Origin of the sequence: Dysgonomonas massiliensis (assembly GCF_900240225.1) — a bacterium.
Taxonomy (GTDB): domain Bacteria; phylum Bacteroidota; class Bacteroidia; order Bacteroidales; family Dysgonomonadaceae; genus Dysgonomonas; species Dysgonomonas massiliensis.
In genome coordinates, this window is sequence record NZ_OEPV01000016.1 from 1 (window position 1) to 57,671 (window position 57,671).

Below are 57,671 nucleotides of genomic sequence, written 5' to 3' on the forward strand. Positions count from 1 at the left end.
CCAATCTGATTGCCGGATTATTAGCATATAGTTTCTTACCGAAAAAGCCTTCGATTAGGGTAGATATAATAGAAGATAGCCAATTGACTATCTTCTAAAATCATTTTCTTATATCGAACTCACGTTAAATAAGAATAACCAACTTATGACATTACTAAAACAACTCATCTAGATTTAAAATTGATTATCAATGGTTCTTTACTCACTTTTAGAAAAATCGAATGAATCAATATCAACATAGCCTCCAGCTGATTTGGTTGCAAAATTATAGATAGCAAAACGATTTCCCATAAAATGTTTCAGATTATATATCATATGAAACTCTGTTCCAAATTCGGTCCAATTGCTTTTATCTAGGCTATAGTAAAAATTTGCATTATCCGTATAAAAGTTACAATCCATTCGTAGATATACAATATTCTCATGGAGTTCTATTCTTGCTTTTTCTATGTCTCTATCAGTCATCACGAGATACTTCTTATCTCCTTCCATTACTACCGAAATAAGCCCAGGCTCAGCACAAAAGGCTCCAAAGCCAGCAACGTCACCATCTTTCATCTTCGAGATATCCATGCTTACAATACCGCTACACAAAGGACCTTCAGTTCGCTGAGATAAAGTATTTCGTGCTTCAAAGATCGTTTTAACCACTTTACCTGTTTTCAATCTCATATACCCCGGACGCTCTGTCAGAGACCACAAATTATTATCCGGATTATGATTCCATTGCCAATTAAAAGCCAGTTTATCAGAATCAAAATCATCACTGATAACCAATGGTATAGCACTATGTCCTTTTATCGGTTTTTCCATTTCTTTAGCAACTCTACCCGACTCATCACCCAATATAGGCCATCCATCTTCCCAGCGACACGGCATCAAGACTGGAACTCGCCCCACAGCTCCCCTATCCTGAAATAAGTATCCATACCAATTTCCATCCTCAGTATCAACAATACATCCCTGAGCAACTCCTGCACCTGGTTTATCCATGAAGTCAGAAAGAATAACCTTCGATTCGTATGGTCCATCAATTTTATCAGACCGGAAGCAAAGTTCGGTACGAATACCTTTCGCAGGCCACCAGATCAGAAACATATAGTACTTGTCATCATATTTACAAAGATGAGTTCCTTCGAGCAAACCTGGATAGCCATCTTTGTCTCCTTTAATTACTACCGCGTCAACACCTCCTTCTTTTATATCAGACAAGTCTTCATTCAACTCTGTTATTCGGATTTCTCCACTTCCAGAGGCTAAGTATACTTTACCATCATCATCAAAAAGTAGTGATGCATCATGATATGTACGATCAAATTCACTTATTTTTTCCCATTTACCAGCTGGATTATCAGTCGAATAGATATACGATTTTTGAGGTGTATTAGTAGCAAAGAAAACATAATATTTCCCTTTATGGTAACGTAAGGATGATGCCCACTGTCCCTGACCATAAACATCTCCTCCTTCTAGATCATATAATGGGCTATCTTTTATTTCATCAAAAAGATAGCTGATAATTTCCCAATTTACAAGATCTTTAGATCGCATAATTGGAGCTCCTGGCATTAGATGCATCGTCGTACTGACCATATAATAATCAGTCCCGACCCTTATTACATCAACATCAGGAACATCGGCATAGATAACTGGATTAAGAAAAGTTTCTTTTACAACAGGAGATTTATTACTACATCCTATCATTGTTAATAGTCCCAAAGAAAATAATAAGAATTTTGTTGTCATGGTTTATTTTTTATTAAGATTAATTCATTTTTACTCTTGTTTAGACGATATACTTCGCGCGCTCTTCTTCGTCATAATAAAGATAGAGCATCGGAATATAGAACCAGACTTTCCATTGAGCGTCAAAACTGCATTGTAATGAATTAGAACTTTATATTTTTAAATTTGTAAGTCTTGCCTACTTCTGTATTAATATCATATTCGAAGATTTCATTCAAAACATTGCCTTTCAGAGAGGCTTCTTTTGAAATCAACGGCTTTGCAACATTTGCATCTTCAAGCAAAACGTTTAAATTCTTGCCACTAGCTACTCGAAGCCCTTTTCCTACAAGTTGTACGTAAGAACGGATGCGTAAATTACCTCCATTTTTGGACAATACTGTAACTTCCGCTACTTCACCATTTTTCCATTTCATAGAAAGTTCGAAACCTCCACGAGCAACAATACCATATACTTCACCATCTTTCCACACATCGGGTAAAGCCGGGAGTAAATGTACAGCTCCGTCATGACTTTGCAACAGCATTTCTGCAATACCCGCTGTCAGACCAAAGTTACCATCAATTTGAAATGGAGGGTGTGCAGTAAACATATTCGGATAAGTTCTGCCATCTCCATTTTCGCGATTAGCAATCGTCAGCATATTGTTTACTATCTTATAAGCATGATTTCCATCCATCAATCTTGCCCATAAATTAATTTTCCAACCTATAGACCATCCTGTGGCCATATCACCTCTGTATAGTAACGAATTGCGAGCCGCTTCGAATAACTCAGGTGTCCGATAGGGAGAAATTTGACTTCCTGGATATAAACCATATAAATGAGACACATGTCTGTGTTCATTTTTAGGATCGTCAAGATCTTCTAGCCATTCTTGAAGTTGATTATATTTTCCTATCTGCATAGGAGGCAATCTGTCGGCCATATTATAAAGACGATCTCGATATGATAAATCTTCATTCAATATTTCATTTGCCTTAGCTGTTCTTGTAAGAATATCGAACACCAACTGATTATCCATGGTACATCCAGCCGACAGCGGACCATGTTCAGGCGAAACTGAAGGCGAGACAACCATCCATCCATATTTAGGATGTTCGACCAATGTGCTTAAATAAAAATCGGCTGAGCCTTTCATTATTGGATATACTTCTTTCAAAAACTCTTTATCTCCGGTATATAAATAGTGCTCCCAAAGATGCTGAGACAACCAAGCTCCGCCTGTAGACCACATTCCAGCAGCGGCGAAATCAATCGGACTAGTAACTCTCCAAAGGTCAGTATTGTGATGAGCAACCCATCCATCGGCTCCATACATCACTTTAGCTGTTTGACTGCCACTTTCACTTAGTTCTTTGAGCATTTTAAATAGCGGTTCATGACATTCTGACAAATTGGTTACTTCGGCCGGCCAATAATTCATTTCAGTGTTAATATTGATCGTGTATTTGCTATCCCAAGCCGGATACATACTATTACACCATATACCTTGCAAATTGGCTGGTTGCCCACCCGGTTGCGAAGAACAAATCAGTAGATAACGTCCGAATTGAGCTAAAAGTGTCACAAGAGAAGGGTCTTGATCAATATGAAAATCAGCAATTCGCCGATCTGTTGTCTTATGTAACGCATCACCTTTTTCACCCAAATACAATCTGAATCTATTAAACTGTTTATTGTACTTATCAGTATGGTTCTTTATTGCATTATTATACTCCTTGGTGGAGGCAGTATCAAGCTTTCTTGAAGCTTCTTCACCCTGTTTTTCAACCAATGTTTTATAGTCGACAAAATTAGTTCCAATTGAAATATAAAGCGTAGCTACTGTTGCTCCCGTTACTTTTATTTTATCATCCAAAATTTGAACTTGACCATCTTCATTTATAATCTTCGTATGTATCTGATAACGTATTTTACCTGAAATACCTTCGTGATCAGCACCTTTACCGTCTAGGACCAAGACATCATCTATTTTGTAAATTTTATGATCCGAACTATTAGCATATCCGACATCAAAGTTTAAAGCTTCTTGCTTATCCGCAGTAATTTGCATTATAATTACATCATCGTCAAATGATGAGAAAATTTCGCGTTTATAATTTACACCATTTACCGCATATCGTGTAGTCGCTACAGCTCGGTTGAGATCCAATTCTCGATAATAATCCTGATAATTTGTATGCTCATCGAAATTTAAGATAAGACTACCTGCTGTCTGATAAGGCATTCCATGTGTTTTAGTAAAAAATGTTTCGTTGATCAGCTGATCAGCTTCTTGAGCCTTGCCTTCGAATATTAATTTCTGAGCCTTGGGTAAAGCAGCTAAAGCCTTCGTATTGTCGTTCCGATATGGAGCCCCTCCCCAAATAGTTTCTTCATTGAGCTGTAATTCTTCGCGCTGAGGAATTCCATAAACCATAACACCTAAACGAGAATTTCCTAATGGCAGAGCTTCCTCCCATTGCTGTGCAGGTTTATCGTATTTTAATTTCAGTTCTTGTCCATTTATAAAACCTGTGAATAGGACTAAAAATAAAACAATTAGTTTTCTTTTCATTTGATATTATTTTCAATAGTTCGTATAGGATAACAATTGGGTCTAATTCATGTAATGCTATTTTTTAATTCAAAGCATCAACTAATTATCCCTAAAAGAATTGCTAACAAATGGCAAACATTTATAGAGTGCCGAATGCCAATATTCCCATGTATGCCCACCATCGCGAACACGAAACTCGACAGGGATTTGAGCTTTACGCATAGCGTGTATGAATTCGATATTGCGGTCTAAAAGGAAATCGTCGTCTCCGCAATCTACATACCAATTGATAGTTGAAAGTTGTCGACGACAATTATCGTCGGCCTCATCTACATATTTCACACATGAATTCTCAATCACTGACATTGTCAGAATTGCAAACTTGTCCTTCGGATTATCAAAATGCTGTGCTGCTGAGCCTGGAATTGTCATCAAAGCACTCATAGCATAAACAGCACAAAACTTATCACTATGATGCTGTGCATAACCTGTTGCTCCTCCTCCACCCATCGAGAGACCTGCAATAGCGCGGTTTTGCTTATTCCCGATCACTCTGTATTTACTTTCTATGAAAGGTAAAAATTCCTCAAAAAAGAAAGTCTCGTACTTCCAACCCGGCATATCAAAGTAACCATTCCATGCATCATCTTCGAATCGTCCGCCTGCATTGGGTGCTACAATAATCATATCTATAGCTTCACCCGATGCAGTCAGTTGATCCATTATATCTTTCACATGTCCACGGTCAAACCAAATACGATTTGTTTCGGTCATTCCGTGTAACAAATACAAAATAGGATATTTTTTATCAGGTTCTTTATCATAATCATTCGGTAACAATACTGTATAAGAACGATCCGCACTGAGTATTTTGCTATTCAAGACACCATCTTCTACTCTACTCTGAGCTGATAGTTGTAAATTAGCTAAACATATAATCATGAACGACATTAATAAACCCGATAAACTATTCATATTTTTTATTTAAGAAATTAAACAATTGAACTAAATAATTACTTACTTAGCCACATTATGATTAGTAGTTGCATACAAACCAATACAAGTCCCAACAAACCCTTTTGCTATTTCAGTACTTAGATTTGATGCATCAACTTTTTCAGCAATTACTTTCCAGTCTTCAGTGTCTTGACTATATAAGAAATCATAATAACGTCCTTTCCCCTCTACTTTCAATTTTAGAGGACTATCTGATGTCAATGGTATGGATGCTAATATTTCTTTATTTTTCTCAAGACGATAAAGTACTACACTTTCTTTTCCGTCAATTACAGTCTTTCCGAACAAGAACTGGTATTCTTCATTCTGAAATAAAGTAATACCGGCAAAATCATTATTAGTAGAAGCAGTATACTCTAATTGTGTTTCTAACGAGAAATTAGTATGCTGCTGACGACGCAATACTGCAGCCGGAGATTTTTTCTCTTCAATACTAATAGGCAATGCCTTAATATTAAGTTTACCGTTATTAATCGAATAAAAATCATCTTGCGGCGTTCTTATATAAATCCAAGAGTAATCTAGTTCTTGAGCATCAAACTCTTCGTTATAAACGAAATTACCAGCTAAATAATTTTCTTTCTCTGTAAGGTTATTCTTTTTAACTACAATAGGAATCTGCTCACCTTTTGGTAAGATTATAGGAAATCCGTTTTCCCATTGAACCGGGAGTAAAAATGTTTCGCGTCCGGTATTGAACATATTATCCTCATATGGTCTGCAAGCCAAAAATACTGCCCACCACTCACCTTCCTGAGTCTCAACCATATCAGCATGGCCTGCATTGGTAATTTTGAAATCTCTGTTTTCAGGTAAATCTCTCTGAGTCAAAATAGGATTATATTGTGCAGCAGTGTATGGTCCCCAAGGATCTTTACTGCGAAATATAACCTCAGAGTGCCAGTCACTTGTTCCGCCTTCGGCACACATTAAATAGTATTGTCCACCGATTTTATAGATATGTGGAGCTTCAATCCATATAGGTTTTTCGGCAGGATTTACACCACCTCTGATAATCTCTTTACTTTTACCTATAGTACGATCATTCTCTACATCAAACTCATGAATGCGTATGGTGCGTTGCTGACTCCAATCCGGTCCATTTTCGGGTTCATCATTATGTACAATATACCCTTTACCATCTTCATCAAAGAAGAATGAAGGATCTATTCCTTTTACTTCGGGCAATAAAATTGGATCACTCCAACCTTTTGACGGATCTTTTGTCTTCACATAAAAATTACCAATACCCCATGTACTTGTAGTTATCATGTAAAACGTATCATTATGCTTATTATACTCAATTGCAGGTGCAAAAATTCCGGCCGAAATGTCTAAACCTTCAAGATTCAATTGTGATGGTCTATCCAATACATGTCCAATTTGTTTCCAATTAACGAGATCTTTGCTCGTAAAAATTGGAACTCCGGGATAAAAACTAAAAGATGAGTGCACCAAATAGTAAGTATCACCTTTGCGGCAGATCGATGGATCCGGATAAAAACCCGCAACAATCGGATTGAAGTATTCTGACTTGTGATTAATTTTTTGATCAAACCACTTATCCTTACCTTCATACTTGAAGTATCCAAATTTAGCTTCATAGGCATTCTTTTTATTTTCTGAGCTACAGGAAGCTGATAAAAAGATAACAGATATTGCCATTAAAGCAAAGTAACAGAACTTTAAATTTTTCATCTGAAAATTCATATTTATTTATACATAATTTATTCCTATTATTTAAATCGAATCACATCGTATCCTATTATTTTTAAATCAAGATTACGCCTCAGGAGGAAATATTATTTTAAAATTTCCACTTAAATGCATAAATGCAAATAGCTGCAGTAAACCATCGTAATATGCATCAAAGTAACCATCGTCATCAGGTTGATGCTTCGAGTTCCAAAAATGCTTTATAAAATCTTGACTTATCTCGTGCGAACAAACTAACGATACAGCCGCAGAACTAGCCACTAGTCCTAATGAATGACGCAATTTTTTAGGATAATTACCTGCCTGAAGAGTATCTGTAACCATAGAACCATCGATATTGTACTGATCGATAAAAGTTTCGACTCCTTGAGAATAAAGAAAGTTTTGAATTTTATGTCCATACTCTTGTTGCCACTCCTTATCTGCACAGCTCCATGAGTAATCAAGAGCAATATTCATCGGCACTCTCCACGAATCAAATCGGAATGCCTCACCTATAATTCCGTATTTTGTTTTGAACGGCGAACCATCGTAGTTAGAATAATCCGGGTTTAATCCTGTCTTAGGATGAATAGTTTTATGCAAATATTCCCGGCTTACACGAGCACACTCATTCCACAAATCGGAGCGCCCATCATCAGCCCAAAGCGCCCAAACTTCATAGAAAGCAGGAATATGATAAGACGGATCCGTAAACTCTGACGCACCAGCTACTGGCACGAATGTAATAAGCTTATGATCCATATTAATCAAATTGGTTACCCCTTTGTTTGTACCATCTTTTGCCATCGAACAGTCAAGTATATATTGTGCTTCACGTAAATAATCGATACCTGTATCATTACCCCATAGATTGGAAGCAAATATAAGTGAAGTAACATAATATAATTCTCCATCCGATGCCGGTCCCATAGCATTACGCGTCCCATCTGTTTTGCAACTCCAGGCAAAATATCCTTCGAAAGCTCCTTCTTGATGCTGCATGTATTTTTTACTCCATCGCCATAGACGATCGAAAATATCCTTTCTATCAAATTGAACAGCTATCATCATACCATACGACATACCTTCTGTACGGACATCATTATTTTTTATATCCGAAATATATGCCATCGAATCTTCAACCTCGAAATAGATTTTGTTAGGACCTTCGAACAAATTATTAAAGATACCATGCAACTTTGCATTGACTTCATCTTCATCATATCCCATTTCTACAAAAACATTTCGGTATTGCTGGGTTTCGAAAGCACCTTTATCCAAAGGTTTCATACCTCTTCTCTCTTTACCGTGACAAGACATAAAAACAGATAATGCCATAAGTATAATATATATATTAAATTGTTTCTTCATGGTTGTTAACATTATATATTAGTGATTTAAAATATTCATATCAGAAGTTAAATGAGTTTAAATGGATTCTTTTTTTAAATATATTATAGACTCGAGCAAATCTAAAATCAGATCAGCACAAGTCTTCAATAAATTTATAAACAGTTTTTTTTCATAGATAAATTAATTAAGAAGTATAGACAATGAGTAAATTAGACTACTCATAATATAAAATATTGTTTATACTTATTGTTTTTATATTAGATTCGTTGCCTTGCTATTCATAATAAATCGACTTAAACAAATATAAATATAGAAGATTCTGTATCGCAGAGTTCTTGGTACTAGATATTTAATTTTAAAAAATAGATATACTTAGCATAAGACACTTAACATCATCTCTATAAAAAACAAACAAAACACTATCAACAAGCAAATTAAAAGACAAACACAAACAAATATTTTGATTAAAATATAGAAGTAATTTTCAATTTTAGATACATAATTTTCGATTTTGGACACCTTAAAAGATACTATTTTAGACATCTGTATAAAATCTGACTAGTATATTTGACGAGAAACTATCTTCTCAATATTTACAAATATAAAAGTGGATAAAAAATATGCTTATTGTATACATATTACTTTATCCACTCAAGCTTGTTTTATAGAAGAATATTAATTTCTAAAATCAGTCGGTGATTTCCCAAAATGTTTTCTGAATACGGTACTAAAATATGTAATGCTAGAGAATCCCGAAAGGTCGCTCACTTCTGTGACTGTATATTTCTGGCTTTGCAATAAACTTAGAGCATAATTCAAACGTATATGTTTTATAAAATCAGTCGGTGACTGATCTGTCAATGCTTTCATCTTTTTATAGAGTAACGATGTGCTCACATTCATAGCATAAGCAAATTCTCCTTTTCCAAATTGTGTATTTGCAATATTTTTACCTACTACTTCTATTGCTTTTTTCACGAATTCATCATTCAATTCATTCTTAAAAATAGGTTCTTCACTGCTTTCTTTCTGATATGTTTTCGAGGTTTTATTCCGTATTGCTTTTCTGTTTTTGACTATTGTATGAATGCGCTGAGTTAGAATTGCTATATCGAAGGGTTTTGTTATATAGTCGTCAGCACCAAGTCCAAGCCCTTCCATTTCCTTAGTTTTATCGGATAAAGCCGTCAATAGCACAACTGGTATGTGCGACGTCTCGAATGTAGACTTCACAAGCCTACACAATTCGAAGCCGTCCATATTAGGCATCATTATATCTGATATTACCAAATCCGGAACTTGTTCTTGAATCAGACTCCAAGCTATTGCTCCATCATCGGCAACTATTATGTTGTATTTATCTTGTAGAGAAAGCTTTAAGAATTGCCGTAAGTTTTCGTTATCTTCTACAATCATCAATGTCTGATCTTTATCCTCTACTTCAAGTAATGAATCATCATTGGGTTCTACTAACTCGCGATCATCCATAGTCTTATTTTTTGCATTATGGTCAGATATCAATGACGCGTTCAAATTTTCGGGAATATTTCTGAATGGAATAGTCACCTTAAAAAGTGACCCTTCACCCTCTTTGCTCTCGAAGGCAATTTTCCCTTCGTGCATCACCACATAGTTTTTAGTTAATAATAATCCTATGCCCGATCCGATCATTGTGGAATTTGCAGTATTATCTCCACGATAAAATTCTCGGAATAGTTTATCTTGGGCTTTAGCAGATATTCCAAAACCATAATCTTTTATTTCCAATGTCCACGAGCTAGCAGTGCATATTAGGTTTATTTCGACTATGCTATCTGGATAAGAGTACTTTATTGCATTCGACAGCAGATTGTCTACAATTTTCTCTATTTTCAATTCATCTACTGCAGTGAAGAATAACTCTTTGTTAGTGCTAAACTTAAGTTTAATATTATTTTTTTTGGCTACACTTTCGAACATCGATTTTCGATTCTTTATCAAAGCAACGATGTCTATCTTAATCAAAAAGAGCTGTCCTTTTCCTATATCTACTTTATGAAAATCTAACAATTGAGTTGCTACCGAAGAGAGCCTCTTTGATTGTTCAGTAGCCATATTTAGATATAATTGTCCTTTCTTAGACAGCCCGGTTTCTTTATGCAATTCTTCTATCGGAGCATTAATGAGAGTCAAAGATGTTCTGATATCGTGAGCTGTATTTGTAAAAAAACGAATTTTATCTTCGGCATGGAATTGTTTTAGTCTATTTGTGTATATTTTCAACACTGCAAATAAGATGCCTATTCCTAAAACATATATTAAAAATTTAAACCACCAAGTACCCCAAAATGGAGGTATAACGTGAATCGTCAAAGTTCGATTATCTATAATATGAGACTTCGAATCGTCATACATTCTTATATGTAGCTTGAAGTCTCCTGAGGGAATATTAGTGTATGCAATAGTCTGTAGACTCGATGGAGAGCTCCATTCTTCATCTAGGCCTTCTAGTTTCCATGAGAATTTAACCCCTGAGGAATATACACCAATAGGTATCAGTTCTATTGATACAGTATTTTGATTATAGCTTAAATATATATCCGACTGTTTGTTTACAGGAGTATCTTTCAACAGATTCGGATTTTCTTTGATAGATCTCCCGGCAACAATTATATCTTGATAAAAAATATGCCCTTTATTACGAGGATGGTACAACATATTGGGATCGAATAGTATCGCTCCGTTATTGGTACCCCATATCAAACTTCCATTTTTCAACTTACAACTTGAATTTACATTGAACGACAGATTGGATAGTGAATATACAAAAGGGAAGGTTACAATGGTTTCGTCAATCGGATTCAATCTACAAAGCCCGTTCTCTGTACCGATCCAAAGGTAACTATTTGCGTAGACAATACTATTTACATAATCTGACAGCAAACCTGAATCTACAGTATATTTCTTTTCTTCTTTCGTTTTCAAATTATAACATATCAACCCATTACCACTTGTAGCAATCCATATATTATCATCTATAATAACTAATCCTTGCGTCAGATAAGTATCAAGCAAAATTTTTTCTTCTCCTGTTTCTTTGTCTAACATCAGCAAACCATAGGAACAAGCTAACAAAAGTTTACCAGGAACATATTCGGCATACGATTTAACTGGTTGTTCGGGATAAATACGAAAACGTTTTTCTTTGGTTCGGTAACAGATTACATCACTCATCATACCACCAATCCAAATATCGCCTTCAGCATCTTTCATGATATCGAAAATAAATTCTCCTGAAAATTCAGTATCAGCTACTGACTGCGAATAATGATGTAACTCTTTGCCCGTCTGCCCATCTAGGATATAAATACCTGATGAATAAGAACCTGCCCATATACGCCCATCATCATCCTCACACAAGGCAAGAAAAACCTGACCTTCTTTATCTTTATTCTTATAAAATGTATCCCACTTATCGAAAGTTATATTCCACTTATAAATTCCATTATTTGTTGCAAACCAAATATTTCCTCGGCTGTCTTCTAAGACTCGATTGACATGGTTATTCCCCAACGAGTTTGATGAATTTATCTTATGTGCAATCTGCATCACTACAGAAGATCCCCTATCAAAATACGAAAGGCCTCCACTATATGTTGCAACCCAGACTCTATCATTTAAATCGCAGAAAATATCATAGACACCATCACCAGGCAATGAATATGGATTATCAACATCTTCATTATAAATATTTACTAATTTTTGTTCCCTTTTCGACAATTCCAATATTCCACGACCATCAATACCAACATAAATAGTTGAATCACTACTTTCTTCTATTGTTAATATTGGTTGTATTGGAAAATCTGGTAACAACGTTTTGTTGAGAACCTTTTCTTCAATATCACAATAATATAAGCCTTGTGATGAGGTACCTATCCATAACCTATTTTCTGCTTCATCATACCAAATTGTCGATACATGTGGCATCTTACCGTTTGGAACTTTACACAACAAACTAGATTTCATACTAGTTACATCCAATATACTAATACCATCGTCTGTAGTGTAAAATATCTGATTATTGATGTATGGAGTTAAACCATATGCCGGCAATACTTTCTTGTCAACCAACGTAAGATTTTCGTCTTCGTAAAGGTATAATCCGACTGATGTACTAATCCAGAATCCACCATTATCATCTACTATCAGACTATTGACAAGCAAAAAATAGTTTTCTAGTAATGATTTTCGTAAATCGACGACCAACCTAAATTTGTCTTGTAATTCTTCATAAATAAATATCTGACCATTATTAGTGTAGGCATACAAAGAGGCATTCTTGTATATTAATTTGACAGTTATTACATCTGCTGTAGCATATGGTAAAGTATATATATGACAATCGCGTTCTGTTGTCCTAAGTATCCCCATCTTAGAGGAAGCCCATACAAATCCGTTCGCATCTTTACATATAGAACATACTTCCCTGATTGATGTTCCAAAAAGCGAGTTAACGCTATAAAACTTCACATCGGAAGCAAACGACTTCGATATTGATATAAAAAACAACAATAAGAAAAAAGTTAACCTCATCGTATAACATTGTAATAATAAGTAACAAACAGCCAAATATACTTATATAATTATTTGTATTTTTCCATGATAACGTCTAGACTGTATGATACAAATATACTAAAAATCACAACCTTAAACTGTTATTATTAGTCAAAATTTAGATTCAATCAATTTCAGCAATTACATTACATAAGTAAGATACTGATTAGCAATTCAGATATAAGGATCAATAAAATAAATTCTACAAAGCATTTCACAGTAGCAAATAAAATTTTAACTATTATTATAGACTAATCTCTACAAAAGATAAATTTCAGGAATGCAAAGCATGTTTTAAAACATTATTTAACAATATTGAAATATGACACAAAAGAAACAAAAAAAAATAGCATTATGACAACATACAGCCCGAGATAGAAGGCACATAAATCGGTAAATCAATAATAAAATTCAAAACAAAGCAAACAAAAGTATCTTTTTTACTTTTAGTAGACAAAACAACTAAAATAAAATTACAAAACATTTAAATATAATATAGAAAGATATACTTACTTTTTAATAGGATTAATAAATATTTAATTAATTTAGCACCCTATAAAGTCCAAAAATAAAATATTTTGATTTTACAAATAATAATAATTTAAAAAAATATAAACAGAACAATAATGAAGAATCCATTATACTTATACAACACTATGTGTTAAGAAATAAAAATATCACCATTTTATAAATACTTTGTCATCAATTTATAAATACTTTGTCAATAATTAATAGAACTTAGAGTCAATAAAGACTACTAATAAAAGGAAAATCAAAAAATCTCAAGCTAACTTATATTGTTAATATGATCTGATTATAGATTATACTACTATACATTCTTGTTTGTATAGAGGATGAGAAATGCCCCGATTATTATTTCTATTATTCGCTAGAACTGAATATAGGCCTCATAATAACAAGGTATTATAATTCATTCTAGGTATATCTTCATTCAAAAAATATCAAGTTCATAAGTCTGCTAGAGAATAAAATTAATACATTTTATTTATTAACATTTTAATTCATGTTTATGGAACAAATTAAAAAAAGGAAATCCAAAACAGTTTTATTCTATCGGATAAGAAGAATAAACGTTTTGATTTTATCTGCCATTTTTTATCTACTTCCCGCTGTGACGAATAAAGCTTTTGCAAATTCGCCCGACAACAAGTCGGTAATGCAATCGAATGGCTTTGTAGCAAAAGGAACTATTGTTGACGAAACCGGCGAGCCAGCTATTGGCGCTACAATTTCGATCAAAGGAACCACCGTTGGAGTAATTTCCGATGTAGATGGTAAATTCGAAATAAAAGTACCATCGAACAAAACAACTCTAGTATTCAGCTACATCGGATTCAACACAAAAGAAGTCTTAGCATCCGAAAACATGAATATAGTATTAGAGTCTAACAGCCAAGTGTTAACTGAAGTTGTTGTAACTGGAATTACAAAAATGGATAAACGTATGTTTACCGGAGCAACAACTAAATTAACAAATGATGATGTCAAAATCGACGGTTTATCTGATATCAGTCGATCGCTTGAGGGGCGTGCTGCCGGGGTTACTGTACAAAACGTTTCAGGAACATTTGGTGCTGCACCTAAAATTCGCGTACGTGGTGCAACTTCAATTTTCGGTAGCTCAAAACCACTATGGGTTGTAGATGGCGTAATATTGGAAGATGTAGAGGAAGTAAATGCTGACGACCTGTCATCAGGTGATGCTTTAACTCTAATCAGCTCTGCTATTGCAGGATTGAATGCTGATGACATCCAAGACTTTCAAATATTGAAAGATGGTTCTGCAACATCAATTTATGGAGCAAGAGCTATGGCCGGAGTTATTGTCGTGACTACAAAACGAGGTAGAGCCGGACATCATAGTGTAAACTATACAGGTGAATTCTCATACAGAATGGTTCCGACATATAGTAATTACAACATTATGAACTCTCAAGAACAAATGGGATTCTATAAAGAATTAAAGGATAAAGGTTGGTTAAGTTTTGCAGAAACATATACTCGAAAAAACTCTGGAGTCTATGGACATATGTACCGACTTTTAGACCAATATGATCAAACATCAGGAATATTTGGGCTTCCTAATACAGCCGAAGCACAATATGCATATTTACAAGAAGCTGAAATGAGAAATACAAACTGGTTCAATGAATTATTTAATCATAATGTCAGCCAGAATCACTCAGTTAGTATTTCCTCTGGTTCAGAAAAAACTCAATTTTATGGCTCGTTAAGTGCTATGCTTGATCCGGGATGGACTATGAAAAATAAAGCCAATCGTTACACAGCAAACTTTAATGCTACATTCAATTTGGCAAAAAATCTATCTCTTTCAATACTCTCTAATGGATCATTCAGAAAGCAAACAGCGCCAGGGGCTATGTCTCAAGAAAACGATCCTGTATTTGGTGAAGTAACTCGATCGTTTGATATCAACCCATACAATTATGCCTTGAACGCATCAAGAACTCTTGATGCAAATACTTTTTATACACGTAACTACACTGGATTCAATATCAAACACGAGTTGAACAACAACTACATGGACCTGAGTGTATCAGGATTTAAGTTCCAAGGTGAAGTAAAATGGAGCATTATACCTGGTTTAGAGTGGTCAAACATTGGAGCTATCAAATACGATGCTGCATCTACAGAACACCATATCAAAGATGCTTCGAACCAAGCAAATGCATACCGCGCTATGGGGAACTCGTTGACACAAACGAACAATCCGTATCTTTATGATGACCCTGATTATCCATACCAACATCCAGTATCAATTCTGCCAGAAGGAGGTTTTTTCCAGAAGACTGACAATAAGATGTTTGCATTCGATTTCCGTTCTTCTATCTTCTTTACAAGAATATTTAACGAAGATCACTATCTGAACATCAATGCCGGAGCTGAATTTAACTCTTATGACAGAGAAAAAAACTGGGTTATGCAATGGGGACGTCAATACGAATTAGGCGATATAGCATACTATCCATACGAATATTTTAAACAAGGTAACGAAGAAGGATCGAAATATTACACAATACTAAATTCTTATTCTAGAAAAGTTGGTATGTATGCTAACCCAACTTACTCATATAAACAACGATATACTCTAACTACAACTTTACGCTACGACGGAAGTAACAAATTAGGTAAATCTAAAGCTACAAGATGGTTGCCTACTTGGAATATCGGACTTTCATGGAATGCTCATGAAGAAGATTTCATGAAGTCTATTCAAAAAACATTATCATATCTGAAGTTTAGGGGGTCATACAGTTTAACTGGAGAGACAGGACCCGATTATATCAACAATGCAACTATGATGGTAATGAGTAATACTCCATGGAGACCAACTTCTAGCTTGTTAGAAACTGGGTTACAGATCGGATATGGCAACTCGTTAGAAGCAAAATATGGTATTCCTCACTTAGCTGGTTTCCAAAACCAAGACCTTACTTACGAGAAAAAATTAGAGTTAAATATTGGTGTCGACTTTGGACTTTTCGACAATAGAGTAAGTGTTGTTACAGACTGGTATACAAGAAAGAATTATGACCTAATAGGCCCAGTATTTACAGAATTACTTGGTATGAAATATGGTAATATTGCGACCATGAAATCTCATGGAGTTGAAGTATCAATCAATACAAGAAACATCCAAAATAAGGATTTCTCTTGGAATACTACATTCAACTTCTCATATAATCAAACTAAGATTACCAAACTGCTATCCCAATCTTCAATACTTAAGCTAGTTCGTGGTAGTGGTTATGCTAAACAAGGATATGCTGACAGAGCTGTATTCTCTATACCTTTTGCAGGTCTGAACAGCGAAGGTATCCCAACATTCTACAATGAAAATGGAGAAATTACAATTAATGACGTTAACTTACAAGAAGTTCGTCCTGATCATCAAACTTTCTTGAAATACGAAGGTCCAACAAACCCACCTTACTCAGGTAGTTTAGGTAACATTTTAAATTATAAAAACTTCAGACTAAACGTATTCCTTACTTATTCGTTTGGAAACGTTTTACGACTAGATCCTTTCTTCAAATATAGCTACTCGGATCTAGATGCACTTCCTAAGGAATTCAAAAATAGATGGACAATGCCTGGTGATGAACAATTCACGACAATTCCAGTTGTTGCCAGCAAGCATCAATATGCAGAAAACAGTTACCTAAGAACAGCTTATAACTTATATAACTATTCGACAGAACGTATTGCTAAAGGAGATTTCGTTCGACTAAAAGAGCTATCTCTGACATATACATTTGACAAGAAAATTCTACCTAAAAGCTTCAACAATCTATCATTGAAACTGCAAGCAACAAACCTATTCTTACTTTATGCTGATAAGAAGCTAAATGGTAGCGACCCTGAATTCTTTGCTAGTGGTGGTGTTGCCTTGCCTATGGCAAGACAATTTACATTTACTCTACGTTTAGGATTATAATCAAACAATTAATACTAAAAGATTATGAATAACAAATATATAAACATGCGTTTTTTATACATCCTCATCCTTGGATGTGTATTTTCCTTCTATTCGTGTGAAGATGCATTAGATTCTACGTTCGATGGCTACTTAGCCGAAAACCCAGACAATCGTCTAGATCTAGACACTGAAGAAAAAATCAGAAAAGTGTTAGTCTCTGCTTATCCTCAATCTAGCTATTTTTACCTAACAGAAATGGCGTCAGATAATACTGAAGAGAATGCTTCTACCGCATATTCGCCTCTGAACCTTGGTCAAGAACAAGCTTATAGATGGCAAGATGTGGTTGGAGACGATATTGATACAACTTACGATATTTGGAGAAAGTATTATTATGCCATCCAGACAGCTTGTGCTGCAATAGAGGCTATCAACAAGATTTACGAGGAAGGTAAAGTTACCGAGGATGCATTAAAAGGTATCGAAGCAGAGGCAAGACTATGCCGCGCATACGGACACTTCATCCTTGTCAATTTGTTCTCGAAAAGCTACGATCCGAAGACTAGCAACACCGACATGGGTATTCCATATGTGTTAGAAGCTGAAAAGAACTTGTTAGTGTCTTACGATCGAGGAACAGTAGAGAATGTTTACAAAATGATCGAAGAAGATGTACGTGAAGCACTACCACATGTAGGTAAGATCAAAATTTCTACGTCAAGCAGCGATAAAGGTGGTATTAAGAAATATCACTGGAACAAAGAAGCAGCTTATGCATTTGCGGCACGTTTCTTCCTTTATTACAAGAAATATGACGAAGCAATTAAATATGCTACAACAGCTTTAGGAAACAATCCGGCATCAATGCTGCGCAATTGGGCTAAAGATGGAGAAAGTGTAAGTAAATTAGATATTGCGTTCAACAGATATATCGAACCTACACAAACAGCGAACTTCCTATTGACTGCCGCTGAATCAATCTGGGGACGCGTTTCTGGTCCATACAGCGTTGGTAAAAAATTTGCTATGCAAAAGATTACAGTTAATGAAGTAACTCCAGAAGATGCTCTTCCAATTGGTGGATGGCTAAGATACAGATGCCTTGTGTATTCGCAAGGAGCTATTGCTCTTATGCCAAAAATAGATGAATATTTTGAATACCTGGATAAAGTAGCTGGTATTGGATGGACACACATCGTTCAAGCATTATTCACTGCCGACGAAACATTGCTAACAAGAGCTGAAGCCCATGCTTTATCTGGCGACTTGGTATCAGCAACTAAGGATCTGGATACTTTTATCCGAGCTTTCACTTACTATAATGCTTCGGCAAGACATACTGAAAGTCCTGAAAAGCTGATTGAATTTATGAGATTAAAAGATCCTAACGATCCAAGTAAGAAAACTAAGCATGACTATGATCCAAGATCGGTAGAAACTGGGAAGTTCAAGAAAGAAATTCACCTGGAAGGTCTTACAGAAGATCAGAAAGATGTGATACAAGGAATCTTACTTGCAAAACGTGCGTTATTAGTGCACGAGGGAACTCGTTGGTTTGATATCAACAGATACAAAATTGAAATCTACAGACGTAAAATCTATGATGGGACACCAGTTCCGACTGATAAGTTAGAAGTAGACGATCTTAGACGTGTATTCCAGATACCTCAACAAATGGTTGTAGCTGGAGTGAAAGCAAATCCAAGAAAATAACACCAATAATTAATTATTATGAAAAAATATATAATATATTGCTTTGCCACACTGTTAGCAGCATTCTTCGTAAGCTGTGACAACGACGATGTAGATAATAAAAACAGTGTTTTTGACATTGAAAATCTTCCTCAGAAAAATGAATTTGATAATTGGCTAGAGGACAATTTCCGAGTTCCGTACAATATACAAGTGGTATATCAATTCGACTATATGGATACCGACTTCAGCTACAACCTTACTCCTGCCAAATTTGATATTTCGACACAATTCACTCAAATTATCAAATACTGTTGGTTCGAATGTTATGACGAAGTAGCTGGTATGCATTTCACTCGCAAAACTGCGCCTAAACAAATCTATCTGATAGGTAGTGAAGGCTTGGATCCTGCGACTAATTCTAAAGTTTTAGCAACGGCAGCCGGAGGTTTACGCGTTGTAGTATACGAATTGAATTTGGTTAAAACAATCAACTATGAATCAGTTATTGGGTATATGCATCTTATGCATCACGAGTTTTCTCATATATTAGATCAGAAAAAAGAAAAAGACCTTTCTTTTGGAGCAATCAGTGAAAAAAATTACATCGGAGACAATTGGACAGAAGCAGACAAAGTACTTGGAGACATCTACAAGCTTGGCTTTGTCTCTGAATATGCAACGTCTGAGCCTGATGAAGATTTTGCTGAAGTATATTCAATCTATTTAACTACTACCGACGAAGGTTGGGAAGAAATCCTTAAAAATGCGACTGAATATGACGACAACGGAAACGTTGTGGATTCGTACGGTAGAGAAACCATTGAAAAGAAATTGAAAATGGTATCAGATTACATGAAAGAAGCATGGGACATTGATTTTAAAAAGCTCAAAGAAAGTGCTCAAAGAAGATCAAAAAAAGCCGAAGAATTAGACTTCATTACATTTAAAGAATTTACAAATTAATCAATCATGAAGAAAATTATATTCAATATAACACTTATAGTAAGCTTGCTACTTCTACAATCTTGCTTAAAAGAAGAAGAAAACATATTCGGTAAGTCTTCTGCTGAAAGATTAATAGAAATGCAGCTTGAGTATGAGAAGCTTTTAAGCTCTCCCGAGAATGGTTGGGTAATGGATTACTATGCTGGTTTCGAAGATGGCAGATTAGGTGGCTATCAAATTATGTGTAAGTTCAATGAAGGCAAAGCTACTATGGCCGGAGCCTTTACGATGGGTAAATACGAAAAAGTAGGCGAGGTTATTGAATCTTCTTACACTATCAGTCGTATGCAAGGCCCTTGTTTGAGTTTCAATACATACAATACTGTTCTACATCCTTTCGCCGATCCAGGTAGTATTTCTGATCCATATGGATATGGTGGCGACTTTGAGTTTGTAATAATGAAAGCTACGAAGGAAGAAATCATTATGCAAGGTATCAAACAAAAACAAGTCATTGTCATGCGCCCAATGGAAGTAAATAAAGATTGGAATGAATATTGTGCTGAGGTTGTAGAGCTAAAAGAAACTCTTGCTAATTACACACGCTTCTCTGTAGAAAAGGCAGGTCAACATGCAGGATTTATGACATTGTGGGCAGGAGATAATGAGATACATGATACAGACAGACCTGATATACAAATCAGTAAATATGCTGTTACTAATATTGGTATCAACTTATACGATTCTTTAAGTGTCAACAATAATACTATTAAGCGATTAGTATGGGACAAAATCAACAGTAAATTCGTTGATATGGACAAGAGTACAAACGTAGAATTAGTCCCTACATTTATCCAATACAAACAACTGATTGGCAAATATATGGTAACAACCGATAACTTTGAAGATCCAGTAGAAGTTGAATTCAAGGAAAAAGGAGATGGCAAGACAATTCGAGTATCCAGTGATTTCCTTCGCAAATTCGATGAAGATCTTGATTATGAATTCGACATCGAAGTATATGAAAATAATGCGCTTGGAATAAAAACTCAGATTCTAGATAAAGATCCCGAAACTGGATATGTTACAAAGCTAGCAGTTGCAACCAGAACAAATATTCTATGGACAGCATCAGCCGGATACAATGCTACTCGTCCATACAGCGGCAGTTGGTATAGATATTCTCAAGAAAAGCCTGAACTGCGATTCTTACAAACATCTTTTACAGGTCTGTTCTTCCCTACATATATTGTAGGTATACGTGTTGTTGTATTCAAAAACGAAACGTCTTTGAGTAGCAGTGATGTAATATCAAATAAAACAGTTGTTATAAGTAACCCAATTTTTGTAAAACAATAGAATTATGAAATCCTATAAAAATAGTATATACTTATTATTTATCCCTCTACTAGTGTTTTTCATAACTGCTTGTAGCGATGATAAAGAAGGACAAAACTTTCGCATTGTAAAAACTACAATTGATGGTAATCCTGAGGGATTAATCGGAGAAATTGAGCTTTCGTCAGCCGACTTCGAATACAAGAGTAATGGCGATTGGTGCGAAATAGTTAAAGATGGCAATATTTTGAAACTTGCGGCCGATGCAAATTATGACTTTCATAATAGAACGATCGAGGTCATTATAACTTCTGGGAATACAGAATATCGAGTACCAGTGACTCAGACAGGAATTCTCTTCGAATTTTTGGGAGATAAGATAATTCAATACAACTTTAGCCTTGCGGGTGGAGAGAGAACTACTGAACTTCTAACCAACATTAACTACGAAGTCGTAATTGCTGAAGAAGACAAAAGTTGGATATCTGTAGAAAATTTAGAGAATAATACACATCGTATTCTAGTGAAAGAAGCTACAGACAGACGTGAAAGTAAAGTAGTTTTCAAATACTTGGAAAAAACGATTGAAATAAAAATCAATCAGTTCGACTACCTAGGATATCAGGAGATACTAGGACCTGCCAAGATGACTTATACCAATTCGGCGGGAGAACGTGTAGAAACTGATATCGAAATTGTTGAACGAGAAGTGAATAAGACATTTACTCTGAAGGGTACTTTCGAGAGCAAAATTCCTCGAGAAATTCCACTTGAGTTCGTAGATGATGAAAACCACAGAGGGGAAATCCGATTTATTCCGGCAATTATCGACCCTAATTTCGAAGATCCTGAAGTCAATACTAAGATTAAAAGCTTAACTTGCTTAATATATGCGAATCAGGTTGCAGGAGCAATACATGGTAAAGCATATGGCGGTATCAGTAAAACTGATAAGTATTTCTACCCATCAACTTATACTCCTGTAGGAAATGGGAATCTCTTCACCTTCAAACACTCGTCTGAAGGCTTTCCTGATAAGTCCATTTGGAAACGTGATACTCAAGGTATTATTCTCAGAGGAACTAATAAAGAAGGTGAATCGATGGGATATGGAGATCCTTACGATACGATATTACATATTGAAATTTTCAAAGAATAACTCAATGGTGTAGATATATACATCTACACACTCAATTTTTCATACACTTTAGAGGACTGCAGGTAGTGATTATCTGTAGTCCTTGCTTTATTATACTTCTAACTATTCTTTACACTCTCCCACTCTATCTTGAAGTGTACTTATCTTGGCAATCAATTTCCGAACGTATTGATATATCTGAAAGTTTATTAATCAACACAAAAAAGAGAGGCCGTTTCCTTTATCAGAAACGGTCTCTCTTAATATATCATATAAATATTTATTTAATCACATATTGTTTTTCGTCATTTGTTGAAACATCTCTCAAGAATTTTGAGAATTCAGGATATTGCTCAACACTAACAATACCTGCTTTAGGGGTAAACTCTCTGGTGACTTTCAATATTCCTGCTTGCGATGTATCGAACCTCAAGCTATATTTTGCAATAGCACATTCCAAATTTATATCCGAAGGAACCTCTATCAAGCTCTTTCCTTCCGGTATTATGACTGTTATAATTTCTTTGCTCGCATCACCACTCTTGTAAGCCCAATTCATAAATGGATACTTGCGATCTTGGATAGATATTTCTTCCAGAGTACCTAAATTATCAGTCCATACCAATTTAAAGACTTTCATGCCTGCAATATCTTGTATCATATTCTCGACTACAAGTTTATATGTATATTCAACCTGCTCCTTAAGGTTATCCAGATTCGTAAATTCTAAATCGGATACAGTTGTTCTTGCCCTATAATCAGATGCAACACTTTCATTCATCGATTTTGTTCGTTCTTCCTGCCCAATATCAGCAAAACTATATCGCAGATAAGCTCCTCTGTTTCCGTAGTTGGCACTTGCAAAATCTACATTGTAATTATTATTATCAAATTCGACTTTAGCATTACGTATCACATTATTTGGAGTCTGAGCTGACATATCAATTAGTTCCAAAGCATCTGTCTTTCCATCTTTAGGGTTCTTAATTGACAACATTGTAGCATCCAGTACTGTTTCGAATGCTGTACCAAAAGGGAGCTGGCTACTAGTCAATTCTAACAAATATCTTTTCCCATCTACATGAAGTTCGGCAATGGCATGATTAAAGGAAATAGCAGGCAGAATGGTGGCATTCTTTCCATAATCGCGAGTCAATACCAATACCAGATTCGCATCAATACCTACTTCGCGACACATAGCCGTGAATAATGTAGAAACGTCTTTACAATCTCCCATACGTGTAGAGAGTGTACGAGAAGCCTTTTGCGGAATATAATTATCCTGCATGAATGCCACATTCAGATAAGATATATTTTTGACTATATACTCATAAAATATTTTAGCTTTCTCTAAATCACTTATCGATTCTTTTCCTTTCATCAACTCGGCAACCGTAGTTCGAAGAAGATAATCTGACTTAAATTTATTTGAAGTCAAATCTTCATACCATTCTCTTACATATTTCCAATCAGGAACATTACTCACGAACAAAGTTGGAGCTATATCCTCTATTGACGGCATCAACGGTTCCACTTTAACAGATGATTGATTATTTAACTCCCACTTGTATAAAGTTTTGTCAGACAACTTGGAAATTAATGGTTTTAGATCTCCATTTACGAATTTATAATCAAATTTATAGTCATGTGGCGTAGCCATCATATAACGTACTTGCATAGTAGGAAGTGCGTACTGGAAAATTGAATTACCTGTAAATACTTTCGATAATTTACCCGAATAATATGTTTTCATACGGTAGTCCAGATGCAATACATCTCCAATCTCGAGTCCGGTAAATACAATATGCCCTCTATTATTTTCCGCTCTAACTTTTTGTCCATTAGCTTTTATTATTTCAGCCTTATCAATAGTAATATTCTGTCCCGAAAAAGCACTAATGACATATTCTTTCCAACTGTCAATACCTGACTGATTCAGTATTTTAACTGCTATTTCGATATGCGATTCGTGCGCTCCACCTTCATGCAATAATATATCTTCGGTAAGAAGTACAATTATTGAATTATCATCTGGAAAATCAGCAGCTGATCCTGCTTTTGCAATTAAGCTATCCAAATTGTTCTTTGGAAAATAAAATTCCATTTCATTACTTGCTTTGAGCAGTCTTAATTGATCCAAGGCATTGAAATGTCCAGGATAATAATATATAGCTTTTTTATAGTTTGATATCGCTTTTTCATTATCTCCTTTGGCCTTATATATATTTGCTATTAAATTATATGTAGAAGCTTCGTATGGAGTTAATCTCAGAAGATTATCTGAAACCTCCAATGCTTTATCGTAGCGTTGCATATTCAATAGCGTCTGAGCATAATTCAGATAGTAACCTGAGGCAAATGGTAATCTTTTCAATCTGTCTTCAAGCAGACTTAATGCCTTTTCTGTATCTCCCTCCTTCATATAGATCGACGATAAAGTCTGAACTGCATTATCGTTATAATAAGTATTATAATAATCCTCTATAATTTTCTTGGCAGCCTTGCTATCTTTTAACGAATTATCAGTAATATAATACAAGCTGCTTGCCATCGAATAATTCTCCGGATGTTTTTTATAACGTTCTTCGGCCAAACTTACTCGCTTCTGTGTATCGTTTTCACGTCCGGCTATCCATTGTTCAATACCTATTGCATATTCACTACGACCATACTGTTTTATCAGTTTTTCGAGTAATTCTTTTACTTCATTGGTTTTGTTAGACTGCTGTGCTACTGAAATCTGCAATACCTGAGCATAATACGAATCAGGATCATTTAACATGATTGCTTCAATCTCACGTGTAGCATATGTCTGATTTTTAGCTCTTGTATAGCTTTCCGATAGCTTCTGATGAAGCAGTGATGATGTTGGATATTTTTTCTGCAATGACAACAATAACTCTGTTGCTTCGTCAGATTTATCGGCGATAAGATATTGCTCGGCTAATAAGATAGAGTATAACATATTGTCCGCATCTTTAGCAATCATCTCTTTCAACATCTTTTCTGGATAGAAATCAATCATCTCCGGAATCTTCACTGAATTATCTTTTTTATACTCGGCAAATTCATGACTACTTGTTATTCCTGTGACCGGATTACCTACTTCGTCAACAAATCTCACATAAAAATTGCTTGATGTAATTTCACTAGCGCCCAATTGTAATAAAAGCCGATTAGCACCCTTGTTCAATTTTACTTTGGTAGCATACAAATCCATGCCACAGTTACGTTCTTCATCTACACTCAACATCAGTGCATCATTCAACCATGCTTTAAGAGAACCTGATACACCTATACTAAGAATAACTTCTCTATCTTCCGTAATATTTACAAAGCTTTGTGCATACAAAATAGAATTTGAAGGTTGCATGTAATAATCGAAGTGAAACCATCCATCCATTTTATTTCTACCTGGATTGAACCAACTTACCTCTGCTCCTACGGTATTGAGAAACTTATCGTTATTTTTTGTTTTCTTCAATGCACCCCAATCTTTGTCAAATCCGCCCCCTGATGTGTTATCGAATTGGCCAAGAATCTGCCAATCATACAATACCCCCGTAGATTTAAAATATTCATTAGCCTTATCCAATTCATTTATCCCTGCGTAATGGTATCCTAATGTTGTGGATACAATCGACTTCAGATACCCATTCAGAGAGGGAGTTTTTTCGAGTTGTTGCACGAAATCTAGTTTATTTTGCTTTAAAGCGTTTCGCGTTGAAAATGCAAATTGCATATGACTAGTTGTATACAAAAAGACATTCGATTTTTCGGATCCTTCGTAGAATTTAGCCCAATTCTCAAACGCCTCATCTACACGATCTTCAGCATTATCTAATAGCGCTAAGCTTAAATATGCTTCCGACTTAAATTTATTATCTTTCGATGCTTTTTGAAAATAGCCTCGGGCTTCCTCTCTTTTATTATTTAAGAAACTATCCCATCCTTTCTGATACAAACTTTGTGCGCTGATATTTGTTGTAAAAGCAATGAGTAAAACTAGAAAAGGTAATTTAGTCCATCCGTTTTTCTTCATAATATTATATTTAGTTGTGTTATCTTTGAATCTTCTGTATTTTCTTCTATTCCAAACTTAATGAAATTGTTTCATATATTCATTAGATATTGTTTATCAGATCTAACAAAAGTTTTAATACCTTAATAGTTAATATAAACCAGATGCGATTTTGCTATTTATCTATACATATATTCTTTAACAGAAACTTTTTCTCTCCCCAGAAAGGGACGAAGTAGCTTATGAAGTTAAACAGAAAGATTTATATTAATTGTAATGATAGAATTTAAATACTCTAAAAATACACAGAGAATAAACTTTGCTTGAAATATTATTGCAAACTGGTTAAAATCACAGCGCTAGTGCATGCGATTGCGCTTTAGTCTAATTGTAAAGTATCATTACTTAAGGTCGAGGCCTGATTTAGTATTCTTATGCAAAGTATTTGCTATCAATTTAGCTTCCTTTCTATTCAATTTGTTTGTCTCCGTATATGGTATTTCAGGTATTGAATATATTGCTTTAGGAATCCAATATTCAGGGAGTTTTCCGTTACAAATATCTTGTATCTTGTCCAGATAATTTTCTCCTTTTATCAGCAGAACAACGATTTCTCCAAATTTTGAATCGGGAACAGAAGTTATCATAAAATCGGTATCTATCCAGTCTCTCAAAATTGTTTCAATCTCTTCAATCTGAATTTTCACACCTCCGCTATTGATTATATTATCACTCCTCCCTAAAATACGAAATTGACCTTTGTCATTGATTTCTGCAATATCGTTCGTTTCTAGGATTATTTTAGAGACTGCCGGAGCATCAATTACTAATGTCTGACTTTCAGAAAGACTAATGGTGACATTCTCGAAGGGAGTGTACCATTCTGAAGCTGATTCTCCGTTAATCTGCCGTAACGCTATATGCGAAAGGGTTTCGGTCATACCATACGTAGACCATATCGTATTAGGAAAGTTTGATAACTCTTTAGAGAGATTTTCATCTATGCTGCCACCGCCTATAATGAGGTGACGTATAGCCATAAGTTTTGCTTTTTGTTTTGGCTCCTGTAATGAATTGAAAACTTGCAACGGAGTCATTGCTGCGAAATCGGTAGCATCAATACAAACCATTGGATTTCCTGAAGCCTTTACTTCTACAAGATTTAATCCAGCAAGCAATGAACGGACAACTACCATTTTAGCTCCAATATATTTCAAATTCATACATAAAAGAGCTGAGTCTCCTCTTTGCAGATCAAGAAATTGGCATGTAAGTAGCGCGCTTTGTAGCATTCGCTGTTTTTCGATTTTCAGCTTCTTGGGAGTTCCCGTGGAACCAGAAGAATGTGCAATCATATATTTGGAAGAATTGTACCATTCTCTCAGAAAAGTTAGCAGTTCTGCTGAAAATGGAACATCCTTTTCACTAACATCAACTATATCATTTCTGCTATATGTTATATTATTGATAGTGATTGTTTGTGACTCTATATCAGTATTGTAATTCATTTTTATTGATAAAGCCAACTAATAATATCATTTATATTTACTAATGACGAATCGAACCATAATTGGTCTCTTTGAATGGTCAATGGTAAATCAACATTATCTGTAAATAACAAGCCGGTGCCTAATCCCTGATGTAAAGGCGAGTTAAGTGTCGCACACCATTGAGCAATCGCATTAAGACCTATATTTGACTCTAAAGCTGAAGTTATCCAATACCCGACATTTAGTTCCTTTGCTATTGTGATCCACTCTTTGCTTCCCTTTATTCCACCATGTAGAGTTGGTTTTAATATAATATAAGCAGGACGTATTTTTTCTAATAACTCTTTCTTCTGCTCTATCTTTTTTATTCCAATAAGCTCTTCATCCAATGCAATATGAATCGGAGATTCCCTACACAGCTCTGCCATTGTTTCCCATTGTCCTTGCCGAACAGGCTGTTCTATTGAGTGAATGTTATATTTGGATAATTCTTTCAATTTAGACAAAGCATCCTGAGGTAAGAATGCACCGTTTGCATCTACTCTAAGTTCGATTTTATCAGCAGGATAGTCTTTACGAATTGAAGAAAGTAACGCAATCTCTTTATCGAAATCAATAGCTCCTATTTTCAATTTTACACATCGGAAACCTTTTGCTAATTTTTCTTCAATCTGCTCTTGCATATAGTCATAGCTGCCCATCCAAATCAGACCATTGATAGGTATACCTTGTTCACCCCTCGAAAAACGAGTATTCCAAAGCTGGAAACTGTTACTCTCGATTTGTTGTAATGCGGTTTCTAGGCCAAAAATAATTGAAGGGTAATTCTCATACTTATCATATCGTATTTGTCCATTCTGTTCTACGTCAGCACAAGCTGATCTGAGTACTTCTTCATAATCAGGCAGTGCATCACAGCTAAGATCGGGAAGTGGTGCACACTCCCCGATACCTATATTTTTTGTTTTTTCATCTGTAAGGAGAATATACCATATATCGCGCGTGGTATATGCCCCTCGGGATGTACCTGCAGGACGTTTAAAATGTAATGTCTTCGGTATAATTTGAGCTTTGAGTCTCATCAATTATGGTAGTTTAGGATATTTCTTCCAATCTGGTTTTCTTTTTTCTAAGAAAGCTTTTCCTCCTTCTTGTGCTTCTTCTGTCATATAGTAAAGCATTGTAGCATCACCTGCCAATTCCTGAATTCCTGCTTGTCCGTCTAATTCTGCATTCAGCCCAGCCTTAATCATGCGTAAAGCTAACGGACTATGTTGCATCATAGTTTCAGCCCATTCAACGACTTCGTCCTCAAGTTGATCAAAAGGAACAACCTTATTTACTAGTCCCATTTCTAAAGCTTCTGCAGCTGAATATTGACGACATAAGAACCAAATTTCCCGCGCTTTCTTTTGTCCTACAATTCTAGCTAAATATGATGATCCGAACCCTGCATCAAAGCTACCTACACGAGGTCCTGTTTGACCAAAAATTGCATTTTCTGAGGCTATACTTAAATCACAGACTACATGTAAAACATGACCTCCACCAATAGCATATCCATTAACCATTGCAATAACTGGCTTAGGGATAGAGCGAATTTGTTTTTGAACATCTAAGACGTTTAGACGTGGGACTCCATCTTTTCCTACATATCCGCCGATGCCTTTTACATTCATATCGCCACCACTACAAAAAGCCATATTCCCAGCTCCGGTTAAAACTATAACGCTAATATCTTGATCTTCGCGACAAATACGAAGCGCATCGCTAATTTCAGAAACTGTAGTCGGAGTGAATGCATTGCGATAACGTTCTCGGTTAATTGTGATTTTTGCAATACCATTGTAAAAATCGAAAAGTATATCGTTGTATTCTTTCAGTGATACCCATTCTCTTTTACTCATAATACTTTATATTTTTAAATGTTTATAATATGCTTTATAATCGTTCTCACTAATTTCAGCATCGGTAAAGACCTCCAGAATCAGAGGTTTATCTATATTGATATCGTTGAAAACCATTAATGAATCTTCGAGCTCTATTTTATTCTTAACTGAAAGATATTCAAATCCTTTATCTTTTACCCATGCTTCGACTGATGTATTGTGCTTTGCTGCGATAAATTTATCGCGGATTTCGCTTTTTTCTAAGGATGGAAGTACATTGAATATTTGTCCGTTGCCATTATTAAATACTAAGATACGCAGATGTTTGGATATATGTCCGTTCCATAGCGCATTCATGTCGTAAAAAAAGCTCAGATCTCCAATGTATAAGAAAGTTAGCTCTTTCTTTGCGGCAGCAAATCCTACGGCTGTAGACATAGAGCCTTCTATGCCACTTGTACCTCTATTGCAAAAGACTTCTTTTATCTCAGGTAAATCAAATAGTTGAGCATTACGTACAATACTGCTATTTCCTAATTGTAGATTACAAGGAGGTAGTTGGCTTAATGCTTGTTTCATCACATATAAATCTGAAAAATCAGAGAAGCGATAACGTCCTGAACATTCTTCAACTTGAGCTGAATAGGACTTCCATGCTGATCTATATGACATTTTTCCTGAACATATTTTGCTTTTTAATATAGCATTCAAGAAGTCTAGAGGCTGAGCTTCTATAATTGTTGTAAGACACTGTAAGGTGTCTATAACTTCTCCATTTGGAGAAACAAGCCACAAATTTTCTGGTTGATTATTCCTGATAAAGGTTTTAAGACGTTTTGAAACAATATGCCCACCAAAGTAAATAACTAAATCCGGCTTCAATTCTTCTTGATTAGGATATGCGTAAAGTATTGAATCGAAATTGCAAATGATATTATCATATGGTGATAGATTGGCGATTTGTTCTCCTAGTATAACGCAATCATTATTATAGGAATAGGATAGAGCTCGGATAGTCTCGTTTATTTCTTTTGAATATGGTTGCTGTCCAACTATAACAAGTGGTCTTTGAGCATTTTGCCATTCTACTACGAGAGACTCTGGTAATTGGTAAGATGTACTTTCCAATTTAGTCCTTGTGATTTTACGAGTAGTGGGCAATTCGCCTATAGAAAAGTCAAATAAAGGTTCCGATAGAGGAATGTTGATATGCACTGGTCCATCACTGTTATGAGTGAGACTAAGCAAAGCTTCATTAATGAGCCTATTACAATACCATAATTGACTATTATCTTTTATTTCAGGAAGATGTACGCTCTTTTTAAAAATTGTACTAGCCATATTGGATTGAGGTATAGTTTGACTATCCATCTGACCAATCCATTCAGTTGGTCTATCTGCCGAGATGACCAATAATGGTAGCTGCTGATAATAAGCCTCAGATACTGCAGGTAATAGATTGAGTAAGGCGGAACCAGAGGTACAACACACTGCTACTGGCACTTTCAACGATTGGCTTAATCCTAAAGCAAAAAAGCCAGCGCTACGCTCATCTGTAATCGAATAACATTTAAATTCTTGATTTGAAGCAAAACTTTGGCTTAATGGAGCATTTCGAGAACCTGGACATAAAACTATATGTCTGATTCCATAAACTGATATAAGTGAAATTAGTTCTAATATATTTCGTTTGTTTGCATACATATCTTAATATATTCTATATTGTAGTTATAGTACATTTAAAAGTGTTTGCATCTTGATCTGGGTTTCATTCCACTCTTGTTCGGGTTTCGAGTGAGGCATTATTCCTCCTCCGGCATATAACGTAATCCGCTTTTTATCTATCTTAGCACAGCGCAGATTTACATACAGATCCGTCTTATGTTCAGGGTCAAGTATACCAATTATTCCTGAATAATATTCTCTGTTGTATCCCTCATTTCTCATAATGAAGTCAAAAGCTTTTTCTTTTGGATAACCACATACGGCTGGTGTTGGATGTAATTTTTTAAGAAGTTCCCCTACTTCCAAATTATTTATAAGTGAGAAATTAAATTCAGTTTTTAAGTGAACTACATTCCCTGCTTGTGCAGTATAAGGGCCATTTTCTTCTGTCTCTTTAGCGTACGGTGCTATAGTATTTCGGATATATTGTGCAACAATATTTTGTTCTTCTATATTTTTAGCATCCCAATCGGTAGAATTATTTGTCACACTTTGTAATGATTTTGTGCCAGCTATTGCGACAGTAGACCACAATTTGTCTTGTCCCGAAAGAATAATTTCAGGAGTATTACCCATCCACATACCTGTCTGAGGAGTATAAAACACATAATTCATCATTCTGGGATAGGTCTTCGTAGCCTTCATAAATGACTGAAGTGGAGAAAAATTAGATGGAAGAGGAATTGAATGTGATCTGGATAATACTAATTTTCGTAACTCTCCTTTAATAAGAGGTTGAATAAATTTATTACAGTTAGCTATATATAAATCATATTCATCCGAAGCATTAGATATGTCCGTAATATCATTACTGTGAGCAATATGATTCTTCTCGGCAATGACTGCTTCAGGAAATAGATTACTTAAATTATTTACGATACTGCTAATCCCCTCAATTTCTATTTCTGGTTCTATTATAAAGATCGGATTGTGATCTGTTCGATTAAAAGGACAGATTATAAATCCTTTCTTATCTTTCAAGTCTGTAAAGCATTTGACACTGGATGGCGAATTTGTTATTTGAGCTACAAAGTTGATGCTTTGTGTATTTGATAATTTATAAATTGCAAAACTTTTATTTGCTTCGATTAATAGTTGAAGTTGTTGCTCAAATTTTTTCTCTAGTATATTCATTTTTTCTGAAAAACAAAATTCACAATACGCACACTGCTAACGAGCTTATTGTTTTCTGATATAATATCTATATTCCAAACATGAGAAGATTTACCTCTATGTAACAAAGTCCCTATACCTGTTACAGCTTGTCCAACCGGTACACTTGATATGTGGTTTGCACTAACTTGCGAACCTACAGCATAAGTATTCTCTGAACATAATTGCAACGACCCATGTCCGGCAATACACTCTGCCAGAGCTATAGACGCTCCACCATTCAATAACCCAAACGGTTGGCATGTTCGAAAGTCTACAGGCATGGTAGCCTTAACTATTTCAGAATCTTCGGTTGGTATAAACTCAATTCCTAAATGACTAATCAATGTATTGTTGTATAAATCTTTCTCAACTTGCATATATAAAATATTGTTGATTTCAAGTCTTTCGCCTTGAAGTTTATTATCCCAATAGCTCCAAATAATCTACAAAGTTAATAAAGATTATGAGTAGCAATCATATTATTTTCTTAAATAAAATATTGTCGATTGAAATAAAGAAGACGATGTAAATAGATTTATTTACATCGTCTTCTTATTATATTGAAAAGTTGAGAATCTTTTAGATAGCCATTACAGAAATCATTTTATCGCAAACTTAAGACCATCCAGCTTATTCCATCCTCCACGAGTAAAATCAGGGATAGCAACTGGGGCTGATTCATTTTCCAAAGACAATGCTGTCAACGGAACTAAACAACACCATTCAGCTAAGTCATAAACATCCATATCAAGAGGAAGCCCATTTTGTAGACAATAGATCAATCGATAATCCATAATAAAGTCCATACCGCCATGTCCTCCGACTTGTTTTGCTTTTTCCTCAATGTCTTTTACTATTGGATGACGATATTGTTCCATCAAAGCCTTACGTACATCATCTGGAAGATAACTGTGTGCATCCAAATTCTCATGATCAAGTTTTTCATTCAGATTCAGTTGATTTCCATCCAAAGCGTAACCTTCGATAGGATACTTGTTAGCAAAACCTTTTGTCCCAGTCAACTGATACATCCGACTATATGGACGAGGAGAATTAACATTATGCTCAATAAGAATTGTTTTACCCTTTTCAGTTTTAATCAGTGTAGAAGTATGTTCTCCATTTTTAAAATCTGCAACTTCTTCTCCTGTAGATTCTTTAATAAAGTTTACACTCGAAATTTGTTTTGCATCTACTGACACAAGGTAGTTCATTTTATCGCCACGATGAATATTCATAGCCTGGCAAACCGGACCTATACCATGAGTAGGATAAACATCGCCACGATGATGACGATTATAGTTCATGCGCCAGTTATTCCAATAAGTTTTCCAAAAGCCCTGAAGAGCATGTATATAAGCCCCTTCTCCATGTACGATCTCTCCTAATAAGCCTTGTTGAACCATATTAAGAGTAGTTAGTTCAAAGAAGTCGTACACGCAATTCTCTAATTGCATACAATGTTTACGTGTTTGTTCTGAAGTATTTATCAATCCCCATATTTCATCCATAGTCATTGCTGCCGGAACTTCTATAGCTACGTGCTTACCATCTTTCATAGCCTGAATACCAATAGTAGCATGGCTAAGCCAATCCGTTGCAACATATATAAGATCAACATTAGGTAAAGCCGTAACTTGGCGCCAGACTGAAGTATCACCATAAAATTCTAACGCTTTCGGTAAACCTTTATCAACTAATTTCTGATTTACCTTCTCAACTCGATCTTTCTCAACATCGCATAAAGCGACAACTTCTACTCCATCAATGTGAGTCATACGATTCACAGCTCCAGGCCCGCGCATACCAAGTCCAATAAAAGCTACACGAACTGTAGGAATAGGATCACATGTTAATTGCAGAACATCTGTTTGACCAGCTGGTCTACTTGGTACATCTGTTTCTATTACTCTTGAAGTATTCTTTGGGCTTTCGCAACTAATCAAAAGAAAAGAAAGAGTAAATAAGCCTAAAATAATTTTTCTCATATTCTTATGTTATTTATGTTTTATAAATTCTTTTATACATTGAAGGTTACTACCAAGCTTCTTAAATTGTATCATCTACTTTAATTTCAGCCTATTCAATACAATCATAAAAACAATAGTTACAACTAAAATATCATATAAATATTCTCATGAGATAGAGATAGCATAATAAGCTTGTAAATAATATAAGTGTTTTTCTAATGAAATATAAATATACTAAATTCAAATTATTATGTTCCGAGAATATAATTGTTTTTTGAGAGTCTTCTCAAATTTATTGCTAAGTAAGAAAAGAAGCTAGGTTACCGCAATTAAGGTAATCTAGCTTCTTTGTTATTATGATTATACTAATTGACATTTAGAGAGTTTATTCTCTCAATATCAAACTTCATATTATACCGATTTACGACTTCAATAATTAGTATTAAATCAATCCCAATTAATTATCCTTCTTTTATAACTTTAGCATAACACTATATTTAGTTTCCTCTTAAGACCACAAAAGAGTAAGGCGGAATCCTTAAATTTTGTATATCCGAAATAGATATTTGACTTTCTAACGGACGTACTCCCCTATCGTCAGGTTTGCCTTCCATTACGGTTTTCTTGATCTCAGAATTTTGTAGTTTTAAAGAACTAAGATCTAATTTGGCTTTTACTTCTACCGGAAGGATATTCACCAACTTGATAATTACATCACCTGATTTATTGTCGCGAACAACTGAGCAGGCTATACGCTTTCTCACTTTATCATCATTAGTATCAACATTCATATTAGATACGATATACTCATCTCCAGAGTTTTCGCCATACAGTTTCTGTACAAAATAGCCAACTGTAGGTTTCACTTCGCTATTATTGAAATAAATTAAGTCTGGATTCCATTGCGTACGTCCCTCCTTAGCCAACAATGGGGCATAAGATGTCATATGCACAACATCGCCATTACGCTCACACGAAGTCAAATAAAGTGCTTCAGCCAAAGCTGTCTCAAGGTTTGTTGGACGGCCAGGTAGATGTGCTGCATATTCACCCAAATATACTTTAGATTTATTTCTGTCATATTTATCATAATAATCTTGATTATAGATAAACCAACCTGGTGGTTGATAGTAATGTTCATCCAAGATCGGAACTTGCAATTCATTAGCAAAAGCCCAACCTCTATCATAATCCGAACCTTCAGAGAATGGACCGGCAGTTCCTATTACCATTATTTCTGGATACTTTTCTTTTATAGCTTTAAAAATCATCTCAAAACGTTCTTCAAAAACATCCGAAATAAGATCTTCATTACCAACACCAATATATTTCAGATTGAATGGAGCTGGATGTCCTGCTTCTGCGCGCATCTTAGCCCATTTATTTGTCTTAGGATCTCCATTAGCCCATTCTATAAGATCTAAAATATCTTGTATATATGCATCCATTTCTGACATAGGAATACCTCCCTGCTGACCACCGATAGCACAATTGTGACGAGCAGAGTTTTGACAAGGAACTCCTGCAGCTACAATAGGAAGCGGCTCTGCATTTATATCTTCACAAAATTGGAAATATTCATAATACCCCAAGCCTGCCGATTGATGGTACCCCCAAAGATTTCGTTGTGGCTTGCGGGCTTCGAGTGCGCCAATTGTATTTTTCCAATGATATATATTACCTATTCCATCACCATGAGCTACACAACCTCCAGGAAAACGGACAAAACGAGGCTTCATATCTGCCAAAACCTGAGCTAAATCTGCACGAAGTCCATTTTTACGTCCTTTGAATGTTTTCTGAGGGAATAAAGAAATCATATCCACTGCGTATGAACCTTCTCCCTGCGGAATTACTTCTAATCGAGCATTAGTTGTATTTTTTTTTGCAACAATAACAACATTATATTTTTTCCAATTTTGAGACAAAGATTTTGTATTTGCCTCTCCACAAACTTCTCCTGAATCGTTTATCAAACGTATTAGTAAATTTGTTTTTTCACCTTTCAGGACACGAGCAAAAATTGAAAAATCATATTTTTCGTTTGCTTTCAACACAATTCCGTCGAATCCTTCGTTTGCTATACCACTACCAACTTTATTAACAGATAATATAGCATAATGAGGATTATTTTCATGAATAGGATCCTTTGTATCTATTACAAATTCGACATCATTACCTACAGTTTTCCATGAACTATAGCTATTCCAATTCTTATCACCCTCTCTATCTGACGGTTGATATTCGAAACCTCTGTTCTGTATCAGCTCGGCATAAATACCACCATCAGCTGCATAGTTGATATCTTCGAAGAAAATGCCCATCAGTTTGTCACTGATTTTTTTAGTTTCATTGGCATTGATTACAATGTGTGCATCAACAGATTTTAGGTTCGCAAAGCGTATAGGGTCTTCTTTTGTTGTTTCCCCAAACAATTGATTGCGATAATTTGTCAGACTAACTTTTATATTCAAATTGTCTATAACTTTCCAAGCCACTTTGTGGATCGTCCCGACCTCCTGCTTGTTAGCTAGTAATATATGCTGACGCTGGCCGATACGTTCCCCTTCGGCTATTTTCCTTGCTTCAGTATATGTAGTAAAATCTTTAGAGTCTACAGCATAAAAAGTAGTATCGCTAGAGTTTTCAGATACACTAACCCATGAAACAGTGTACACTCCATTTCTATAAGATAGTTCTGGTTCTAAACAGTTATTATTTGATACAATAGGATAAGATTGTGGCTTCCAATTTACTAAATCCTTTGATGTAGCATAAGCAAAAGTTCCGTCATGTGAGTTCAAACTCCACACTGCGTGCCAATCGCCAGAAGGTCCTTGGAACAAAACAGGAGAATACATCCTTTTTTCAGAGCCCCAACGGCTATAGTCGGATTTTACGAAAGCGAACTCAGGTCCTATGGCATTCCAGTTTTTTCTATCAATACTCCATGCAAAGTAAAGGCCTCCTGTTCCTTCATTATCACCTTTTGTATAAGCAAATATATATGCCGAATCAGGTTTTGCTGCTATAGGGTATTCGAAACCAAACATATTGATATTGGCAAGGAATAAAAATAAAATTAATAGTAATCTTTGTTTTTTCATTATATTGGTTATTAATTAATTAGCACAACTCTTTTTTATTAATCTACTTTCATCAATTTAAATATGCAAATACAAACTTCATACTTATAATATGAATTGAGTCATATTAATTATAGCTGAATATCAGGATGACAACAAACTATATAGAATTCTATTTTTCTAAATTTGTAATGAAGAGTAATATAATATCCTTTGCCTAAGCCTTCACTTTAGAGGTATCGGTTTAACACACAACTCTAAAAAAATTGGATAACAGTCTTCTCTCTGACTTTCATCATTTAATTTTAAGTTCAGTTATTTAGAATATTTATATAAGTATACAAGTGACTATAGGTCTAAATAATTAACGCACGATGTATAACCATTAAGCCTTATACAAATATATAATCACAAGACCAAAGAAAAAAACTTTTATCTCAATAAGTCCTAAAATAATAAAATACCTATAGCTATTCACTCCCATTAAAATAGTATCTTTAAATTTGGGCAATATCAAAAGAATATAACTATGGTCAACGAACTCGTACAAATTAAGGTCACACTCTCTTATCTACCTGCTGTTAATTTTTCAATGCAACAGAATATGATCTCTATTATACGTGAGATCTGTATCGAAAATACAACAGAAGAGACTCTGACTAATTTGATCGTTAAATTAAACTTCGAGCCAGAATTTGCAACTTCCGCACCTATTGCTATCGAGTCTATTAAAGCAAAAGAGACTCTCAAAATAGAAGTTCCTAAATTAAATCTTATACCAAATTATTTCGCTCAACTAACAGATCGTTTTAGAGGAAATATCTCCATAGAAATCGTTGATAAAGAAAAAACACTTTCAAAAGAAACATATCCCATTGATATACTAGCTTATGACCAATGGTCTGGTATCAATATTTTACCCGAAATCCTTTCTGCCTTCGTAACGCCAAATCATCCTGCTGTTTTGCCAATCATTAAACGAGCAGCGTTTATTTTGGAAAAATGGACCGGAAATCCTTCATTGGATGAATATCAAAGTCGAAATCCAGATCGAGTACAAAAGCAGATGGCTGCCATATATACAGCCATTGTTGAACAACAGATTATTTACAGTACTGTTCCTCCCAGTTTTGAAGAATATGGGCAGCGAATTCGACTTGTTGATGCCGTTATGTCACAGAAACTAGGAACATGCCTTGATATGGCATTACTCTATGCTTCATGTTTGGAGGCAATAGGAATACACGCCTTGATAATAGTCGTTCAAGGGCATGCTTTTGCGGGAGGTTGGCTTGTTCCAGAAACATTTCCTGACAATATAATTGACGATATATCGCTAATCAGTAAAAGAATAGCCGATGGGATTAATGACATAACTCTTGTCGAAACTACTTGCATGAATATGGGTAAAAATACCGATTTCGATCAGGCTATCAAAATTGCAAATAGTAAAATTAGTCTACAAGATTTTATTTTAGCTATAGATATAAAAAGGAGTCGATTCTCTGGAATTAAACCGATACCGCAACGTATATTGAATGGACAATATTGGGAAATAAAAGAAGAAACTCCTATCGTAGATAAATCCGAAACTTCCGTACCACAAACGATCAATCCTTATGATTTATCGGGTATTAGCCCCGAAGTAGTTATTACCAAACAATTGCTATGGGAACGAAAACTGCTTGATCTAAGTTTACGCAACAATCTACTAAATATCAGAATTACCAAAAACACATTACAGCTAATTTCAGCCAATGTCGATTTATTTGAAGATGCATTAGCCCAAGGCGATGAATTTCGCATCCTGCATAAACCAACCGATTGGGACAATCCTTTATTCGATTATGGTCTTTACCAATCAGTATCAGGTACAGATCCCATTATTGATTTGGTCAAATCTGAATTAACGCAGAAGCGACTCCGTTCATATCTCAACGAAAATGAACTAAGCAAAGCACTTACACACCTTTATCGTTCTTCACGAACTGCTATGGAAGAGAATGGTGCTAACACACTTTATGTAGCCCTCGGTCTATTGAAATGGTATGAGACTAAAGCCAGTGAGCGTCCACGATATGCTCCTATACTTCTTCTTCCTGTAGAGATTATACGTAAATCAGCAGCTAAAGGTTATGTTATACGTTCGCGCGAAGAGGAAACAATGATGAACATTACTTTGCTTGAGATGCTTCGTCAAAATTTCAATATCAATATAGGAGGTTTGGATCCTTTACCAACAGATGATAGTGGAGTTAATGTAAAATTGATTTACTCGATCATCAGAAATAGTATAAAGAATCAACCCAAATGGGACGTCGAAGAGCAGGCTATATTAGGACTTTTTTCTTTTAACAAATTCATAATGTGGAATGATATCCACAGCAATTCGCATAAGCTGATTGAAAACAAAGTAGTTGCCAGCTTGATGAATGGGAAAATAGAATGGAATCTGAACGAAATAAATATAGACGCTCAAGATCTTGATAGAGATGTTACACCCGATCAAGTCGTGTTACCTATTAGTGCCGATTCATCACAATTAGAAGCTATATGGGAAGCAGCTGAAGGAAAAAATTTCATTCTACATGGTCCACCCGGAACAGGTAAATCTCAGACAATCACCAATCTTATCGCCAATGCTCTTTATAAAGGTAAGCGCGTACTATTCGTAGCCGAAAAAATGGCTGCTCTATCTGTTGTACAACGCCGTCTGGAAGCCATTGGACTAGCGCCTTTCTGTCTGGAACTCCACTCTAATAAAGTAAAGAAAGGAACAGTTCTATCTCAACTTAAAACTACCACTGAAATTGTCAGAACAAATTTTCCTGAAAATTTCAGTCAAGAATCGGAACGTATTTTTGCCCTCCGTTCAGAAATGAACAAGTACATCAATTCATTGCATAAAGTTTATCCATTCGGAATATCTCTCTATGAAGCAATCGTAAAATATCAGCAGATTGATAGTCAACCATTATTTACTATACCTGGATATATCTTATCAGGATTGGATAAAGGCCGACTACTTCAATGGCATGAGGCTCTGGATGCATTAATATCAACATCTAAAGCTTGTGGACATCCTCATAACCATCCTCTTACTGGCATCTTTATCGAGAATTATTCTTCAACATTGAAAGACGATGCTGCAAATCATATTAATGAGACAATCTCTATACTCGCTGACATTAAAAATCAACTGGAGCTACTTTCCAATTTATTTTCTGGATTTGAGCCATCTAAAAGCAAGTCAAATGCCGAAACTGTAGTCCAACTAATTGGTAAATTACTAGAAATACCAGAATTGACTTCAGCCTTGCTGACAGCCCCTCAACTCGAAAATATATCTAGTGAATATACTGAAGTATGTACACATGGTAAAAAGCGTGACAATTTAAAGCAAGAATTACTGAAAAGCTTTTCCGATAGACTATTATCCCTTGATGCCAAGAAATTACTATTAGAATGGAATCAAGCTGCAAATAAATGGTTCATACCTCGTTTTCTAAGACAAAGAGCTATTCGTAAGCAGCTATTTACTCACGCAATAGAACCACTTGATAAAAGTAGGGTTCCAATAATCCTCAACCAAATTATAGATTATCAATCAGAAGATAATTACATCCAGAAACACGAAGAAAGTTTATCTCTTTTTTTCGGAAAATATGGACGTAAGGGCCTAGAAGATTGGCAAATAATAGAACAAATAGTCAGAGATGTAGACTTTATAAACTCACTAATCTTAAATCACACTAAAGATATTCAGAAAGCAACGAATATCAAACGTACTCTTTCTTCACAACTTACAGATGGAATTGCTACATTTAAAAACATGTATGCTTCAGATTTGACAAAATTAGTTGATCTTTTCTCTAAACTAAATATACAAGAAGGGATACTATTCGATACATTAAAGATAGATAACCAGATTTTATATAATGGATCTGATAACTGGCTAGAGCGCGGATTGTATCAATTGAATTTATGGTACAATAACCTAGATAAACTGAAAGACTGGTTTCAATGGCTTTTGGTGCATAAAAGAATGCAAGACTTACAGATTGGTTTCATAGCCGATCAATACAAGAATGAGAATATTAATACTGAGAAGCTATCAGATATATTCAAAAAGAGCTTATACAGGTCTATTATTGATTATATCCTGGCCGAAGAACCAAGTTTGGATCTATTCAATGGGCAAATATTCAATGATACTATTGAAAAATATAAACGATTAGTTGCTGATTTCGAACATCTAACTCGAAAAGAAATTTTTGCCAGATTAGCCGCAAATCTTCCATCTTTTACCAGAGAGGCGACACATAACTCGGAAGTAGGAATATTACAACGAAATATCCGAAATAATGCCAGAGGAACATCAATCAGAAGATTATTCGACCTAATACCTACCCTTTTACCTCGAATGTGTCCCTGTATGTTGATGAGCCCCATTTCTGTTGCTCAATACATAGATGTAGATGCTGATAAATTTGATCTCGTTGTATTTGATGAAGCGTCGCAAATGCCTACATACGAAGCTATAGGAGCTATTGCTAGAGGTAAAAATGTAGTTATAGTTGGAGATCCCAAACAAATGCCTCCGACTAACTTCTTTACAGTGAATACTGTTGATGAAGATAATATAGAAATGGAAGATCTGGAAAGTATTCTTGACGATTGTCTTGCACTATCCATGCCTGAAAAACATTTACTATGGCACTATAGGAGTAAACACGAAAGTCTTATTGCTTTTAGCAATTCTGAATACTACGAGAATAAACTTCTTACATTTCCTTCGCCTGATAATATTGAATCGAAAGTAAGATTTGTTCCTATAGAAGGACATTATGACAAAGGGAAGTCAAGACAGAATAAATCTGAAGCACAAGCAATTGTCAATGAAATAGCTCGTCGGCTGAAAGATAAAGAATTAAGAAAAAGAAGTATTGGTGTCGTTACATTCAGTATAGTACAACAAAGCCTTATTGAAGATATGTTGTCCGATCTCTTTATTTTTGATCACGAATTAGAGCGTCTTGCCTACGAATGTGAGGAGCCACTCTTTGTGAAAAATCTGGAAAATGTACAAGGAGATGAACGTGATATAATTCTGTTCTCGATAGGCTACGGTCCGGATAAGAATGGTAAAGTAAGCATGAATTTTGGCCCGCTAAACAGACTCGGAGGAGAACGTCGCCTCAATGTTGCTGTTTCGCGTGCCAGATATGAGATGATCATATTCTCCACATTAAGATCAGATCAGATCGATTTAAACAGAACATCTGCTATAGGCGTAGCAGGGTTGAAACGTTTCATGGAATATGCCGAAAGAGGTACACAGATTACAAGTAAAGTACAATCTTCTTCTAATGAAGAATCTATCAATCATATCATAGCTAAAGAACTAACTAATAGAGGCTATCTTGTTCACACTAATATTGGCTCATCTGGATATAAAATAGATATAGGAATTGTCGATCAAAATAATCCCGCAAAATATAAATTAGGTATTATATGCGATGGCGAAAATTATAGACAAGCCAAGATGGTAAGAGATCGCGAAATTGTGCAAAATAGTGTACTGAAAATGCTTGGATGGAAAATCTACAAAGTATGGACTCTCGATTGGTTTGAAAATCCAGATGCTGTTATAGAATCAATTCAGAAAGCGCTCAATTCTTGTGATGAAATCAACGAAGATCCGAAAAATAAGGAAATCGAAACACAAAATATTTCTTCAGAGCATATAATATTAGAAGAAAACGTAAAAGAAGACAATAGAGAAAAAATTAGGAGAGAATATCAAGCAACAATCTTAGACTCGAGCAATTGTTACAGCGAGGAATTTTTCTTTTCGGAAAATAGAAAAATTATTTTAGATCAAATAAACAAAGTTATAGAAACCGAAGCTCCAATAAGTCGGACACTTCTATGCAGGAGAATATTATCTGCTTGGAATATTTCTCGGCTAGGACCGCGCATCGATAGCTATTTAGAAGAATTATTTGATTGGAAAAATTACTATATATCTGAATCCGAAAATTTAAGTTTCTATTGGGTAGACGAAAATCAATATCACAATTTTGATTATTACAGAACTGGAGAAAGAGATGCTGTAGATCTTCCTCCCGAAGAAGTAGCTAATGCGTTGAAATATGTATTAACCGATGAAATCAGCCTACCAACGGCGGATCTATCCAGATTATGCGCACAACTTTTTGGATTTGCAAGAAACGGTACCAACGTAGATGCTGCCATCCATAGGGGGATAAGAAAGGCTGAGAAAAGAGGATTTTTAAAGATCGATAACGACCGAGCAATAATTTTATAGTTATAACTTTTTTAATGCTGAAAGTGACTTCTTCACAAAATCGTTATCTGGCTCTACCATATGCCAAAAGCTAAGCTGGCCTATAATACGTTTCAAATAGGTCGGATCCGTTGAGCCAATAAATCGCTGATGCTCTGCAAGACCTTTTGTCTGGATGAAATAAACATTTTTACGTAATTCTCGTTTCGTTGATTTTGGGATTGTCATTTTCTCTCCCGAACTGATTGAAATACCAGTTACGATCTTACGCCTTTTCTCTGTTATGTGACGGGTTTTCTTGCGCTGGATAATAAATCGTTCTTTGAATAGAATCTCGTCAATTTCAGCTAAAGTTGTTTCGAAATCAATATTGCTTCCTGAAAATGTCAAATCATCAGCATAACGAGTATATGATAATTCTTTCTTTTGCGAGAGAGCAGCTAATTTAACATCTACATCGCTAGCAATTATATTGCTTAGTACGGGGCTTGTCGGCGCTCCTTGTGGTAACTTATTATCAAGCGTACACAACTCTGCCAACACTTGAGATATGTTAGGTGGATAACCAATATTTTCGAATACTTTGATAACTTTTCGTTTCTTTATCGATCCGAAGAAATTAGTTATATCAACCTTTAGAATTTGACTTTTCCCTAAATGAGCCTTGGCATTCTGCACTATAGATGTATTTGAGCGAAAGCCAGTAGCAGCCGGATGGATGTTGACTGATACTAATATTCGTTTATAAATAGTCTTTTGTAAACTCATCAGAGCAGGACTCGGAGCCGATATTATACGTACTCCTCCACTCCTTTTGCTTATTCTGAAATGTGAGTAATGTTGTGATGTATTTCTTAGAATACCGATTAATACATCTTTTTCAATTATAAGGAAATTAGCACACCAAGTTATAGCTTCATCATCGAATGGCAATTGTACTGAAAAAAGTCGCGCAAAAAAGCCTTGTTTCTTTGCCGGATTCGACGAAAAATCTGAATCACTTTTTCGGGAAGAAAAAATACGGCTTTTACTTTTGTTCTTTTCACCTTTATCATAGCTGTCAATGTTTCTATTGTAGTTATCTACATCACCACCTCGATAATTAAGAACTTTATATAACAGCCAAAGGCCAAGACAGATTAATAATATGATTAAGGTTGTATTCATTGCTCTTATATAAAAAGAGGATGAGTATTTACTTTCTGTAACACCTTGATTTATACCTAAGAATCTGAAGGATTCAGGTAATACAATCAAGGTATTACAGAATCTCAGAAAAAGGCATGAACCAACGAGGCGACTACACCTCTTTCTTGCTAAATTTTCAACTCATCCTCTTTTTTATATAAAGATATACTATTTTTTCAATTTGAAGTATTTATTAAACCCTGCAATTTCAGGTTCAACATCCGTAAAGTCTGCTCTTATTGCAGTTTTAGATCCAGCTATCGTCACTTCTGCATTAATAATCGATCTTGTCTGAGCCGGGTCTGCTAGATACATGCATACTTCAGATTTATCAGTACCTTTAAGCATCAGAACACATGGTTTATCAACTTTCACTTTAATCCCATTGTAGTCTAATTCTCCAGCCTCGTAAAATACTGTTTGCAAAATACCCAATCCGTTATTGAATACAGCTTGTATCTCAGCTGTGTTAGATACTATCTCGACTTCCGATTTATATGCATTGACACTCGAACTCGATTTCTGATTCGGTAGTATTATATAAGCATATTTTGCATTTTGAGGATTAATACCATGATCAAAATATAAAGTAAACACATCTAGAGCAATCTCTTTATCAGACTGGCTAGTATTAATATATTTCCACGATCCTTTTTGTGTTTGATTGCCAATTATAACATTTCCTCCACATGGAAAAAGGTAACCAATGCCATTATGATAAGCCCAATCAATACCTTTCGCAAACTGATGCTCCCCTTTAGCAACGCTAATCTCTTTATTATTCTCCGACACTTTAACATCTGTCAATAATAAAGACTGCTCGATAGTAGTGTTCACAGCGTATGGTGATTCTGAATTGATATCAGCTCCTAGACAAACAATTTCACCATCAAACATAAACCACGATTTCTTTGCGCGAGTAGCTTTACCCCTAATTGTATCTGTATGTGAGTAAGCCATTACAGCGTACAAACTATCAGATACACCTCCAGAAAATTTATCAACGCCTATAACACCCCATTTTTTACGTTGAGGAATTTCTTCTACCTGAGGATTAGTTACTCCTGGTATTCTCGTCCAATTCCAAACAGGAAAGATATCTTTATACTCATCTCCTTTTTGCATCATTGCAGTAGCACCAAACGTCATAAAATAAGCATCTAAATTCTCATTATTTCCATGTTCTATATAAGCAGTTCTATTAGACACTGTACGAACACTGAATGAATATGGCGTACGTATATGAATTGAATAATCGGAAATCGGATATAAAATATTACGATTTGTAACTTTAAAGTCTGATGCTTTTTCATTCGTCATTCGCTGGAAAGCACTTTCGTACTCCGATTTATTTGCCGCATCAATTTTGACCATATCTTTGATAAATCTTGCGAATGATGTTTTTTGTGATAATCCGGCACGACTAACACTTCTCCCCATTACGTTGTAATGCATAAACTGTCCACGAATAGTCGTTAGAAAAGTATTACGAACAAAGTTACTAAGGATATTCAATTGTTCTCCTTTCAACTCATAATCGGTACCTACAAGATTCAAAGCAAAATTTGTCACTCCTTTTATCAGTTCTTCACCATAGCCGCCAATATATAATTGCACACCATGTTGTTGATACGAATAATCGTATTTTATACCCTCTTCGCCAGCCTTGACTAGTTTTAGAGGAGTAAATGCTCTCGATATCGCATATTCCAACCCTTCGGCATCTTTGGTTAAACACGCTCTGTAAAAATAGTCTGTAGCAATATCAGTTAGATTAGCACCTACATGTTTCTTTATATCTCCAGCATTTTCAGCCATACGATCGATAAGTTTCTTTTCTAATTCAGCTGAGAGTTTTTTATTTCCTTGTCTCATCTGAATCAAAGATAGACCTAAAACCCGAGGCACAGCAATTTGATTGTGCCACCAGTTATCACTCTTAGGGTCTTTGGCATACCAATACTCTAATGACATCACGATTTTATCGTACAAGTTTTTATTTGCAAATAATTTGCATCGCAATGTAGTATAAGCAAGAATCATCTCATTAGTACGATCCAAATGTTTTATCGGTTCCCATTTAGCTATAGAAACATCAGAATAGTCTATATCCGAAAAAGCCCCTTCGGCAGACATTAGATCCATATTCTTATTGGCATTTTTTTCCAATTTAACTGGATCCTGACCTGTTTCGTATCTTTTACTAATAGTTTTCATAACCTTATCAAACTCATTCTTTTTCGATGCATGAGTTTGTAAGTTAAATCCTAGACTTATAAGTAGGACAAAAGTGATTAATCTATATCTCATAATTAATAATTAAATATTCTATTTTATATCTAGGCTATAAAGATAACTAATTTACTTGCAACTTAAATTCTCGTTTTATCTTACCATTATAAATATATAATACATACATACCTTTTACTAATGGTGCTATTATCTGACTATTAAGATTATTTAGTTTGTATGACTTTACTAATGATCCAGTTATAGAATATATATCGGCTTTTATACTTTCAAACTCGCCTTCTAAATTAGCTTCTATATTTATTGCTTGACCTGTATATACAGGATTAGGATATACATTAATTGCTATCTCCCCATCCAGATTTAATGTTGAAGGACAAACATCCAGTTCGTCATTATTTGTTGTGATCAATCTCGCTGAATATTCCGATATTGTTGACAATTTCTCATCAGTTGATGAATATATCTGAGTTCCCTCAGTCTCATTTCCGTCAACAACCCAATAATACTTTCTGAAAGTATAACCTCCATTAGTATCTTTATTGTTATTTACAATTAGACGGCTGTTGTATTTTTGAACAATGATATCTTCAAAATCAAACTTTTTCTTAATCGTAAGAGAATATTCTTTCTTTATATCATTAGCCGAAGCTCCAACCTTAAATTTAACCTCTTGCTTAGAAGGCGAACTAACATCTATTTTCAAAACTTTATCTACATCCAAGTAAACATCCTCTGCGACTTTGAACTCAATAGTCAATTGTTGTATATTTTGATTACAAGGAACTATATAAGCTTCATTTACATCATGTTCTTCTCCATTAATAAATAACGACGTTAATCGACAATTATGCATAACTAGCCCAGTTACCGAGATGTTAATATCTTCTTTTATCTTTTCAATTTCGTATCGATAAGTAACTCCATCTGTATCCACAGAAATATGTTTCAATTCTACTCCATTTGCTGTTACTGCTGGAACTGAAGTCGAATAATCAGCATCCAGTGTCAATGAAAAGTTAAACTTAGTTCCTTCTTCAACTGATTGAACACCAACAGGCCAATCAAATGCTGCTCCGGTAAGAGCCGGAATATTCACTAAATATTCAACTGCAGGAGCTTTCTCTATGATGGTAGTTATTATCATAGGATGTTTTGCTGCAACGTTTTCTTTAGATCCAAACTTAGCATCGTGTTTATTATCTGGAGCTTTAGTATCATTATATATTCGGAATGAAATATCTGTTTTTCCTTTAGCATATTGTTCTTTTGCATATTCCGTAATATCGAAATAGAATCTGTCATTCGCAACCGAACCTTTGAGCGCACCTTGTAAAGAACTTACTACCACTTCTTGATGTACTGGTTTATTAGCTGCAGTGACCTGCATTTCATTCCATTCGGTATCTTCTATGGGGTTTAGAACCCAAAGCACCTGATCGGCTCCTGCATTAGTGTAAGTAGTTACTAATGATAATTCAACTTTTCCAACTTCTTCTTTCGTCGGATCAACTAAATTATCCATATCCGCTAAAGACATTTTCACAAAGCCTTCTCTGTTATAGCCAACACCGTCCATCTTGATCAACATATCTACTGCACTTCCAAAATTCTTATCCTGATTGGCTGCACCGTTTTGTACATAAGTATCTCCGGTTATCACTGACTGACGTGTATATAATACGACCGGATTTTTTTTCAATCCTTCGACTGATAGTACAATATTTCGGGTTACAGTTGCTATCTCATATCTATAGGTCAAACCATCTTCATCAATAGAAATATGAGGCAGTTCTATATCATTAGCTTTAACAATCGGCTTTGATCCTGAGTATAATGTATCCAATACTAAAGAAAAAGATAATTTATCACCTTCAATAATACTTTCTCCACCTTCTGGTAAATTAATCGTTGCTCCAGTCAATGAAGGTACGGTTAACGAGTATTCAGGAGCCGGATCTCTTTCGACAATACTTGTGATCACTCGAGGTTGCATTGCTGTATTCGCATGTTCCTTTGTCGCAAATTTAGTATCATGACTACCGACTGTTACATCTGCATTATACAAACGAAATGCTATATTTGTCTTACCCTCTGCAAGCTGCGCTTTTGCATATTCTGTAATATTGAAGTAAACAGTATTATCAGCAATAGTACTTTGTTTTAAACGTCCTTTGACAGCAGCTACAACATCCTCGCTATTTGTAGGTTTATTCGCATAAGTCAATTCACCTTCATCCCATGTAGTATCGTCTATCGAATTAAGTATCCAATCAACCTGATCAGCCGTAGAATTTGTATAAGTAATTATCAAAGCCAACTCTACTTTTCCTACTTCTTCTTGTCTAGGATTAGTTAAATTAGTCATGTCCTGCAATGACATTTTTATATATCCAGCTCTATCGTAGGCTCCAGTACCTTTCTTAATCAGTATATTATCAACACTTCCATAATTTAGATCAGCGCTGCTACCTCCTTGAACATATGTATCTGCCGTTAGTCCAGACTCGCGAGTATATAAAGTAGGTTTTGGACCTTTAATTATATATTTCTTAGTAAAACCAGCTTCTTCATCACTTAATCCTGCGAAATTACATATAGTTTCTACCCATTCGGATGAAATGCTCGACACCTTAGTTTTCACTGTAATAACTGACTTACTTTGTGCTGGATCTGCAATATGCATTATTGCTTTAGGAGTTTTTATATCTTTTAGCATCAAAACACATGCTTTATCTACTGATACCGACAATTCTTGGCTAGTAAATGTACCAGCTTCGAAAAACACCATTTGCCAAATATCCAGAGTTTTATGATGAACGACTTGCATACTTGCATTATTCTCTAAAATTTCGATATTCTCAGTATTGTATGCTGCAACTTCAACAGGAGTCTTTTTATTTGGTACAATTATGTATGCATAGCTTTCATTCTGAGGAGTGGCACCATGATAGAAAAAAGTACTAAATACATCTTTTGTTATATCTCCTGCAGTTTGTGTTGTATTGATTTCATTCCAACTTCCAGTTTTCGATCCATTATCTATACGAACATCTCCTCCTTTAGGGAAGAAATACCCTACATTATTATGGTGTATCCAGCTTATATTATCCTTATACTGAACTAAACCTTCGGACAATACAGTTTCTACATCTCCATTGGATACCGTGATATCTCCTTTCTTCAAAGATTGTTCTATACTAGTAGTTATTCCTCCTGTATAGTCTGTTGTTATACCTGAGCCAAGACAAACAATTTCATCGTCGAAAAAGAACCACGATTTATTTGCAGATGTCGTACTTCCATTAGTTACATCTTTGTGCATATATGTTGTTACAGCATATAAACTATCAGACGCACCTCCGACAAATTTACTAATACCTTTTACTCCCCACTGAGCTCTTTGAGGTATTGTTGCTGTTTGCATATTGGTAGTTCCTGGTATTCTAGTCCAATCCCAAGCCGGAAAGATATTGGTATATTCATCACCACTGCATGTAAGAGCAGTACTACCAAAAGTCATAAAATATGATTTGAGATTCTCTCCGTTTCCTCTTTCTATATACGCTGTACGATCCGATACTGCACGTACACTGAAAGTATATGCCGGACGGATATGCAGAACATAATCTGATATAGGATATAGAATATTTATCGGTTGAATTCCCGAGGACGCACTTTCTGTACCTCTCATTCTTTTCACTGCTAGATTATATTCTGCAGCGTTTGCGGGATCAATCGTAGCCATATGGTTAATATTAGTAGCAAAACTTTGCTTCAATGTAGCTCCGTTGCGGCTCACACTACGCCCCATCGCATTATAGTGTATATATTGTCCACGTAAAGCTTTCAAGTATGTATTGCGAACGTAGTTGCTTAATGTCGCTAGTTTCTCCCCTCCTAAAGCGTACTCTGTTCCTGCAACATTCAATGCAAAATTTATTATACCTTTAATTAACTCTTCGCTATAACCTCCAATATATAATTGAGGGCCATGTTGCGTATATGAGTTATCGTACTGAATACCCTCTTGTCCAACAGAGGCAATAGTCAATGGTTTGAAAGCATTTTCTAATGCCGAATTTAATGCTGTTTCATCTTTTCTGAGGCAAGCACGATAAAAGAAACCAGTAGCTAAATCAGTAAGATTTGCACCTTCCTGATTTTCTAGCGTATTAGGTCCAACTGTATAATCAGCTTCCATCTGAGCCATCAGTCTATTTTCTAAATCTGCTGACACTTTATTTTGTCCATAGCGCATCTGAATTAATATTACCCCAAGAGTTTTAGGCACTAGGATTTTAATATTCCACCAGTTTGTACTAGTAGGATGTGCCGCATTCCAAAATTCTAATGCTTGTATAATATTATTGTATAAGTTTGTATCCTGATAATAACTATTTCCTGATTTAGTATAAGCTAAAGCGAAAATAGCAATACGATCTAAATGTGTTACTGGTGCCCAATTGGTTGTGGCTGTACTAGTATAATCGATATCGTTAAATTCTCCTGTAGTTGAATTGAAGCTTGTTAGATAAGAAGCTACTTTTGTTTGTAACGAGGCTGATGATACTCCCGATTCATTTCTACTTCGTATGGTATTCATTATATCATCAATTTTATCTGCAGCATGTAGGTTAAATACACTGCTAATAGCTAAAAAAAGGAAGGCTAATAAAAATTTTCTCATAATAATTAGATTAGTTTTTCATAGTGATATTTGCATACAAATAAAAAGTACTGCTGACAAAATAATTATTGCCAGCAGTACAACTTTCCCCAAGACCTATAAACCAAATGCAAATTGAACCTTTATGCCTAAGCTTAGAGGTTTTAGCTTACTAACTGCTTTTGCTGAGACTAATTGATACTCATCTTTGTATAAAGACTCAGCCATACTGTTGATATTAATTTTTTGACTTTCGTAACCATCATACTGAATCAGATCTTTGGCTTCACTACCTCTAATATTATTAAGGGTATAATCAATATAACCACCAAAGTAGATACTGTATTTAGTATTTATTTTATAACGAGCTCCGATTTCAGCAGCTGCCGTAAATTTAGTTTTTAAGTCAAGATCATCACTCGATGAAAGACCTTTGAAAGTACCAAAACCTTCAAGTTCTATATCATCAATGGTAGGAATATCTGAGCCATTACCCCACTGTACATAAGCTCCTTGAGCAGTAACCGACTCGAGTTTGTTGTTATACTTAGAACTTAGTATAAATCCTATTTTAGCACCACCCGATACAAACAAGCCCCATGAATCATTTAGATTGTATGTATAACGGGCCATCAAAGGGATATTAAGATAAGTAGCTTTTATTTCTTCTTTATATCCGTTTGCCGAATATTGTAACAAGAATCCATCATTTTCGCTATCAACACTCATGTAGTTTCCTCCGAATTCATTCAATTTGAATTCAGATTTGAACATATCAATATGAATACCCGACACCAAAGCAAATGACTCGCTAAAGTTATAAGCATAGCCTACTCCGAAGTTTACTCCATTTCCATTATCTTTTTTGATATCAAGTACACCTTTACTTATCATTTTAGGATTGAAACCTGCCGTTCCACCACCGACTGATACTGATATTTCGTGCTTATTATCCTGAGCCATAGCACTTGTAAAAACAAGTGCTAAAGCTGCTGTTGCTAAATATTTCTTTATATTTTTCATGGTTATTTCATTTAAATTAATATCCATTTATTTTACATTGATTTTGAATTCACGTACCAATTCGTCGCATACAACTTTAACAACGTACATACCAGATTGACTCGGTGCATTTATCGAAGTTACATCACCTGCTAGTTTAGTACTAGTAACTAGATTACCTGACAGACTATAAATTTCAACTTTAGAGTTGTTTAAGTTCACATCTGGTGTTGCATTATTTACTTGAATATTAATCGTATTAGATGCTACTACCGGATTAGGATAAACTTCGATAGAAGTTGCTGCAGTTAAAGTTATCTGAGCAGGACAAACATTCATCTCTTCATTATTTGTCGTAATCAAACGAGCTGCGTATGTAGCAGTTGTTGAAAGCTTATCATTGCCTGTTGAATAAATCTGAGTTCCTTCTGTTTCAACACCATCTACGATCCAATAATATTTCTTAAATGTATAACCTCCGTTAGTCGTTTTGTTATTATTTACAATCAAACGGCTATTGAATTTTTGATGAACGACATCTTCAAACGCATAATTGTTATTAATCACTTGTAAGTTGTATGCTTTCGTAGTGACACCATCTGCTGCAGTTATTACGAATCGAACTTCATTAGGAGTGGCAAAAGCCAGATCGCGCAATTGAACGCCAAATGAATTTCCTAGATCTACTGTAGCATCAGGATGATTTGTCTCGACATTAATAGTCAAATATTTTGACTCTCCACATTCTAATGCATATACTTTACTTAGATCTGACCAATCGTTTCCGTTTACAGTTACTGAAGCAAACGATACATCTTTAGATTTAGCTAACGTTACATTGAAAGTAGCTTTAATCGATGGTTTCAGATTCGAAGAGATAGTAATCTCTGTCGTTCCGACTACTGTTCCTAACTGAATAACGCCATCTTTTACGACTGCTACATCCTCATTAGAAGAAGAATAAGTAATATCACTCATTGGGTAATCAGCTGGATTAAGAGTAAATAGCATTGGTTCAACAAGGCTATAATCTGGATCTCCAAGAATAAAGTTCAAGCCTTTTGTTAGCTTACTGTCTAAAGTAATTCCCAATAAGTTCGGTTCATCACCAGATCTTTTTACAGTTACTGTAAATGGTTCGCTCTTGATATTAGCATCTTTCGACGATGACAGAACAACAGTTGTAGAACCAATAGCTTTTACTTTTATTACTCCATCAACAATCTCTATGATATTTGTATCAGCTACAGTATAAACCACTTCTTCTTTCACAGCACCTTTAGGCTCTAGTGTAAAGTGCATTGGAGCAACTATACTATAATCAGGATCTCCTTCTGTAAGTTGAAGACCTGCTACTAATTTTTCTCCAAGAACGATAGTCTCGATATCTTTTTTCTCCATTTCTTCAGAGAATTCAAAGTTATCAAAGTAATAATTAATTGGCAGATCTGTTTTATTAAGTCCTCCTCCTTGTTGACAGTTTGGTCTGATATATAGTCTTACTTGCTGTAACTGATCTGCAGTTAATTTACTAGCGTCAATAGTGTAAGTATATTTGCGATATTCTGCAGATGTAACCTCGGCAACGCCAAGATTGCTTGATGAAATAGGAGGATAAACTCCGTCTACAGGTACAGTTGTTCCTACTAGATTACGTTCTGTCTTATCACCATCATAAGCTATTACTTCAACTCTGAAAGGTACATTAGCTTTATCAGCCTTCGCATAAAAACTATATTTATATACACCCGGAGTTACATTTATCATGTCATATGATAAATAAAAACGATAGCGATAATCAATAGCTTTAGCTGAAAGTTGCATTGATTTTTCTAAATCTTGAGCATTACCTGATATAACTTCTACCTCTCCATCAGAAACATCTCCAGCTACGGTTAAATTCCATTTATCAGGAAACTCTCCAACCGCTGGGTTTACTGTAATTTTCTCAGGTATATTAGTAGATAGCTCAAAATTAGGATTCAAAATCAAATTTTCCCCATAAACAATAGTAGGCGCACCAGTCAAGGTATTCGCACGAGCCATGTAATCTTCAACTTGTTTCTCAGTAGTTGCATAAGATGCCATAAGCGCTTTACCTTCTGCCAACGTTGCTTCAGCAGAGGAAGCTGTTCCTTCTGCTAATCCAGCAATATATGCAGGAAGAATATTCTCTATCATATTATTTAGGTCATCAAATACCTTGATGTCCTTACGGCTATTCAATTGTTTGTATAGTGCATTGATTTCATCGCGGCTGATAGCTCTGTCATACATTCTAAACAATGCTACTTCACCCTCAAAAACACCTTGTACTTCTTCTTTAGCACTAGCATCACCACCAATAGCAAACCATTGTGCAGCTGCAGTTGCAGAGAAGCGCATACCGTTTGGTAGAGTAGCAGAACCACCTGGTTCTCCATTATAATATACATTCACATTCGTGCCATCGAAAGTAGCAACAATATGATAATAATCTGTAGCACTATATGTTGATTTAAGACCTATAATTTCATTTCCTGAAGGATTCTTACCCATCCAAAGTTGAGTCGCACCTCCATCTTTTACTTGCTCAAGACCAATACCTCCAGATTGAAGTGAACTTACCGAACTAATTGCTCCTTTACCTTTAGTACGGCTATATACTTCGAATGTAAATCCTGCAGCAACTTTAGTCTTAAAGTCATCATTGTTTTTATAATCTATCTTATAATAAGTAGTATTACCGGCCGATGAACCTGCAAAAGAACTTACATATTGTTTGATATCTGCATCATATTTAACAGTCGGTGCAGTTGGACCTTTCTCTACAATAAGAGAAGTTCCTTCAACTACATTCAGAGTTGTATCTGTAGCAAATTTAACATCAATAAGATTAGCTTTCGGAGCTTCAACTTCTTGTGGAATATATGCATCAGTTCTAAATTTATCACTTAATAAAGCAGGTGCTGATTCTTGCCCAAAAGCATCCAATGCCGTAACTTGAATATAATACTCTGTATCTTGTTTTAGATCTGCTATATCTAATTTGAAAGATGTCTCAGTGTTACCATATAAGTAGAACTTTGACAAGATTTTAAATTTAGGCTTGTCCAAAACATTTTTATCAGCATCTAAAACCTCAACTCTGTATTGTTGAACATCATCATCATCTTTAGCAATAGGGAAAGTTACTTGTACTGATACATCTGTAACTAATCCCAGCGTAACTTTTGCACCTGAATCAAAAGTAGGTTTTTCACCTCCTGTACGATTCTTATAGGTGAATACTGATCCATCGTGTGGAGCTTTTACAACCCATGGTTGTTTAATCTCTCTATCATTATAAAAGTCAATGCGTTTTACCGTTACATCATTGTTATCATCAAGTGAAACGATTACACCTTCTTGAATTTTCTCACTATCAGTAGGACGGCTTCCTCCTTCTAATCCATTTTCAATTTCAGCATATGCTATACTTCCATCATTAACTGAAGTATATTTATCTTGATGAATTGAACGTTCGTCAGCTAAAAAGTAGTGAGAGTGCCCAGAAAAAGTTATCACTTGAGGATATTTAGATAAAATATCTTCAACGGTAGCTGTACCCCATGCATCTCCACCTCCTATTTCGTATGAACCATATACTGTTCCACTATTAGGTACGTGTTGGAATACAAAAATTGGCTTACCTGGATAATCTGCTGCTGCCTTTTGTAGTTTTTCGGTTAAGAAAGTTCTTGTTGCAGCTTGATAAGCTGTAGCTTGAGATTGATTTTCCATACTGATCAAAATAAATGGATATCCTTTTATTTCGATGTATTGATTTACGTCTTGGCCAATAATTGAAGTAAATAATTCAGCTCCAGTTCTTGTTTCTCCGTGTTTATTTTGCCACCAGTCATGATTACCCAGATTATAATATACAGGAATATCAGCTGGTACAATATTTGAAATTGTTTCTTTTACTTGTTGGAATTCTGATTCCTTACCATTCTCTGTAATATCTCCAACAATAAAGATAGCATCTAGTTTTTGAGTTTGATTCTTAAGTATGTTTAAAGTCTTAGTAACTTTTGTTTCCCAACCACTACGTCCAATATGAATATCTGAAATTGCCGCAAAACGAGGATATTGAGAAACTTCAGGTTCTACAACTGAATTTTCAGCTACAAATTCAAAGTTATCTAACCAATAAGTAGTTGGCTTATTTACGATATTATCATTTGCTAAGCAATTAGGTCTAATTACCAGATTAACGTGTTTGAGTTCAGCTTCAGAATATGAACTAGCATCTATCGTAAAAGTATATTTCTTCCATTGATTTTTCGCCGTTTCTGTCGCACCTTTGACAGTTCCTCCAATCAAATATATGGGAGAACTATTTATTTCAACATTAGTTTGCC

26 protein-coding genes and 1 pseudogene (1 of these 27 running past the window's edge) are annotated in these 57,671 nt (G+C 35.2%); 7 read left to right on the plus strand and 20 right to left on the minus strand.

All coding sequences use genetic code 11. From position 1 onward, the window contains the following. Positions 1 to 98: pseudogene (locus C1A06_RS15415) on the plus strand (IS982 family transposase); the annotation flags it as partial. A 100-nt stretch (positions 99 to 198) separates the two neighbouring features. Here the strand turns inward: C1A06_RS15415 and C1A06_RS14365 are convergent. From C1A06_RS14365 to C1A06_RS14390, 6 genes are all read right to left on the minus strand, one after another. After that, positions 199 to 1,704 carry a glycoside hydrolase family 43 protein gene (locus C1A06_RS14365; protein WP_442341966.1) on the minus strand — a complete coding sequence of 502 codons (1,506 nt, stop codon included), beginning with the start codon at positions 1,702 to 1,704 and terminating at the stop codon, positions 199 to 201. A gap of 185 nt (positions 1,705 to 1,889) precedes the next feature. Next, positions 1,890 to 4,307 carry a glycoside hydrolase family 95 protein gene (locus tag C1A06_RS14370; protein WP_101690840.1) on the minus strand — a complete coding sequence of 806 codons (2,418 nt, stop codon included), beginning with the start codon at positions 4,305 to 4,307 and terminating at the stop codon, positions 1,890 to 1,892. Positions 4,308 to 4,388: 81 nt separating this feature from the next. Next, positions 4,389 to 5,264 (minus strand): alpha/beta hydrolase, encoded by an 876-nt coding sequence (locus C1A06_RS14375; RefSeq protein WP_101690841.1) that lies wholly within the window; start codon positions 5,262 to 5,264, stop codon positions 4,389 to 4,391. A 42-nt stretch (positions 5,265 to 5,306) separates the two neighbouring features. Next, positions 5,307 to 7,004, minus strand: coding sequence for a glycoside hydrolase family 43 protein (locus C1A06_RS14380; protein WP_245872083.1), 1,698 nt, complete (start codon positions 7,002 to 7,004; stop codon positions 5,307 to 5,309). Positions 7,005 to 7,088: 84 nt separating this feature from the next. Further along, complete coding sequence (locus C1A06_RS14385) at positions 7,089 to 8,375, minus strand: family 8 glycosyl hydrolase (RefSeq protein ID WP_101690843.1); 1,287 nt, start codon at positions 8,373 to 8,375, stop codon at positions 7,089 to 7,091. Positions 8,376 to 9,032: 657 nt separating this feature from the next. After that, the gene (locus tag C1A06_RS14390) at positions 9,033 to 12,932 is read right to left on the minus strand and encodes a hybrid sensor histidine kinase/response regulator transcription factor (RefSeq protein ID WP_101690844.1); all 3,900 of its coding nucleotides are present in this window, start codon (positions 12,930 to 12,932) and stop codon (positions 9,033 to 9,035) included. 1,198 nt (positions 12,933 to 14,130) lie between these two features. Between C1A06_RS14390 and C1A06_RS14395 the strand changes: the two genes are divergently transcribed. Genes C1A06_RS14395 through C1A06_RS14415 form a run of 5 tightly spaced genes read left to right on the plus strand, consistent with a single transcriptional unit; the run spans position 14,131 to position 22,552 of the window. Further along, complete coding sequence (locus C1A06_RS14395; protein WP_101690874.1) at positions 14,131 to 17,433, plus strand: SusC/RagA family TonB-linked outer membrane protein; 3,303 nt, start codon at positions 14,131 to 14,133, stop codon at positions 17,431 to 17,433. A 24-nt stretch (positions 17,434 to 17,457) separates the two neighbouring features. Next, positions 17,458 to 19,128: a RagB/SusD family nutrient uptake outer membrane protein gene (locus tag C1A06_RS14400; protein WP_101690845.1), complete on the plus strand. Its 1,671-nt coding sequence runs from the start codon at positions 17,458 to 17,460 to the stop codon at positions 19,126 to 19,128. A gap of 18 nt (positions 19,129 to 19,146) precedes the next feature. Next, a complete protein-coding gene (locus C1A06_RS14405; RefSeq protein WP_101690846.1) occupies positions 19,147 to 20,073 on the plus strand; it encodes a substrate import-associated zinc metallohydrolase lipoprotein in 927 nt (308 codons plus the stop codon). A 6-nt stretch (positions 20,074 to 20,079) separates the two neighbouring features. Then, positions 20,080 to 21,414: a DUF4302 domain-containing protein gene (locus C1A06_RS14410; protein WP_101690847.1), complete on the plus strand. Its 1,335-nt coding sequence runs from the start codon at positions 20,080 to 20,082 to the stop codon at positions 21,412 to 21,414. Between the two features lie 4 nt (positions 21,415 to 21,418). Continuing rightward, positions 21,419 to 22,552 carry a BACON domain-containing protein gene (locus C1A06_RS14415; protein WP_101690848.1) on the plus strand — a complete coding sequence of 378 codons (1,134 nt, stop codon included), beginning with the start codon at positions 21,419 to 21,421 and terminating at the stop codon, positions 22,550 to 22,552. 259 nt (positions 22,553 to 22,811) lie between these two features. Here C1A06_RS14415 and C1A06_RS14420 read toward each other — a convergent pair whose 3' ends face one another. From C1A06_RS14420 to C1A06_RS14460, 9 genes are all read right to left on the minus strand, one after another. After that, a complete protein-coding gene (locus C1A06_RS14420; RefSeq protein ID WP_101690849.1) occupies positions 22,812 to 26,573 on the minus strand; it encodes a DUF3857 domain-containing protein in 3,762 nt (1,253 codons plus the stop codon). 380 nt (positions 26,574 to 26,953) lie between these two features. Continuing rightward, the gene (locus C1A06_RS14425; protein WP_101690850.1) at positions 26,954 to 28,060 is read right to left on the minus strand and encodes an AMP-binding protein; all 1,107 of its coding nucleotides are present in this window, start codon (positions 28,058 to 28,060) and stop codon (positions 26,954 to 26,956) included. Between the two features lie 2 nt (positions 28,061 to 28,062). Next, positions 28,063 to 29,124, minus strand: coding sequence for an o-succinylbenzoate synthase (gene menC / locus C1A06_RS14430; RefSeq protein ID WP_101690851.1), 1,062 nt, complete (start codon positions 29,122 to 29,124; stop codon positions 28,063 to 28,065). A gap of 3 nt (positions 29,125 to 29,127) precedes the next feature. After that, on the minus strand, positions 29,128 to 29,949 hold the full coding sequence (menB, locus tag C1A06_RS14435) for a 1,4-dihydroxy-2-naphthoyl-CoA synthase (RefSeq protein WP_185116851.1): 822 nt from the start codon (positions 29,947 to 29,949) through the stop codon (positions 29,128 to 29,130). 6 nt (positions 29,950 to 29,955) lie between these two features. Continuing rightward, positions 29,956 to 31,635 (minus strand): 2-succinyl-5-enolpyruvyl-6-hydroxy-3-cyclohexene-1-carboxylic-acid synthase, encoded by a 1,680-nt coding sequence (gene menD, locus C1A06_RS14440; protein ID WP_101690853.1) that lies wholly within the window; start codon positions 31,633 to 31,635, stop codon positions 29,956 to 29,958. 24 nt (positions 31,636 to 31,659) lie between these two features. Beyond that, positions 31,660 to 32,790 carry an isochorismate synthase gene (locus C1A06_RS14445; protein WP_101690854.1) on the minus strand — a complete coding sequence of 377 codons (1,131 nt, stop codon included), beginning with the start codon at positions 32,788 to 32,790 and terminating at the stop codon, positions 31,660 to 31,662. Continuing rightward, complete coding sequence (locus C1A06_RS14450) at positions 32,787 to 33,188, minus strand: PaaI family thioesterase (protein WP_101690855.1); 402 nt, start codon at positions 33,186 to 33,188, stop codon at positions 32,787 to 32,789. Before C1A06_RS14450 ends, C1A06_RS14445 begins: the two co-directional genes overlap by 4 nt. Positions 33,189 to 33,410: 222 nt before the next feature. After that, positions 33,411 to 34,799, minus strand: a complete 1,389-nt coding sequence (locus C1A06_RS14455) for a Gfo/Idh/MocA family protein (protein ID WP_101690856.1) — start codon at positions 34,797 to 34,799, stop codon at positions 33,411 to 33,413. A gap of 479 nt (positions 34,800 to 35,278) precedes the next feature. Beyond that, on the minus strand, positions 35,279 to 37,888 hold the full coding sequence (locus tag C1A06_RS14460; RefSeq protein WP_101690857.1) for an alpha-L-arabinofuranosidase family protein: 2,610 nt from the start codon (positions 37,886 to 37,888) through the stop codon (positions 35,279 to 35,281). Positions 37,889 to 38,396: 508 nt separating this feature from the next. Here C1A06_RS14460 and proA point away from each other — a divergent pair. Continuing rightward, positions 38,397 to 44,198 carry an anti-phage protein ProA gene (gene proA, locus C1A06_RS14465; protein ID WP_101690858.1) on the plus strand — a complete coding sequence of 1,934 codons (5,802 nt, stop codon included), beginning with the start codon at positions 38,397 to 38,399 and terminating at the stop codon, positions 44,196 to 44,198. On the opposite strand, the gene C1A06_RS14470 is transcribed toward proA, so the two are convergent. From C1A06_RS14470 to C1A06_RS14490, 5 genes are all read right to left on the minus strand, one after another. Then, complete coding sequence (locus C1A06_RS14470; RefSeq protein WP_101690859.1) at positions 44,199 to 45,344, minus strand: retron St85 family RNA-directed DNA polymerase; 1,146 nt, start codon at positions 45,342 to 45,344, stop codon at positions 44,199 to 44,201. A gap of 189 nt (positions 45,345 to 45,533) precedes the next feature. Further along, positions 45,534 to 47,675: a polysaccharide lyase 8 family protein gene (locus tag C1A06_RS14475; protein ID WP_101690860.1), complete on the minus strand. Its 2,142-nt coding sequence runs from the start codon at positions 47,673 to 47,675 to the stop codon at positions 45,534 to 45,536. 46 nt (positions 47,676 to 47,721) lie between these two features. Further along, a complete protein-coding gene (locus C1A06_RS14480) occupies positions 47,722 to 52,305 on the minus strand; it encodes a polysaccharide lyase family 8 super-sandwich domain-containing protein (protein WP_101690861.1) in 4,584 nt (1,527 codons plus the stop codon). Positions 52,306 to 52,401: 96 nt separating this feature from the next. Next, on the minus strand, positions 52,402 to 53,307 hold the full coding sequence (locus C1A06_RS14485) for a porin family protein (protein WP_159461428.1): 906 nt from the start codon (positions 53,305 to 53,307) through the stop codon (positions 52,402 to 52,404). 27 nt (positions 53,308 to 53,334) lie between these two features. Beyond that, on the minus strand, positions 53,335 to 57,671 hold the 3' portion of the coding sequence (locus tag C1A06_RS14490) for a LamG-like jellyroll fold domain-containing protein (protein ID WP_101690863.1). It continues 391 nt past the right edge of the window; 4,337 of the gene's 4,728 nt are visible here — the last part of the coding sequence; its start codon lies beyond the right edge, outside the window; the stop codon is at positions 53,335 to 53,337.

Excerpts from the sequence above, each read along its gene's own strand:
- C1A06_RS14365 (WP_442341966.1), bottom strand. The coding sequence starts at position 1,704 with ATGATAGGATGTAGTAATAAATCTCCTGTTGTAAAAGAAACTTTTCTT.
- C1A06_RS14370 (WP_101690840.1), bottom strand. The coding sequence starts at position 4,307 with ATGAAAAGAAAACTAATTGTTTTATTTTTAGTCCTATTCACAGGTTTT.
- C1A06_RS14375 (WP_101690841.1), bottom strand. The coding sequence starts at position 5,264 with ATGAATAGTTTATCGGGTTTATTAATGTCGTTCATGATTATATGTTTA.
- C1A06_RS14380 (WP_245872083.1), bottom strand. The coding sequence starts at position 7,004 with ATGAAAAATTTAAAGTTCTGTTACTTTGCTTTAATGGCAATATCTGTT.
- C1A06_RS14385 (WP_101690843.1), bottom strand. The coding sequence starts at position 8,375 with ATGAAGAAACAATTTAATATATATATTATACTTATGGCATTATCTGTT.
- C1A06_RS14390 (WP_101690844.1), bottom strand. The coding sequence starts at position 12,932 with ATGAGGTTAACTTTTTTCTTATTGTTGTTTTTTATATCAATATCGAAG.
- C1A06_RS14395 (WP_101690874.1), top strand. The coding sequence starts at position 14,131 with ATGCAATCGAATGGCTTTGTAGCAAAAGGAACTATTGTTGACGAAACC.
- C1A06_RS14400 (WP_101690845.1), top strand. The coding sequence starts at position 17,458 with ATGAATAACAAATATATAAACATGCGTTTTTTATACATCCTCATCCTT.
- C1A06_RS14405 (WP_101690846.1), top strand. The coding sequence starts at position 19,147 with ATGAAAAAATATATAATATATTGCTTTGCCACACTGTTAGCAGCATTC.
- C1A06_RS14410 (WP_101690847.1), top strand. The coding sequence starts at position 20,080 with ATGAAGAAAATTATATTCAATATAACACTTATAGTAAGCTTGCTACTT.
- C1A06_RS14415 (WP_101690848.1), top strand. The coding sequence starts at position 21,419 with ATGAAATCCTATAAAAATAGTATATACTTATTATTTATCCCTCTACTA.
- C1A06_RS14420 (WP_101690849.1), bottom strand. The coding sequence starts at position 26,573 with ATGAAGAAAAACGGATGGACTAAATTACCTTTTCTAGTTTTACTCATT.
- C1A06_RS14425 (WP_101690850.1), bottom strand. The coding sequence starts at position 28,060 with ATGAATTACAATACTGATATAGAGTCACAAACAATCACTATCAATAAT.
- menC (WP_101690851.1), bottom strand. The coding sequence starts at position 29,124 with ATGAGACTCAAAGCTCAAATTATACCGAAGACATTACATTTTAAACGT.
- menB (WP_185116851.1), bottom strand. The coding sequence starts at position 29,949 with ATGAGTAAAAGAGAATGGGTATCACTGAAAGAATACAACGATATACTT.
- menD (WP_101690853.1), bottom strand. The coding sequence starts at position 31,635 with ATGTATGCAAACAAACGAAATATATTAGAACTAATTTCACTTATATCA.
- C1A06_RS14445 (WP_101690854.1), bottom strand. The coding sequence starts at position 32,790 with ATGAATATACTAGAGAAAAAATTTGAGCAACAACTTCAACTATTAATC.
- C1A06_RS14450 (WP_101690855.1), bottom strand. The coding sequence starts at position 33,188 with ATGCAAGTTGAGAAAGATTTATACAACAATACATTGATTAGTCATTTA.
- C1A06_RS14455 (WP_101690856.1), bottom strand. The coding sequence starts at position 34,799 with ATGAGAAAAATTATTTTAGGCTTATTTACTCTTTCTTTTCTTTTGATT.
- C1A06_RS14460 (WP_101690857.1), bottom strand. The coding sequence starts at position 37,888 with ATGAAAAAACAAAGATTACTATTAATTTTATTTTTATTCCTTGCCAAT.
- proA (WP_101690858.1), top strand. The coding sequence starts at position 38,397 with ATGGTCAACGAACTCGTACAAATTAAGGTCACACTCTCTTATCTACCT.
- C1A06_RS14470 (WP_101690859.1), bottom strand. The coding sequence starts at position 45,344 with ATGAATACAACCTTAATCATATTATTAATCTGTCTTGGCCTTTGGCTG.
- C1A06_RS14475 (WP_101690860.1), bottom strand. The coding sequence starts at position 47,675 with ATGAGATATAGATTAATCACTTTTGTCCTACTTATAAGTCTAGGATTT.
- C1A06_RS14480 (WP_101690861.1), bottom strand. The coding sequence starts at position 52,305 with ATGAGAAAATTTTTATTAGCCTTCCTTTTTTTAGCTATTAGCAGTGTA.
- C1A06_RS14485 (WP_159461428.1), bottom strand. The coding sequence starts at position 53,307 with ATGAAAAATATAAAGAAATATTTAGCAACAGCAGCTTTAGCACTTGTT.